The sequence below is a fragment of the Alistipes intestinihominis genome, from assembly GCF_040095975.1.
Classification (GTDB): domain Bacteria; phylum Bacteroidota; class Bacteroidia; order Bacteroidales; family Rikenellaceae; genus Alistipes; species Alistipes senegalensis.
Genome location: NZ_JBBMFL010000002.1, coordinates 346,028 through 395,672, shown reverse-complemented (window position 1 = coordinate 395,672; position 49,645 = coordinate 346,028). Strand labels below are relative to the sequence as shown.

General features: G+C 61.5%; 49 protein-coding genes (1 of these 49 only partly in view). 27 read left to right on the top strand and 22 right to left on the bottom strand.

Annotated elements, in window-relative coordinates; genetic code table 11:
• Positions 1 to 193: 193 nt before the first annotated feature.
• From WMO46_RS03190 to WMO46_RS03125, 14 genes are all read right to left on the bottom strand, one after another.
• Positions 194 to 739, bottom strand: a complete 546-nt coding sequence (locus tag WMO46_RS03190; RefSeq protein ID WP_019151839.1) for a KdsC family phosphatase — start codon at positions 737 to 739, stop codon at positions 194 to 196.
• The gene (locus WMO46_RS03185; protein WP_196018043.1) at positions 715 to 1,494 is read right to left on the bottom strand and encodes a Rossmann-like and DUF2520 domain-containing protein; all 780 of its coding nucleotides are present in this window, start codon (positions 1,492 to 1,494) and stop codon (positions 715 to 717) included. The genes WMO46_RS03190 and WMO46_RS03185 overlap by 25 nt, the downstream gene beginning before the upstream one ends.
• 113 nt (positions 1,495 to 1,607) lie before the next feature.
• Positions 1,608 to 2,912: a YihY/virulence factor BrkB family protein gene (locus WMO46_RS03180; RefSeq protein WP_196018044.1), complete on the bottom strand. Its 1,305-nt coding sequence runs from the start codon at positions 2,910 to 2,912 to the stop codon at positions 1,608 to 1,610.
• 30 nt (positions 2,913 to 2,942) lie between these two features.
• The gene (locus WMO46_RS03175) at positions 2,943 to 4,088 is read right to left on the bottom strand and encodes a THUMP-like domain-containing protein (RefSeq protein ID WP_349093767.1); all 1,146 of its coding nucleotides are present in this window, start codon (positions 4,086 to 4,088) and stop codon (positions 2,943 to 2,945) included.
• On the bottom strand, positions 4,085 to 5,563 hold the full coding sequence (locus WMO46_RS03170) for a ComEC/Rec2 family competence protein (protein WP_349093766.1): 1,479 nt from the start codon (positions 5,561 to 5,563) through the stop codon (positions 4,085 to 4,087). Before WMO46_RS03170 ends, WMO46_RS03175 begins: the two co-directional genes overlap by 4 nt.
• 36 nt (positions 5,564 to 5,599) lie before the next feature.
• Positions 5,600 to 6,001 carry a structural protein P5 gene (locus tag WMO46_RS03165; protein ID WP_129651160.1) on the bottom strand — a complete coding sequence of 134 codons (402 nt, stop codon included), beginning with the start codon at positions 5,999 to 6,001 and terminating at the stop codon, positions 5,600 to 5,602.
• Complete coding sequence (locus WMO46_RS03160; RefSeq protein WP_019151819.1) at positions 5,994 to 6,419, bottom strand: phage holin family protein; 426 nt, start codon at positions 6,417 to 6,419, stop codon at positions 5,994 to 5,996. The genes WMO46_RS03165 and WMO46_RS03160 overlap by 8 nt, the downstream gene beginning before the upstream one ends.
• Positions 6,394 to 6,867: a DUF6712 family protein gene (locus WMO46_RS03155; protein WP_019151818.1), complete on the bottom strand. Its 474-nt coding sequence runs from the start codon at positions 6,865 to 6,867 to the stop codon at positions 6,394 to 6,396. The genes WMO46_RS03160 and WMO46_RS03155 overlap by 26 nt, the downstream gene beginning before the upstream one ends.
• On the bottom strand, positions 6,864 to 8,090 hold the full coding sequence (locus tag WMO46_RS03150) for a phage portal protein (RefSeq protein ID WP_129651162.1): 1,227 nt from the start codon (positions 8,088 to 8,090) through the stop codon (positions 6,864 to 6,866). Before WMO46_RS03150 ends, WMO46_RS03155 begins: the two co-directional genes overlap by 4 nt.
• A gap of 72 nt (positions 8,091 to 8,162) precedes the next feature.
• On the bottom strand, positions 8,163 to 9,140 hold the full coding sequence (locus tag WMO46_RS03145) for a hypothetical protein (protein ID WP_019151816.1): 978 nt from the start codon (positions 9,138 to 9,140) through the stop codon (positions 8,163 to 8,165).
• 96 nt (positions 9,141 to 9,236) lie between these two features.
• Positions 9,237 to 10,106, bottom strand: coding sequence for a Clp protease ClpP (locus tag WMO46_RS03140; RefSeq protein WP_129651164.1), 870 nt, complete (start codon positions 10,104 to 10,106; stop codon positions 9,237 to 9,239).
• Positions 10,103 to 10,369: a hypothetical protein gene (locus tag WMO46_RS03135; RefSeq protein ID WP_129651166.1), complete on the bottom strand. Its 267-nt coding sequence runs from the start codon at positions 10,367 to 10,369 to the stop codon at positions 10,103 to 10,105. The genes WMO46_RS03140 and WMO46_RS03135 overlap by 4 nt, the downstream gene beginning before the upstream one ends.
• Before the next feature lie 2 nt (positions 10,370 to 10,371).
• Positions 10,372 to 12,723 carry a hypothetical protein gene (locus tag WMO46_RS03130; protein ID WP_129651168.1) on the bottom strand — a complete coding sequence of 784 codons (2,352 nt, stop codon included), beginning with the start codon at positions 12,721 to 12,723 and terminating at the stop codon, positions 10,372 to 10,374.
• A complete protein-coding gene (locus WMO46_RS03125; RefSeq protein ID WP_302588672.1) occupies positions 12,714 to 13,763 on the bottom strand; it encodes a hypothetical protein in 1,050 nt (349 codons plus the stop codon). Before WMO46_RS03125 ends, WMO46_RS03130 begins: the two co-directional genes overlap by 10 nt.
• Before the next feature lie 361 nt (positions 13,764 to 14,124).
• On the opposite strand from WMO46_RS03125, the gene WMO46_RS03120 reads away from it, so the two are divergent.
• The 12 genes from WMO46_RS03120 to WMO46_RS03065 all read left to right on the top strand — a co-directional run bounded on the left by WMO46_RS03120 (position 14,125) and on the right by WMO46_RS03065 (position 25,593).
• Positions 14,125 to 14,679, top strand: coding sequence for an ABC transporter substrate-binding protein (locus WMO46_RS03120; RefSeq protein WP_349093764.1), 555 nt, complete (start codon positions 14,125 to 14,127; stop codon positions 14,677 to 14,679).
• Between the two features lie 68 nt (positions 14,680 to 14,747).
• Positions 14,748 to 15,731: a magnesium transporter CorA family protein gene (locus WMO46_RS03115; protein WP_019151810.1), complete on the top strand. Its 984-nt coding sequence runs from the start codon at positions 14,748 to 14,750 to the stop codon at positions 15,729 to 15,731.
• A gap of 215 nt (positions 15,732 to 15,946) precedes the next feature.
• Positions 15,947 to 17,419: a lipopolysaccharide biosynthesis protein gene (locus tag WMO46_RS03110; RefSeq protein WP_019151809.1), complete on the top strand. Its 1,473-nt coding sequence runs from the start codon at positions 15,947 to 15,949 to the stop codon at positions 17,417 to 17,419.
• A gap of 1 nt (position 17,420) precedes the next feature.
• Positions 17,421 to 18,566 (top strand): DNA polymerase III subunit, encoded by a 1,146-nt coding sequence (locus WMO46_RS03105; protein ID WP_019151808.1) that lies wholly within the window; start codon positions 17,421 to 17,423, stop codon positions 18,564 to 18,566.
• A 3-nt stretch (positions 18,567 to 18,569) separates the two neighbouring features.
• On the top strand, positions 18,570 to 19,061 hold the full coding sequence (gene folK / locus WMO46_RS03100) for a 2-amino-4-hydroxy-6-hydroxymethyldihydropteridine diphosphokinase (RefSeq protein ID WP_019151807.1): 492 nt from the start codon (positions 18,570 to 18,572) through the stop codon (positions 19,059 to 19,061).
• A 7-nt stretch (positions 19,062 to 19,068) separates the two neighbouring features.
• Entirely contained in the window at positions 19,069 to 20,043 is a 975-nt protein-coding gene (locus WMO46_RS03095; RefSeq protein WP_349093763.1) for a hypothetical protein, read from the top strand.
• Positions 20,040 to 22,073 (top strand): Ig-like domain-containing domain, encoded by a 2,034-nt coding sequence (locus WMO46_RS03090; RefSeq protein WP_302987483.1) that lies wholly within the window; start codon positions 20,040 to 20,042, stop codon positions 22,071 to 22,073. The genes WMO46_RS03095 and WMO46_RS03090 overlap by 4 nt, the downstream gene beginning before the upstream one ends.
• Position 22,074: 1 nt before the next feature.
• A complete protein-coding gene (locus WMO46_RS03085; RefSeq protein ID WP_019151804.1) occupies positions 22,075 to 22,884 on the top strand; it encodes an outer membrane beta-barrel protein in 810 nt (269 codons plus the stop codon).
• 12 nt (positions 22,885 to 22,896) lie between these two features.
• Positions 22,897 to 23,238, top strand: coding sequence for a 30S ribosome-binding factor RbfA (gene rbfA / locus WMO46_RS03080; protein ID WP_195499042.1), 342 nt, complete (start codon positions 22,897 to 22,899; stop codon positions 23,236 to 23,238).
• Positions 23,239 to 23,245: 7 nt separating this feature from the next.
• Positions 23,246 to 24,451: an FtsX-like permease family protein gene (locus tag WMO46_RS03075; RefSeq protein ID WP_349093762.1), complete on the top strand. Its 1,206-nt coding sequence runs from the start codon at positions 23,246 to 23,248 to the stop codon at positions 24,449 to 24,451.
• Between the two features lies 1 nt (position 24,452).
• Positions 24,453 to 25,280 carry a DUF4296 domain-containing protein gene (locus tag WMO46_RS03070; RefSeq protein WP_349093761.1) on the top strand — a complete coding sequence of 276 codons (828 nt, stop codon included), beginning with the start codon at positions 24,453 to 24,455 and terminating at the stop codon, positions 25,278 to 25,280.
• Positions 25,240 to 25,593, top strand: coding sequence for a cytosine deaminase (locus WMO46_RS03065; RefSeq protein WP_349093760.1), 354 nt, complete (start codon positions 25,240 to 25,242; stop codon positions 25,591 to 25,593). Before WMO46_RS03070 ends, WMO46_RS03065 begins: the two co-directional genes overlap by 41 nt.
• 8 nt (positions 25,594 to 25,601) lie before the next feature.
• Here the strand turns inward: WMO46_RS03065 and xerD are convergent, their stop codons facing one another.
• Positions 25,602 to 26,498: a site-specific tyrosine recombinase XerD gene (gene xerD, locus WMO46_RS03060; RefSeq protein ID WP_349093759.1), complete on the bottom strand. Its 897-nt coding sequence runs from the start codon at positions 26,496 to 26,498 to the stop codon at positions 25,602 to 25,604.
• Positions 26,499 to 26,568: 70 nt separating this feature from the next.
• Between xerD and prmA the strand changes: the two genes are divergently transcribed.
• From prmA to WMO46_RS03035, 5 genes are all read left to right on the top strand, one after another.
• The gene (gene prmA / locus WMO46_RS03055; RefSeq protein WP_278817323.1) at positions 26,569 to 27,399 is read left to right on the top strand and encodes a 50S ribosomal protein L11 methyltransferase; all 831 of its coding nucleotides are present in this window, start codon (positions 26,569 to 26,571) and stop codon (positions 27,397 to 27,399) included.
• Complete coding sequence (recO, locus tag WMO46_RS03050; RefSeq protein ID WP_349093758.1) at positions 27,396 to 28,121, top strand: DNA repair protein RecO; 726 nt, start codon at positions 27,396 to 27,398, stop codon at positions 28,119 to 28,121. The genes prmA and recO overlap by 4 nt, the downstream gene beginning before the upstream one ends.
• A gap of 35 nt (positions 28,122 to 28,156) precedes the next feature.
• Positions 28,157 to 28,531 carry a hypothetical protein gene (locus WMO46_RS03045; protein WP_019151796.1) on the top strand — a complete coding sequence of 125 codons (375 nt, stop codon included), beginning with the start codon at positions 28,157 to 28,159 and terminating at the stop codon, positions 28,529 to 28,531.
• A 120-nt stretch (positions 28,532 to 28,651) separates the two neighbouring features.
• The gene (locus WMO46_RS03040) at positions 28,652 to 29,707 is read left to right on the top strand and encodes a porin (protein WP_276714886.1); all 1,056 of its coding nucleotides are present in this window, start codon (positions 28,652 to 28,654) and stop codon (positions 29,705 to 29,707) included.
• A gap of 11 nt (positions 29,708 to 29,718) precedes the next feature.
• On the top strand, positions 29,719 to 30,996 hold the full coding sequence (locus tag WMO46_RS03035) for a YeiH family protein (protein WP_349093757.1): 1,278 nt from the start codon (positions 29,719 to 29,721) through the stop codon (positions 30,994 to 30,996).
• Positions 30,997 to 31,166: 170 nt separating this feature from the next.
• Here WMO46_RS03035 and WMO46_RS03030 read toward each other — a convergent pair whose 3' ends face one another.
• Genes WMO46_RS03030 through tgt form a run of 5 tightly spaced genes read right to left on the bottom strand, consistent with a single transcriptional unit; the run spans position 31,167 to position 37,246 of the window.
• The gene (locus WMO46_RS03030) at positions 31,167 to 32,945 is read right to left on the bottom strand and encodes a YgiQ family radical SAM protein (protein ID WP_349093756.1); all 1,779 of its coding nucleotides are present in this window, start codon (positions 32,943 to 32,945) and stop codon (positions 31,167 to 31,169) included.
• 14 nt (positions 32,946 to 32,959) lie between these two features.
• Positions 32,960 to 34,042 (bottom strand): RluA family pseudouridine synthase, encoded by a 1,083-nt coding sequence (locus WMO46_RS03025; protein ID WP_349093755.1) that lies wholly within the window; start codon positions 34,040 to 34,042, stop codon positions 32,960 to 32,962.
• On the bottom strand, positions 34,042 to 34,998 hold the full coding sequence (locus WMO46_RS03020; protein ID WP_129651195.1) for a PASTA domain-containing protein: 957 nt from the start codon (positions 34,996 to 34,998) through the stop codon (positions 34,042 to 34,044). Before WMO46_RS03020 ends, WMO46_RS03025 begins: the two co-directional genes overlap by 1 nt.
• 10 nt (positions 34,999 to 35,008) lie before the next feature.
• Positions 35,009 to 36,112 (bottom strand): LptF/LptG family permease, encoded by a 1,104-nt coding sequence (locus WMO46_RS03015; protein ID WP_019151790.1) that lies wholly within the window; start codon positions 36,110 to 36,112, stop codon positions 35,009 to 35,011.
• A gap of 3 nt (positions 36,113 to 36,115) precedes the next feature.
• Positions 36,116 to 37,246 (bottom strand): tRNA guanosine(34) transglycosylase Tgt, encoded by a 1,131-nt coding sequence (gene tgt / locus WMO46_RS03010; RefSeq protein WP_019151789.1) that lies wholly within the window; start codon positions 37,244 to 37,246, stop codon positions 36,116 to 36,118.
• 59 nt (positions 37,247 to 37,305) lie between these two features.
• Between tgt and WMO46_RS03005 the strand changes: the two genes are divergently transcribed.
• The 3 genes from WMO46_RS03005 to rsmG are packed head-to-tail and all read left to right on the top strand — an operon-like array spanning position 37,306 to position 39,642.
• On the top strand, positions 37,306 to 38,460 hold the full coding sequence (locus tag WMO46_RS03005) for a glycosyltransferase family 2 protein (protein WP_019151788.1): 1,155 nt from the start codon (positions 37,306 to 37,308) through the stop codon (positions 38,458 to 38,460).
• Positions 38,451 to 39,014: an RNA polymerase sigma factor gene (locus tag WMO46_RS03000; RefSeq protein WP_019151787.1), complete on the top strand. Its 564-nt coding sequence runs from the start codon at positions 38,451 to 38,453 to the stop codon at positions 39,012 to 39,014. The genes WMO46_RS03005 and WMO46_RS03000 overlap by 10 nt, the downstream gene beginning before the upstream one ends.
• A gap of 4 nt (positions 39,015 to 39,018) precedes the next feature.
• Complete coding sequence (rsmG, locus tag WMO46_RS02995; protein WP_019151786.1) at positions 39,019 to 39,642, top strand: 16S rRNA (guanine(527)-N(7))-methyltransferase RsmG; 624 nt, start codon at positions 39,019 to 39,021, stop codon at positions 39,640 to 39,642.
• A 15-nt stretch (positions 39,643 to 39,657) separates the two neighbouring features.
• Here rsmG and WMO46_RS02990 read toward each other — a convergent pair whose 3' ends face one another.
• Both WMO46_RS02990 and rlmN read right to left on the bottom strand, forming a co-directional pair.
• Positions 39,658 to 40,077 (bottom strand): thioredoxin family protein, encoded by a 420-nt coding sequence (locus WMO46_RS02990; RefSeq protein ID WP_349093754.1) that lies wholly within the window; start codon positions 40,075 to 40,077, stop codon positions 39,658 to 39,660.
• Between the two features lie 306 nt (positions 40,078 to 40,383).
• Positions 40,384 to 41,412: a 23S rRNA (adenine(2503)-C(2))-methyltransferase RlmN gene (gene rlmN / locus WMO46_RS02985; protein WP_349093753.1), complete on the bottom strand. Its 1,029-nt coding sequence runs from the start codon at positions 41,410 to 41,412 to the stop codon at positions 40,384 to 40,386.
• Between the two features lie 159 nt (positions 41,413 to 41,571).
• Between rlmN and WMO46_RS02980 the strand changes: the two genes are divergently transcribed.
• From WMO46_RS02980 to WMO46_RS02950, 7 genes are all read left to right on the top strand, one after another.
• On the top strand, positions 41,572 to 42,255 hold the full coding sequence (locus WMO46_RS02980) for an energy transducer TonB (RefSeq protein ID WP_019151783.1): 684 nt from the start codon (positions 41,572 to 41,574) through the stop codon (positions 42,253 to 42,255).
• A 138-nt stretch (positions 42,256 to 42,393) separates the two neighbouring features.
• Positions 42,394 to 43,614 (top strand): GTPase HflX, encoded by a 1,221-nt coding sequence (hflX, locus tag WMO46_RS02975; protein ID WP_196017042.1) that lies wholly within the window; start codon positions 42,394 to 42,396, stop codon positions 43,612 to 43,614.
• Between the two features lie 22 nt (positions 43,615 to 43,636).
• Entirely contained in the window at positions 43,637 to 44,293 is a 657-nt protein-coding gene (upp, locus tag WMO46_RS02970; protein WP_019151781.1) for a uracil phosphoribosyltransferase, read from the top strand.
• Positions 44,294 to 44,379: 86 nt separating this feature from the next.
• Positions 44,380 to 46,215 carry an LTA synthase family protein gene (locus WMO46_RS02965; RefSeq protein WP_276714903.1) on the top strand — a complete coding sequence of 612 codons (1,836 nt, stop codon included), beginning with the start codon at positions 44,380 to 44,382 and terminating at the stop codon, positions 46,213 to 46,215.
• A 75-nt stretch (positions 46,216 to 46,290) separates the two neighbouring features.
• Complete coding sequence (locus WMO46_RS02960; RefSeq protein WP_026076728.1) at positions 46,291 to 47,223, top strand: helix-turn-helix transcriptional regulator; 933 nt, start codon at positions 46,291 to 46,293, stop codon at positions 47,221 to 47,223.
• Positions 47,220 to 48,113, top strand: a complete 894-nt coding sequence (locus tag WMO46_RS02955) for a cation diffusion facilitator family transporter (protein ID WP_196017039.1) — start codon at positions 47,220 to 47,222, stop codon at positions 48,111 to 48,113. The genes WMO46_RS02960 and WMO46_RS02955 overlap by 4 nt, the downstream gene beginning before the upstream one ends.
• Before the next feature lie 354 nt (positions 48,114 to 48,467).
• Positions 48,468 to 49,645, top strand: the 5' portion of a protein-coding gene (locus WMO46_RS02950) for a site-specific integrase (protein WP_118065239.1). It continues 46 nt past the right edge of the window; only the first 1,178 of its 1,224 coding nucleotides appear in the window; the start codon lies at positions 48,468 to 48,470; its stop codon lies off the right edge, out of view.

Genomic DNA, 49,645 nt, shown 5'->3' with positions numbered 1-49,645 from the left:
CTTCCGGGCGGCTTCTGCGGATTCGTAGGCGAAATACGAAGCCCGCATCGGCAGGCGGTTGATTTCGTTCACCGCGGGATCGAGCCATTCGTTGCTCCGGGCCCGGAGTCCGGCGGCCGTGCATACGCACAACAGGGTCAGGATCAGTTTTTTCATCGTTCAGGTCGGTTTTGAAATTGTTTCAGGGATTATGTTACCGCGATGCGGCGAGCGACGAGGGGGTGACGCCCTGCGAATCGCGGGCCCAGTCGCCGCGGGCGCGGAGAACCTGCTCGACGATGTCGCGCACGGCGCCTTCGCCGCCCCGGAACTCCGAAACGTAACGCGAAGCCTCGATCACCTCAGCCGCGGCGTCCGCCGGGCACACCGGAATTCCGACCGCGCGCATGCACTCCAGGTCAGGGATGTCGTCGCCCATGTAGATCACGTCCTGCGGGTCCAGACCTTCGTTGGACAGGTATTCGCGGAGTGCCGTGATCTTATCCATGCAGTCGATGTAAAAGTGCCGGATGCCGAGCATCCGGAGGCGGTTTTCGAGCGTCCGCCCGCGGCCTCCCGTGATGATGCAGACCTTGTAACCCATTTTGATCGCATAGGCCAGCGCGTAGCCGTCCTTGGCATTGTAGCGGCGGATGAAATCGCCGTCGGCCGTGGGGATGATGCCCCCGTCGGTCATCACGCCGTCAACGTCGAACACGAACGCCCCGCAGCGTGCTATATCTTCTTTGAAGTTTCCCATATGCTTTGACTTATAGTTGAATAGATGTTTTTCAGTCGGAGGTCGAACGACAGCAGGTCGCCGTGGCGGGCCTTCGTGGCGAAGTCGTTGCGCACGGCGGGTCCCGTCTGCACGTCGAGTGGCGAGCGGGCGTCGCAGGCTTTGGCGGCGGTCTCGGCGATCAGCGGTTTCAGCACGTCGAAATCAATCCCCGCATCGCGCACGATGCGTTCGCCGACGGCATACATGTGGTTGGCGAAGTTGCAGGCGAAAACCGCCGCGAGGTGCACCCGGGCCCGCTGCTCGGAGGTGGCCCAGATCACCGTGCCGGAGAGCTGCCGGGCGAACGCCTCCAACTCCGGGTGCAATTCTGCCGAAGGGGTTTCGAGGAAGACCGGGATGACCGAGAAATCGACTTCGCGGCCCTTGGTGAAGGTCTGCATCGGGTAGAAGACCGCCCGGCGGGCGAATTTCTCCGGGATGGCGGCCAGCGGCACGCTTCCGGCCGTGTGGGCGACGGCGGCGCCCTCGGGGATGGGAAGCGTCGCGGCGACGTGCTCCACGGCCTTGTCGCTCACGGCGATCAGGTAGATGTCGGCGTCTTGGGCGAGCATCCCGGGATGCGTCGCCCAGTCGGTAGCCGTGAGCTCCGCGATGATGCGGGCCCGTTCGGCGTTCCGGGCGAAGATCTGCACGAGTTCGAGGCCGCTTTTCGCAACCGCGCGGGCCAGCGCTTCCGCCAGGTTCCCGCTGCCGATGATGACGACACGTTTCATGGAATTAAGAATTAAGAATGAAAAATTAAAAATCGAACTTTTCCCGATTTTCGTTTCCGGGATGTTTCCTGGTCAGGGTCTCATTTTTAATTCTTCATTTTTCATTTTTAATTTTATAGCAGTTCTGTCAGCCGCACGTTCTCCTGCGACTGGCGGGCCGAGTCTTTCAGCATCTCCAGTTCGCGGTCCACGCGGGCGAGTTCGGGCGTCTGTCCGAGGTCGAAGGTGGTCTGTCCCGACCGTTCGACCGCTTCCAACACCCCGTAGACGGTCATCGACGCGATGTCGTGGGCCGGAGTGAAGGCCGTTTCGCGTTCGCCGTCACCGCTGCGCACGGCGATCAGCTGCCCGGCCTGCACCAGCTGGAACAACACGTCGTTGACGATGCGCGTGGGCAGGCCGAGCCGTGCGCGGATCTCGTCCGCGGGCATGGCCCCGCCCTTGTCGCGGAAGTTCCGGACCACGGTGAGCATCACGGCCAGCAGCACCTTGCGGCGCTGGTCGTAGCTGATCAGCAGCGATTCGCGCTCCTCGCCGAAACGCGCTATGTTCTGGTAAGCGAACGACAGCTCGCCGCCGAAGAGGAGTATCTCCCACGAGGTCTGCATCCAGATCAGGAACAGCGGCAGGGCCGCGAAACTGCCGTAGATGGCGTTGTAGGAGGTCATCCACCGCTGGACGTAGACATAGCCCCATTGGAACAGCAGGAAGATGGTTCCGGCGACGATGCCGGCCATCAGGGCGCTGCCGAAGCGGACCTTGGCGTTGGGGATGATGATGTAGAGGAAGGTGAACATCACCCAGATCACGATCATCGAGGCCAGCCGCGACAGCAGTTCGAAATACCAGCTGTCGTCGAATCCCACGAGTTCCTGGGCATATTTGCCCACGGCGTTGGCCACGATCCAAAGGATCGGCACGATCATCACCACGGCGATGTAGTCGGTCCACTGGCGGGTGATGCTGCGTTCGACCTTGACCTCCCAGATGTTGTTGAAGGCGCTTTCGATCGACCCGAAGACCCGGATCACGGCCCAGAAGAGCGTCACGAGCGCCACGGCGGCCACCACGCCGCCCTGCGTGCGGGCCAGGGCGTTTTCGGCGAAACCGACGAGGTAGTCGATGATCTCGGGATTCTGCGGGAAGAGGGCGTAGAGGTTTTCGGTGAGGCCCTCCGCGAGTCCGAATCCCTTGACGATGGCGAAGACCACGGCGACGATCGGCACCAGCGACATCAGCGTGTAGAACGTGAGCGCCGCCGAGCGGACGATGGTCCCGTGTTCGAGCAGGCCCCGCGCCGTGTAGAACAGCAGGCGGTACTGCTGCACGAGCCACCGCACGACGGGGTTGCGCCATTCGTTCACGTCGCGCCGGAAGATCGTGTCGGTGAAGTATGTCAGGAATTCGCTGAGTTTCATAAGAGGTCGTTGGAAATCAGGCAAATATAGTTATTTTAAGCGGATAACCCAAAAATCGTTCCCGATTTTCGTGAAAGCCAGCCGCAGTTCCGCTCCGGGATGCAGCCCGAGACGGCGCATCAGCTCCTCCGCCGCCAGCGGGAAGTCGCGTTTGAGCACCTCGGCCCCGCGGCCTTTCAGTTCGCGTTTCAACCGTTTGGGATCGTAGGGTTCGATCCGCTCGACGGCATGGACCCGTCCGAGCACTACCTGCGGCTCTTCGGCGGCGAATCCGTAGCCGTTTTCGCTCCAGACGGCGGCCTTTCCCGCGAGGTGGAGCCGGACCAGCCGGGCTTTTTGCAGGGCCACGTCGGGGACCACGAGCCAGCGGCAGCACGCCGGGTCGAACGTTTCCGGTTCGGGCGCCGTGTCGCCGGGCCGGGCTGAGAAGGAGCCGTGCCCGAGGGCCGTGGCGGTGACGAGCGGCCCCATGCCGTCGGCGTAGACGAGCACCTCCTTGCATTCGCCGTCGAGCGAGACGACCTCCACGCGGCTGTCGGGGAAGAGCCGCAGGGCCTCGCCGATGTCGAAGAGCGGGGAATTCTTGATGCACAGACGCCCCGAAACCCGGTCGAGAAGCGGTTTCAGGGCGATGATGTCGGGCGAACAATCCTCCAGCCGCACCAGCTTGCGGCCCTCGGCCGAGCGGCGGTCGGGATCGGTGTAGATCCAGTCGAAATGCAGGCCGTCGCGCCGGAGATACTCCTCGGCGGAGGTGTTCACGACCTCGATATTCGTCGCGCCCAGCCGCGAAAAATTCTCGGCGGCCACCCGGGCCAGCACGTCGTTGCGTTCGAGTGTCACCACGCGGCCGAAACGGCGGCTGAGGAAAAACGCATCGACGCCCAGTCCGCAGGTGAGGTCCAGCACCGTGTCGCCCCCGATCCGTTTGTGGGCGGCGCAAGCCTCGCTCGACGCCTGCTCGAAAGCCAGCGGAGGCAGGATGCACTGCGCCGCGGCATACGACGGGAGCTTCTGGGCGGCCCGCGCGAGGTATTTGACCTGCGTGGCGACCAGCCGTGCATGGGGGACCCGGCGGTCCTTCGCCACTTCGATCGGGTCGCGGTCCCGGGCGGCGGCGATGGCGCGCTGCACCTCGCCGGTCAGCAGGAGGGTGTATTCTTCGGACGTTATCACGTCCGCAAAGGTACGCTTTTTTTCGGTTCGGCACTCCATGCCGCGGCGGTCGCAAGGACGAAGACGAAGTACAGGGCCGCTGTCTGCCATCCTCCGAGGGTGTAATTCGCCGCTCCGCCCGGCAGCGAGGCGGTCAGCCGGGCCAGCGCGTCGATCCCTCCGGCCGCCGTGCCCGTCACGAATCCGAACGCCGGAGCGAGGACCCCGACCGGAGCGAGCATCCACAGCGCCCCGCCGAAGACCACGACCCCGGCCAGCGCGATAGCCGGCGGATTGACGGCCAGTCCTGCCAGCGGCACGACGCCGAAGGTGTGGGAGACGAGCGGCGCCGTGGCGAGGGTCGCGGCGAGACCGATCAGGTAGGCGTCGATCACGACGTTCAGCCCTTTCCACCGGGTCCGGCAGCGGCGGCAGAGCGGCACGCCCCACGCGAGGATACCCGCCACGGCGAGGAACGAGAGCTGGAAACTGATGTCCCCTAACCAGTTGGGATTCCACAGCAGCATTCCGAACGCCGCCGTTGCGAGGGCGTTCATCCCGACGTATTCCGAGGCCGAGGCCAATGCCGCCTGCAAGACGGTGCACATCACGGCGGCCCGCACGGCGCTCGGCGGAAATCCCGCCGCCGCGACGAAGAGCCACACGGCCCCGGCCGCCAGCAGGTTTTTCAGCAGGTGTCCCCGGCGCAGCAGCGGCAGCCACCACAGCACGGCGTTGATGAGTACGAAGACGATCCCCGTGTGAAGTCCCGACACGGCCAGCAGGTGCGAAAGTCCGCTGCGGGAGAAGCGGGCGCGGAGTTCCGGGGTGATGCCCCGCCGTTCTCCGGCTGCCATCGCTTCGACGATGGCCGCGGCCTCCGGCTTCATCGGCAGCCGGGCGAGGCGTTCGACGGCGGTGCGGTGCAATCCGGCGTATTGCTGCGGCAGGCGTTCGAGGATCGTCCGCTCCGAGACCCGCAGCGTTCCGGCATAGCCCCTTCGCCGCATCAGGCGGCGGTAGCTCTCCGCTCCGCCCCGGAAAGGCCGCACCGTACCCCGGCAGCGGAGGCGTTCGCCAGGTTGCAGGTCGGTGAGCGAATCGACGTAGAGCCGGACCCGGGCGTCGGAGGGGTGCCAATGCCCGTCCGCGGGGTCGCGCCATGCCGCCACCGAAGCGTCGGCCGTGGCATACCGGCCACGGTCGGCGGGAAATCCCTCCACGGTGATTTCGTAGACGGTTCCGATGTCCCGCGGCACGGTGGGCGAAGGCGTCCGGAGCTGTGCCGCGGCGAATCCCGCCGTGAGGAGCATCCCCACGGCCGACGCCTGCGAGCGGAGCAGCAGGGCCATGACTCCCGTGCATACGAAAGCCCCTGCGAGAAACCACAGGGGCAGTTCGTATCGGCCTGCCAGCGCGATTCCGGCCGCGAACGGTACGAGGAGTTTCAGGACGGGCATGCGGTCGAGCCGCGCGAGCAGGCAGGAGAGTTTCATCGGGAGTGGTCTATTCGGGTGTAAATATAGTGAAAATCAACCGACGAACAGCTCCCAGCCGCGCCTTATTTCGTCGGGGTCGGCGGCCGTGCCGTTCTCCACGCGGGAGATGGCCGCCGCGACGGGAACCATCGTCGCCGGGTCGAGCGTCTCCAACGCCTCGTCGGGACCGATGCCCGTGTCGGCCGACACGGCGCGGATGTAGGCTTCGGTGCGGTTCTCCGAGGGCGGGGCCCAGCGCGAGATCATCTCGCGGATGCTTCGCAGTCCGTGCCGCACCCGGTAGGTGTGCAGCAGGACGAAAATCGCCCGGTATCCCCACGCCAGCGATTCGAACTGTTTGAAGGCCGGGTCGCGCGAGGGGCGCACCTCGCCTTTGTAGCGGACTTTCGATTGACGGATATTGCCCGGATTGCAGTTCGCCAACCCTCTACTCATCGCCTGCCTCCTTTCGGATGCGGCGGTGGACGTAGCGGCGCAGCCAGCGGAACAGCGGGGCGTCGGAGAGTTGCGCGGCGTTTTCGAGGAACGACCACAGCTCCACTCCGCAGGTGAACCCCGTGAGGAGTTTCGCCACGTTCAGCTGCATGAAATCCAGTACGCAGCTGTCGATCAGCCACGCCATTGCGATCGCCGTGACCGCCAGCGTGAGTTTGACCACCGTGCGCCACGCCTTGCAGCTTTCGAAATACCAGGCGCGGCCTTCGCGGCGGGCCGTGGCGCGGTCGGCAGCCACGCCCGAAAGGAAGTCTACGCCGATGAAAACCACGGTCGTGGCTATCAGCGGCCCGATCGGGGCGAACAGGGCGGCGATCCCCGCCGCCGCGCCGCTAATGAATCTGAACAAAGCCTCCATCGGTCGTGCAGCGTCTGAGCGTGTCGTTTTCGGGGTCGTATTCCGGGAATTCGTCCCGGTGTGCGAACAGATGTTCTCCGGCGCGGCGCAGCAGCGTCCGGGCCTGAGTCCGCAGGCTGCGTCGCAGGGCTCGGAGCGCCGCTTCGCCGGCCGGCTGGCCGCAGGCGGTCTTGGGGGCCGTCGTGCCGCATTGCCCGGTGCTGATGTCGAGCCGCGATTGGAGGGCGAGACGGGTGAAGAGGGCCGTCGGGGCCGCGAGGTATTCGTCGCGGAATCCGGCGTAGGAACCTTCGAGGAGCTTTTCGTAGAGCGCCCGCCCTACGACCGGGACGATGTGGCGCTGTTCGGCTCCGGCGATGTCGGCTTCGGTGACGCTATCCGGAGGCAGGTAATCCCCGCCGCCGAAGGCGAGGCGCAGGACCTGCAAAGGTGTGATGAGGGTTTTCATTCGATGCTCTTGATATTGTATTTGGTGATTTCCGAGAGGAAAACCTGTTGTTTCGGATCTTCCGGGTCGTAGTCGAGTCCGTCGGCCTTGCGGGCCTCCCAGACCTTCATGTAGATGGGTTTCGAGCGCGTCGGCGGGCGGTTGACGATTTGCAGCGACGCCGTGTCGAGCCCCAGCACCGAGGCGATGACGGTGCGGATCGGCTCGGTGAGTTCGGCTTGCTCGGCCAGGATCACCGTGTTCAAAGCCACTTCGTATTCGTGGAGGATGCGCTCGGCGCTGAATCCCGAGGCGTAGTCCAGTCCGCTCAGGGTCCGGAACCACGAATGGGCCACGACGATGTCCCCGACGGCCTGTTCGTGCAGCGCCTGCCAGTCGCCTTCGTTCTGCGCGGCGATGGGAATGAAGCGCGAATTGTCGTCTTCGCCCCCGTCGCGGATGACGAACATCACCTGCCCGGGATTCCCGGCGAATTTCTGCTCTGCGAGGCGTACGATGCGTTCGGCTTCGGCCTCGTTGTCCACCGACGAGTCGAGCATCATCACGCCCGACAGCTGGAACGAGTTGTCCAGCCGCGAGATGTTCCAGCGGTCGGTCTTCCAGGCGATGGCCGAGACGCTGAAACCCGCGATGTAGGGCGGCACGCCGTAGTGTTCGAACATCGGTTCGTAGTCCTTGTAGTGGACGATCGAGCGCATGGAGCCGTCCTCCTGCCGTTCGAATTGCGGATAGAGGGGCAGCGACCGCGCTTCGGCGGGTTTGAACGCCGCCCAGTCGTGATGGAGCAGGATGTGTTCCGAGTCGCGGGCCACGCGGCAGCGCGAGGCGTCCTGATGGTAGAGCGAGAGGAAGGAGCGCTCCTCGTCGGTGACGATTTCGAGAAAGGCGTTGCCGAACAGCGACTTGTCGAAGGCCAGTTTGTTGAGCACCTGCCTCAGGCTTTCGCCGCTGCCGTTCACGCGGCGGACGAACGCCGCCAGCCGCGGTTCCCGGGCTTCGTCGCAGGTGAATCCCTTGCCCGAGATGTAGTCGGCTTTGTCGTTGATGATGCGTCGGTGGGTCGTCGAGCGCCGGGCCATCAGGGCCAGCGCCGCCGGGAAGAGGTTGTCGTCGCCCCAGCGCCAGAATCGGTCGCTCTCGACCCGTGTCGTCCCCAGCGCGAAGTAGGGGTCGGTGCGGTTGGCGACCCCTACGGCGGTTTTGATTTTTTTCGCTTTGTTCATGGCGTTGTTTCGGATTCGGGGCCGCAGCGGCCCGCAGGGAACCTCCCTGCGGGCGCCCGGTCCCGGGTCGGGTTACTGTTTGTAGGCGTAGGTGATGAGGTCCGTGTCGAGGATCTGGCTTCCGGCCATGAAGACCGCGCGCTGGCGGTTCTCCATCTCGTCGGGATTGTACCACATGCGCACTTCGTTGCCGGGCATGTCGGCCGTGTTGACCGCCAGCACGAGGTTGCGGCGGTCGGTGAGCATGCCGAACGACTGGTGGTAGGAGCTTCCCGCGAGGTAGCCGCCCAGACGCAGATCGATGACCGGGATTCCGTGGTAGGCGAGGTTCCGGCGGCCGTTCACCGTGTCGGTGTAGGCGGCGTCGGCGCCCTTCGAATCGAGGTATTTCTCGTAGAGGTGGCAGAGGTCCGAGGTGACGAAGAACGCCAGCTGCCCGTCGGCCTTGAGGTCCTGGACGCGCAGGTCGGATTTGTTCCACAGCTTGTCGAACAGCTCCACGACGTAGGCCGGGTCGGCGAGCGACGCCTCCTGGTAGGTGAAGTTGTAGATGACCTCGTCGTCAACCTGGGCCTTGATCTGTTTCAGGAATCCGTCGAAGGTGTTGTAGCCCGACGTGGCGGTCGTGTCGCCGATCCACATCGTGGCGCGGATGTTTTCCGCGAGGGCCTGCCTGAAGAGCGTCGTTTCGGCCTGTTCGAGGTCTGTGCCCGAGAGGTCGTCCATGTTGACGTTCGCCATCGCCGTGATCTTTTCGTAGACCATCGAGAAGTAGTCTGCGGCGGAGAATCCCAGTTCGGCTTTCACGCGGCTGAGGTTGACGGTCTTTTCCTTTTTGGTTGCCGGGGCGCCTCCCGTCCAGCCTGCGGAGGTGAATTTCTGGAGGATGTTGCGCTGTCCGTCCCAGAGCTGGATGTGCGTGGGTTGGGGCATGTTGTAGAGTACGCGCACGCCGAGCTCCTGGGCCGACGGTCCGGTCAGCATCGGGCGGAAGAAGATGTTTTCGAGATCGGTTCCGGTGTACTGTTTCGAATTTTCGAGATAGGTCATGGTGATTGTTGTTTTTGAATGTTTGTTTGATTTGGGTTGTTTGGTTTTGCCTGACCTCACTTTTGGTAAGGGCAATTTTTAATTGCGGTTCCGCTGTTATCCGCGGAATCGCCTTGCGTCTTCGGCATAGGCGCGCTCGTTTGCCGAGCGGACCGTGTCGCCGTACGAGGGGTCTTCGCGGGGTTGCGTGACGGTGGCTCCGAAGCGTTGGCGGGTTTCGTCCGACACGACGGCCGAGCGCCGTTGCAGGGCCCGCACCTCTTCGCCGGAGTGCAGCACGCTGCGGTCGGCGGGTTCTTCCTCTCCGGGCCGCAGGCCGATGCCGGCGAGCAGACGCTCCCAGCCCCGGGCGATGTTCCGGGCCAGCGACGACGACCGTCCGGCGGTTTCGACCACTTTGTCGGCGAGCCCCGCCGCAACGGCCTCTTCGGGCGACAGCCAGCGGCCGTTGCCGTTGTTCTCGGCCATCAGGGCCTCGAACTCCTCGGCCGGGCGTCCCGAACGGGCGGCGTAGACCGCGGCGATGCGGGCGTCGGTCTGGTGCAGCAGATCGAGTTTTCCGGCGATCTCCGCGGCGTTTCCCTCGGTTGCACAGACCGCCGTGTGAATCAGATAGAGGGCGTTCGCTGAGATTTCGCGGCACCCTTCCGAGGCCGCTTGCGCGATGATCGTCGCGGCCGAGGCCGTGTAGCCGTAACAGCGGGTGGTGATGCGTGCCGGCAGTTGCCGCAGGGCGTCGTGAATCAGCAGGGCGTCGTTCACGTCGCCGCCCGTCGAGCGGATGTTGACCACCACTTCCGGGGCTTCGATCCCGGCGATGCGTTGCAGGGCTTTGCTGAAACGCTCGTAGGTCGCCACCCGGGCTTCGGGATCGTCGAACTGCCACTCCTCGGGGATGCCGATGGTCCCTTCGATGTCGATCCGGCAGACTTCGGCTGAATTGTTGATTTGAATTTCCGATTTCATGATTTGTTTTTGTAATTGGTGTAAAATGCGTTGCGCGCCTTTTCATAGGAGCAGCAGTATTTTCCGGCCGCCGCTTCCAGCGCTTCGCAGCGGGGCACTCCCTCCCGTTCGAGCCGCCGCACCTCGTCGCGGATGGCCTGCCGTTCGCACTCCCGGCGGCTGATGAGCCCCATTTCGAACAGCCGCCGTACGGCCTCCGCGGTCCCCAGTCCCCTGACCTCGCGGAGAGCCGTTTCGGCCAGCATTTCGTCGTGCCGCGTCATCGTCAGTCCTCCGTCAGCCGGTCGAACGTGCAGCGCACCGAGGCTTTTTCGGGGTCGTAGTCGCCCACGGCGCAGAGTGCGGCCCTCACCACGCCCGCTCCGGTGTCGATGCGGAAGACCGAGCGGATTTCCGGGGCTCCCGTGCCGGGCGTGAAGAGCGCTTCGAACTCGTGGGGCGCGAGCCGCAGCGAGAGGGTGATACGTTCGCGGGCGGCCTCCCGGCGCACCTGACGGTCGTAGTAGCGGTGCAGTCCCGCCTGCCCGTCGCGGTCCTCGAAACAGAGCGTGAACCCCTCGTCTCCCGCGAGGTGGAACGCCGCCAGCGGATATTCGGCCTGCCCCGAAGGATACCCCCAGCGTTCGCCCGCGGGCAGCGGACGCATCCCGGCGTAGCGGACGATCCGGGGCGTGAAGTTGGTGCCGTCCTCCTCCGCATCGTCGCGGTCTCCGACCCGGAGGATCAGCGCCGACGGGGCGTTGAGGTAGTGCCCCGCCGAGTTGAGCGAGGGGGCGAACAGCGGGTTGCGCACCGTCTTTTCGCCCTGCAATGCGGCGTACGGTCCGGTTTCGAAGCTCCACGACCCCAGCGGCGACTCCTCTCCGGCGTCGAAACGGGTCACGGCTCCGTCACCGTCCTGATAGCGCCATGTCCGCACCTCGTGGATTTCCGGGGCGATCTCCCGCCGTTCGACCGACTGCGAAAAATCCGTCCTGCGGCTCCAGTCCGCCTCGGGACCCGCTCCGAAGAACTCCCCTTCGGGTTCGATCCACACCGTCCGGGTCGCCTCCTCGGTGTAGAACCGCAGATTGAAGAGATGCGCCAGCGCTTCGAGCAGCTCCGCCTGCCGGATGCGGTGCTGCGCCACGTCGGCGAAGGCGATCCGCGACCCGAATCCGGGACCCGACAGGAACCGGGGGCGCAGCGCGCATTCCTTGTGCAGCGTCAGCTTCATCCCCTCCTCGGCTCCCGCGAAATAGATCTGGTTGAAGTACTTGGGCGACTGCGGCGAGACGCTTTCGGCGACCGTGCGGAGCCGCACCTCGACGGTCGTTTCGCCCGTCTCGCCGACATACCCGTTGTAGAGCGCCCAGTCCCCGGTGTAGGGCACCCATTGCGAGCCGCTGCGGACCATCAGCGTCGGTTGGGCTACGGTTCCCGATGCCGGGGTCGTGACCTGCGCCGAGCGGGCCGCGAAATCGGTCCACACCGTGTCCGCCGTGCCGTTGCGGACATAGACGAGGCGGTATTGCGCCCCTGCGGCGTGATCGAAGACCAGCGCACGGTAGGTGAAGTTCGGGGCGATCGCGTCGCGCAGGTCCTTGTAACGGTTGGCCAGTTCGAAGCGGAATTCCGATCCCGGCCCGAGATATACCGTGTCGAATCCTTTGAGCCGCGTGCGGGAGACGATGCGGTGCGCGGTGGTGTATTTCAGGCGGTATTCGAATCCGACGCTGATCTCCGCGGGCGGCGTGAAAACGATCTTCCCGTTCTCCGTCGAGAAGCAGTTGCCGTTGTTGTAGAGTCCGCTGACTGCCTCGCCGTCCGCATCGACGCTTTGCGGCGTGGCCGTTTCGACGATGTTCCCCACCGTGTTGGCTATCGCCTTGGGATTGGCCGCGACCCGTCCCAGTTCGTTGGCCGTCGCCGTCGCCGGGGCCAGCCTCCGGGCCGCGAATCCCATGCGGTTGGCGGCCGCCGTGGTGTCGCGCGAGGAGTAGGTTCCGCTCATGTAGAGCGAGCGGAAGAACTCCGATTCCAGAAAGCGGCTCTTCACGCCGTAGCCCGCTTCGGTGAAGATTTGGCCGACAAGCGTGGCGATGTGCAGAAAGGGGTGGTAGTCCTCCACCGAAAGAAGCCGTTCGGCCGGAAGCAGGTCCTGCGAGCCGTTCTGTTGTTCGTATTCGTCGCGGTGGACGGGAAAGAACTTCACGGGCGACGCATCCGTCCAGCTTTCGAAGATCGTCGTCGGCGTTAGCTCTCCCTGCCACGCCACGCCCAGCCGGGAGAACATCCTGCGGGCGGCGTTTTCGGCCCATCCGGCACCGCCGTCGCGGATTTCGAGCGTGTAGCCCGCCTCCGACGAGGCCAGCAGGCGCACCGTTCCGCCGATCAGCACCGCCCCTTCTGCCGTCAGTTCCGCCGTGTGGAGCGCATCATTGAACCGCCCGGCGGCATGGGGGTCCCCGGCGAAGGCCGTCACGGCATCGTTTCGGGGCGTCGCCGGGATCGTGATTTTCAGCGACCTCCCCTCGCGGCAGGTCTCCGGCCCGGCCAGCTTCGACGCATCGTAACCGGGTACGGCGATGCTCTTCGTGCCCAGATCGCAGGGCTGTCCGTCGATTCTCAGTTCCATGACGTGCGGGTTTTGCGTTTGGGACGAACGGCGATTTCCAGACAGTTCAGCGTGCCGTGACGCTGTACGACGGCTTCATCGGAGGCAATATCCACCGGGGTGTACGTGTCGTCCCGGGCGATCCAGACTTCCGGGGCCGATGTCAGTTCCGCAAGGGCCTCCAGCACCTGCCGTCCTTCGTAGGCCGACACGAGCACCGTCTCGCGGTCCGTCTCCGCCGTCGCCGCCGTGCGTCCGTCGGGACCGTACGCCTGCTGCCGGACACTCCGGACGACCTCCGTTTGCAGGACGGGGAAGGAGTAGTGTTCGACCGACCCCGCACGGCTGCGCCAGGCGAGCCGCACGGCCTCCTGCCGGGCCGGGATCACGGTGTAAACCACCGTGCCGCAGGCCCCGGCATCGACCGTCAGCGTCTCCGCATCCGGGAAGTCGCGCAGGTCGAGGCGGAAGATGTGCAGCCCGGCTTCCGCCGCACGGTAACTCTCTGCGGCGGCGGTGTCCCCGGCCATCGCGGTCACCGTCACGGTGCAGGGGCCGTCGGTCAGCAGCGTCAGTTCGTCGCACGCTCCCTCGGGGATCAGACGCCGGAGGGGCATCGAGGTCAGCAGGCAGGGTGCTTCGGCGGCTTCGGCGCCGGGCCGGAACGTGCGCGCCGGGGAGACGGCTTCGACGGCTCCGCCCGTCGCCGCTGCTTCGACGTGGACCGTGACCGTCCGGCCCGCCGCGGGGTGAAATCCCGTGCCGCCCGTCGCAGGGACGAACTGCACGCGGCGGCGCAGATAGGGTGCGATGTCGAATCCGGCCTCCGTCACCGCCGCGAACCGTTTCGCGCCCAGCAGGGCGCTCCCGTCGCCGGTCTGTCCGGCTGTGCCGGCTCCGTTTGCGCCGTCGGGCGAGACGGCTGCGCCGATTCCCTCTGCGGGCCCGGCCGCCGCATCGACGATGCGGATGTCGATGTTTCCGGCCGCCTCCTGACTGACGGCATAGCGGAGTTCCCCGCCTAAGGGGGCGTACTGTTGCGGAATTCGTGTAAATAGCATAATGGATGTTTAAGAAAGATGACTGTATTCGGTTCGCCGCAGAACGCGGCGCAATGCGGCATGCGGATGCTTTCGACGCTTCCGGTGGCACAGACACAGAGGCGGCCGGGTTGTTGATAAAACGGTTGAAAACTTGTCGATAAACGGGGGTAACAATTCACAAAATGCGGAAACAGAAGCGTTTCCCGATGTCGATAACTTTGCCGTCCTTGCCGGCCGGTTGTGAATCGTTCGGCAAATATACGACAGCCGATACCCCCTTGTCAAGACCCCGATGCACTTTTTCTAAATTTTATGGAAAAACTTCGGGATTTTGTCGTACCTTTGTTTCGCGAACCAACAGTTTTACATCGTATGGATGATGGTCATAGTTCCACGTATAGCCGTCGTGTCGTGCCTCAGCACGACCCCATTCATCTATGGTATCCAGCGCGAAGGTAACTTCCGCGCCGAATTGCTGTTGTCCGATCCCGAAGAGTCGATCCGCATTTTTTCCGACCGTAAAGCCGACATCGCCCTGGTGCCTGCCGCCGCCGTGCCCTCGTTGGAGGATGTGCGCATCGTCACCGAATACTGCGTCGGCGGGGTCCCTGCCGCGAAGGAGGCGTTGCTTGCCGACGACGATCCTTTCGTGGCGGCGTGGAAGCCTTTCGGGAAACTCCCCTGCGCCTTCGCCCTCTGGGTGGCGCACGGCGACGTGGAGCCCGAGACGGTCGAGGCTTTGCAACATGCGCTGACCTTCGGTCTCGAACACGGTTACGAGGCGGTTCTCGATTCGGCTTTTTCGGCCGATCCGGGGCTTGCTTACGCGGGTCTCGCCCATTTCGACTACATTTTCGACAATCAGAAAGACAAGGCGCTCAAAAAGTGCTGGGATTCGGGGCTCAAGGTGGCTCCGCGAGCCAATCCCGGCTGAAGAGCTTAGCGGACGGACTTCCGCCTCTCTGCACGTAAACGGATTCACGAACATTAAGAGAGCGTCTTATGATTACAATTTACCTCAAACAATACAACAAGATCATCCGGAACGCCGATACCAAGCTCTTCGACGAGTTGGGTTACGACGACATCCTGTGGATCGACATGCTGCTGCCCACGATCAAGGAGCAGAAAGCCGTCGAGAACTTCATGGAGATCAGCCTTCAGACCAAACAGCAGGTCGAGGAGATCGAATCGACATCGAAATACTCCGAGAACGAGAACGCCATCATCTCCAATTCGAACTTCTTCGTTCCCACGGGCGATTCGTTCATCGTCGAGCCGGTGTCGTTCATCATTTCGAACGAGGGCGTGCTCGTTTCGGTGCGCAACGCCGAGTTCCGGACCTTCCGCGAGACGGAAAAGCGGCTCCAGATGAACTACCGCAGTTATTCGACGGGTTACCACCTCTTCATTTCGTTGTTGGAGGTGCGCATCGACTTCGATGCCGACCTCGTGGAGTTGATCGCCAAGCAGGTCGCGGCGTTGTCGAAGGACATCAACTCCGAGGATTCGATCGACAAGGAGGTGCTGCACCGCATCAGCGCCTTGCAGGAGTCTACGATGTCGTTGCGCGAGAACATCTTCGACCGCCAGCGCGTATTGTCGGGCATCCTGCGTTCGGAGCGCTTCCCGAACGACATCTACCCGCGCTTGCAGCTGATGATCAAGGATGTCAATTCGCTGATCAACCACGCCGATTTCAGCTTCCAGCGACTCGATTATATCCAGGACGCTGCGTTGGGTCTCATCAACATCGAGCAGAACGAGATCGTGAAGATCTTCTCCGTGGCGGCCGTGATCTTCATGCCCGCGACGCTCATCGCCTCGATCTACGGCATGAACTTCAAGTTCATGCCCGAGCTGGATTGGATGCTGAAGCTCGGCAACGGTTGGAATATCCCTCTGGGTTACATCTTCGCCATCGGCATGATGATCTTCTGTTCGGCCCTGACGATCTGGTACTTCAAGTACAAAAAATGGCTCTGATCTCCCCGCCTGAGAGGCGGTTTTCAGCGTAGGTTCGGGAGCGCAGAACCGGCTGGTCAGCGAGCCAGCCGGCTTTCGCCCGTAAACCGGGCTTTTTAAGCCCGTGCTTTTGGTACTTTTGGCATCAAAAGTACAGTCCTCTTTTTCCCTTCTTTCAAAGAAAGAAGAGCTTTTCCCGGTAAATTTCGTATATTTGCAAGCTATAAACATTCGTCATGCTCGAAAAACTGGCCAAACAAACCGCCGTCTACGGTATCAGTACCATCGTGGTAAGGTTCCTGAGCTACCTGCTCACGCCTTACTACACCCGTATTTTCGGGCAGGAGACCTACGGCATCGTGACGGATGTCTATGCCCTCATCCCGCTGGCGCTCACCCTTTTGACGATGGGCATGGAGTCCAGTTACTTCCGTTTTTCGGCCAAGGCCGAGGAGGCGGGCGGGGAGGTGAAGGCCGCCAAGCGGCGGCTTTTCGCCACCACATGGGGCATCACGTCGCTCGCCGCTGCGGTCTTTTTCCTCGCAATGGCCTTTTTCCGCAACGGCATCGCTCGCGTCATGGGCGAGGCGTATGTGTCGCATCCGGAGTATGTCGTCTGCGTCGGGCTGATCATCCTTTTCGACGTTTGGGCCTGCATCCCCTTCTCGCGGTTGCGCGAACAGGGCCGGGCCATGACTTTCGTGGGGTTGAAAGCGCTCAACGTGGCCTTGAACGTGGCTTTGGCTTTCGGATTCGGCGCCGCGGGGCTTTTCGCCTCGGAGTTCGGCGTGGGATGGGTCTTCGTCGCCAACCTCGCCGCCAGCGTCGTGACGTGGCTGGCGATTCTGACCACCGTCGATCGCACGGTCCCGAAGATCGACTGGGTACTTTTGGCCGCTGTTTTCGCTTATTCGCTGCCGTTGCTGGTGGGCGGATTGGCCGGTACGGCCAACGAGTTCATCGACCGCCAGTTGATCAAATACCTCGTTCCCGAGGGGGCTATGGCGCAGTTGGGCGTCTACGGCGCCATCACGAAGATCGCCGTGGTGATGATGCTCTTCTACCAGATGTACCGCCTCGCCGCCGAGCCGTTCTTCCTCTCGAACTTCAAAAAGTCGGATTTCGTGCAGATGAACGCCGCGGCGTTGAAATATTACGTCATGGCTTCGATGTTGATCTTCCTCGGCATCGCGCTCTTCCGCGACCTCTTCGCGCTGATCGTCGGGCGGGATTTCCGCGAGGGCATCTTCATCCTGCCGGTGGTGCTGGGGGCGAATGTCCTCACGGGCGTCTGGCTCAACCTCTCGTTCTGGTACAAACGGGAGGAGCGCACCTCGCTGGCCATCGTGGTCACGGGTTCGGGACTCGTCGCCATGCTCGCTTTCGGATTGTGGCTCATCCCGTTGTGGGGTTATTACGGGGCTGCTTGGGCACGTCTGGCGAGCGAATCGGCGATGGTCGCCGTCAGTTGGTGGCTCAACCGCCGTTATTATCCGACGCCCTACGACTGGCGCCGCATCGGCGAGTATGTCGCCGCGGCGCTCGCCGTTTTCGCCGCTTGCGAGGCCGTAACCTCCTGCACGGGCAATATGTTCGTAAGCTATGCGTTTAATATAGTGCTCTTTGCGTTGTACGCCGCCTACCTCGTCCGCCGCGAGCGGATCGACTTGGGGGCCATGCTTCGCTCGGTGCTGAAAAAGAAGAAATAAGATGCGATTTGCGGACATCATAGGACAGGACGATCTGAAACGACATCTCGCACAGTCGGTCGATGCCGGCCGTGTGAGCCATGCCCAGCTCTTCACGGGGTTGTCCGGTTCCGGGGCGCTGGCGTTGGCCGTGGCTTATGTGCAGTACCTCTGCTGCCGTCACCGCCGCGACGGCGACTCGTGCGGCGAGTGTCCCGACTGCAAACAGATCGCATCGCTGGCGCATCCCGACCTGCATCTGGTCTTTCCCGTGAACAAACAGGGCAAGAAGTCCGGCGAGGTGATGCGGAGCGACGAGTTCCTGCCCCTGTTCCGCACGTTGTTCGACGAACGGGGCGGTTATGTTTCGCCGCAGGACTGGTACGACCGGCTCGACCTGGGCAAGACGCTCAAAGGCATGATCGCGGCCCGCGAGGCCGACGAGATCATCCGCAAACTCTCGTTCAAGAGCTTCGAGGCCGACTACAAGACGATGCTCATCTGGCTACCGGAGGCGATGAACGAGGAGGCTGCCAACAAGATCCTCAAAATCCTCGAAGAGCCTTGGGAGCGGACGCTTTTCATTCTGGTCTCCGAGCAGCCCGACCGGTTGTTGCCGACGATCATTTCGCGGACGCAGGAGGTTGCCGTGCCGCGCATCGCTCCCGACGTGTTGGCGCGGGTCGCTGCGGAGAGGGGTGTTTCCGACCCGTTGCAGGCCCGCAACATGGCGCGTCTGGCCGGCGGCGACCTCTTGGAGTTGAACCACCTGGTCGCGGGCGAGAGCGATGCGCTGCGGAAAGAGAATTTCGACCTTTTCTGCGGCCTGATGCGCCTGAGCTACAACGATAAACACCTCGAACTGGTCTCCTGGGCCGAGGATGCGGCACAGCTTTCGCGCGAGCAGCAGCGGGCTTTCCTGCGCGATGCGGCACGGCTTCTGCGCGAGAGTTACATGCTCCATGCGGGCATCCGCGAAATCAGTTACCTATGGGGCGAGGAGCTGGCCTTCTGTTCGAAATTCGCCCCTTTCGTCGGTTCGCAGAACATCGAGCCGTTGATCGCTGAGATCGAGAGCGCCTCCGCGCAGATCGCACAGAACGGCAACCCGACGATCGTTTTCACCCATTTTGCCCTCTCGGTGAGCAAGATGATAAAACATTTGTGAGTTATGGCACGTGTGGCACTTCTTTTAGGCGGAAACCAGGGCGACGTGAAGCGCACCCTGCAAACGGCACAGCAGTTGATAAACTCCCGCGTGGGGGCTGTCCTGCGTTGTTCGCACCGTTACGAGAGCGAGCCGTGGGGATTCCCGGCCGCACAGCGTTTTTCGAATCAGGCGCTGGAGGTCTCGACCGACCTTTCGCCGCTCGAAGTGCTCGACGCCTGCCAGGGGATCGAGCGCGAATTGGGCCGCAACCGCGCCGCCGAGGCGATCGAGAAGGCTTCGTCGGGCGCCGCCTATTCGTCGCGTCCGATCGACATCGACATCATCTTCTACGGCGACGAGGTGATCGACGACGAGCGCCTGACGGTTCCCCACCCGCTGCTCGCCGAACGGGAGTTCGCATTGCAGCCGCTCGCGGAGATCATGCGCCGGCACCGCCATCCCGTCACGGGAGTCACCGTCGGGGAGATGCTCGATGCGCTGCGTAACCGATAAACAGAAGATGAACGTGAGACGAACGATACTCTTTCTCGCCGCCGCGGCGCTCTTGACGGGGTGCTTCAAGGACGTGTCAACCACGACGAATTACGTGATCAAGCCCCTCGTGCAGGACTTGTCGGGCGATCCGTACCTGGCGCTCGACGGGGTGAAAGCCTACGCTTTCGACGCCGACACGACTCTTTATACCGTCGCGTCCTACGCGGATGCGTTGGAGGGCGTCGCCAGCCTGAAAGGCAACCCTTCGGAACGCCTTTCGCCCTTCGTCACGGCTGGGCCCTACGAGCGCGAAGGAACTTCCGGATGGGTCCAGATGTCGATGTCGAACGCTACGCAAATGGTCTTGGCCGTCGATACGGAGCATCGGATCTACGCCTACACCCAGCAGGAACTGACCGAAAACCTCCCGACCCTGTACGTGACGCTGCCTTTCAAGCCGTGGAAGGAGGGCTTTTCCTACAAGGACGGCAGTTGGAGCTATTACAACGAATTCTATACGCCTCCCACCTACCTCGACTGCTTCATCGATCCCGCTGTCCAGAGCGAGGAGGGCGGTGCCGCGGAGGAGATTTCGAATTTGAAAGCCTATGCCTTCGCCGCCGACACCGTGGCGTGGTACATCGCCTCCTACGACGATGCCGTTGCGGGCAAGATCACTTCGAAGGACGACGATTCGTTCACGCGCTCCAACCCCAACTTCACGGCTTACAAGGAGGAGGGTTCGTCGCTCTATAAGATGCAGGTTTCGACCGGGACGCTGATGGTGGTCGTGGTCGATCGCGTCGATCGGCTCTATGCCTACACGAAGAAGGAGGTCGATCTCGAAGGGGCTCCGCCGACCTTCTCCGTCCTCTTCCGGCCGTGGGTGCAGCAGTGGATCGACACGGAGGAGCCCGACGGTTGGGTCGTCGTCAATCCGGCGCTCGACCCCGACCCCGACAAGGATTCGCAAACGCAAACACAACCACGCCGCCGATGAATACGCCGCGACATACCCTTTACCTGCTGCGCCTTGCGGTGGCGCTGCTCTTCGTGTCGGCCTTTCTGAGCCGTTGCGCGAGCATGATGACCCCTACCGGCGGTCCCCGCGACTCGCTTCCGCCCGTCATCGTGAACATGACGCCCGACAACAATTCGGTCAACCGGCCTCTCGTCGGCCACGAGAAGATCTACATCGAGTTCGACGAGTTCGTGCAGCTCAAGGACCAGCAGAAGGAGTTCTTCACCTCTCCGGCCATGAAGAAGAAACCCACGGTCACCCTGCGCGGCCGGGGCATCGTGATCCAGTTGCGCGACACGCTGGCTCCGAACACGACCTATTCGCTCAACTTCGGCAGCGCCATCCGCGACAACAACGAGGGCAACCCGCTCTATTCGATGCGCTACGTCTTTTCGACGGGTCCCGAGATCGACTCGATGCTCCTTACGGGTTATACGGCCGACAGTTACAAAGCCGATTCCGTGTCGAAGACCTTCATCTGGTTCTTCCCGGCCGATTCGGTCGGGAACGTCGCCGAATACGACTCCACGGTGTTCAAGTACAAGCCTGCGTCGATCGCCCGCGCCGAGAACAACGGCATCTTCATCGCCCAGAATCTCAAGCCGATCCCCTACCGGGTCTACGCCGTCCAGGACAAGAACGACAACCAGATGTACGATCCGGGCAGCGACCAGGTGGGCTTCCTCGAAAAGACCTACAACCCGGCCGAGATGCCCGATTTCGCCATGTGGTACGATTCGATCCGCCAGTACGTGACTGCCGAGCCGCAGCTCTATTTCCGGATGTTCACCGACAAGGCGTTCCGCCGGCAGATGCTTTCGGAGTCCGAGCGGCCCCAGCAGCATAAGGCGATGCTCTATTTCGCGTCGGCGCACCCGAAGATCACCGCCCTGCGTTTCGACAGCATCCCCGCCGACCGGGTCATCTTCGATCCTCAGACCGTGGGCCGCGATACGATCGCCCTGTGGTTCAACGTCCCCTCGGCCGACCTTCCCGATACGATCAAGGGTGAGATCACCTATTTCAAGCACGATACGGTCAACCGCTTGCAGGAGGTCACCGAGCCGTTGAAACTCGCCTGGCGGCTGATCGAGACCAAGGAGCAGGAGCGCGAGCGCGAGAAGCTCGAACGCGACCGCCGCAAGGCCGAGGCCGCCGGCGAGGAGTGGGTCGAGCCCAAAAAGCCGAATCCCTTCGCCGTCAAACTCCCCACTTCCGGCGACATCAACCCCGAGAACCACCTCACCGCGGAGTTCGATTACCCGTTGGTGTCGGTCGATTCGTCGCGCCTGTTGTTGACGCGCCTGCTCGAAGACAATTCGGTCGAGGACGTTCCCGTGCACATGGTGCGCGATACGGGACAGTTGCGCAAATGGTACATCCGCGCTCCGTGGAAGACGGCCGGACAATATACGCTGACCATCCCCGCGGGGGCCATCACCGACGTTGCGGGCCTTTCCAACGACTCGATCGTCGGCAAATACACGGTCCTCGACCCCGAGAAGTTCGCCACGGTGAAGATCCACGTCAACGGTCGTGACGACGGCACGAAATACATCGTCCAGCTGCTCGACGGCAACAACGCCCTCAAGCAGGAGCGGCGCGACGTGACGACGGGCGACATCCAGTTCAATTACGTTCCGGCCGGCGAGATCAAGTTCCGCATCATCGAGGACCGGAACGGCAACGGCAAGTGGGACACGGGCAATCTGGTCGAGCGGCGCCAGCCCGAGCGGGCCGAGATCTATGCCAACGACGAGGGCGAGGACACCTTCGCCACCAAGACCAACTGGGAGATCGAGTTCACGATGGACATGAACCGCATCTTCGCACCGGTCACGATGCAGTCTCTTTCGCGCCTGCTGGACGAGCGCGAGGCCCAGCGCCTGCGCCGCGAGGAGGAGAAACGGCTCAAAGAGGGCCCGAAAAAGAACCGTCAGGAGCAGGAGCGCCAGCAGCAGAACAGCAATTTCAACGCTGCGGGCGGCATGTTCAATAATTTCAGGTAGGATGACGATGAAACGACATATCATTGCCGGGCTCCTCGCCTTCGCCGCTCTCGCCGCGTGGCAGGGCGCCTCGGCGCAGCATACGCTCGGCTTCACGGTGGGCTACGGCATGGGCAACGGCCGCTTCCAGCCCCAGCAGGAGATGCGGGCGATGTGGGGCATGTACAGCGGCGGCCTTTCGTGGCGTTACTACGGCACGCAGCGCTTCGTGGGCGGCTTCGGCGTCGATCTCGAATTTCTCCAGCAGGGCTTTTCGTTCGCGCCCAACGCCTCGCTGGTCGAGGAGAAGAAGGATTATCTCTACTATTCGCGGCATGTCAATTCGATTGTGCTGCCGGTCGTCTGGCAGCCCCATGTCTACATGTTCCGCAACCGCATGCGCGTCTACCTCGAGGCCGCCGCGACCTTCTCCTATAACTTCTCTTCGACTTACGAGAACGAGCAGGCGCGGGCCAACGGGGCTTCCGACTGGAAGGGAACCTACGATTTCAAGCTCCCGCGCGACAACCGCTGGGGTTACGGGCTGGCCGGGGGCGGCGGCATCGCCTTCCTGATCCGCCGTTTCGAACTGAATTTCCGCGTGCGTTACTACTTCGGTTATTCGGACATCGTCCGCAACCGCAACAAATATTCGGACAATGTCGGCGACGGGTCGGAAAACCCCTTCTGGGCCACGCCGCTGCGTTCTCCGCTCGACAACCTCACGATCTCCGTGGGGCTCAACTACCGCTTCAACAAACAGGGCTTCGAGACCTGGAAACCGAGACCCAAGAGGGAGAAGAACCGCGAGGTCTTCAAATATGGGTTGTAAAAACAGCAGATTATGGAAACCACCCGTCAGCAGAAAATCGCCAAACAGATCCAGAAGGACGCCGCCGACATCTTCCAGAAGGAGGGGGCGCAGATCGTCCGCGGTGCGCTCGTCACGGTCACGGCCGTGCGTGTTTCGCCCGATTTCAGCTACGCCAAGATTTACGTCAGCATCTTCCCCTTCGAGCAGAGCGACGAAGTGATGCAGCGTCTCGAACATCAGAACTGGTTCATCCGCCGGGCCCTGGGCCAACGGCTGCGCAACCAGTTGAAAAACGTCCCCGAAATCCAGTTCTTCCTCGACGATTCCCTGGAATACATCGAGAATATCGACAAAGCGTTGAAGAACGAATAACCGGACCATGCTGCCGCAGCTCTTCGCCCGCCGCTACCTCTTTTCGTCCCAATCCCGGTCGGTCGTCAACCTGATCGCGGGACTGAGCGTCGCGGCCGTTGCGATGCCCGTCGCTGCGATGATCATCCTGCTGTCGGTCTTCAACGGCTTCGAGTCGTTGGTGAAGTCGATGTATTCGGCTTTCGACGCCGACCTGACCGTCACTCCGCGGCAGGGGCAGACTTTCGCACAGGGGGAGATCGACTCCGCGGCGCTTCGGCGCATCCCGGGCGTCGGGGCGTTGTCGTTCACGCTCGAACAGAGCGCCCTGCTCGAACACGGGGGGCGTCAGGCCACCGCCACGGTGCGGGGCGTCGATGACGCCTATGCCGAGGTGTTCGCCTTGGGCGACGCCGTGTCGGCCGGGGAGTGGCGGGTGCGTCTGGGCGATCTGGAACGACTGGTCATCGGACAGTCTATGGCGTGGATGTTGGGTATCCGGTCGCTGGCCGACGCCGATGTCACGCTCTACGCCGTGCGCCGGGGTTCGTTCTCGTCGCTGTTGCCGTTGGAGAACTACACGCGCCGCACGGAGCCCGTGGGCGGGGTCTATACGCTCGACCTCGACACCGAGCGCACCTATATGCTCTCGTCACTGCGGCTGGCGCAGGAGCTTTTCGGTTACCCGGGCCGCGCTTCGTCGCTGGTCGTGCGCCTCGATCCGGGGGCCGATGCCGCCGGGGTCCGCCGGGCCGTCGCCGAGGCCGTGGGCGACGACTTCCGGGTCCGCACGCGCGACGAACTCCGCGCTTCGTTCTACCGCATCATGGCCTACGAGAAGTGGGGCATCTTCTTCATCGCCCTGCTGGTGCTCGTCATCGCCTCGTTCTCGGTAGTGGGGGCGTTGGCCATGCTGATCGTCGAGAAGCGGGGCGACATTGCGACGCTCCGGGCGCTGGGGGCCGACACGGGACTGATACGGGCCGTGTTCCGCTCCGAAGGATTTCTGATATGCGGTCTGGGAGCCGCCGTCGGTGTCGTGCTGGGTGTCGGCGCGAGCCTCGTGCAGCAGCATTTCGGGTTGATCGAGATTCCCGCCGAGACGTTCCTCACGAAGAGTTACCCCGTCGAGTTCCGTTTTGCCGACCTGTTGGCCGTTCTCGCCGCCTTCGCCGCCGTGGCCGTCCTGCTGTCGGGCGTCACGGTGCGCAGTATGTTGAAAAACAACGAATGATATGAAACGATACCTCCGTATAACGGCTTTCGCCCTCTTCGCGGTGCTTTTCGCCGCCTGCGCCCGCCACAAGATCATCCCCGACGACAAGCTGGCGCAGATTTTCCACGATGCGTTCCTCACCAACGCCTATATCGGCAACGGGAATGTCAAGACCGATTCGCTGCGCATCTACGAGCCGATCTTCGCCCGTTACGGTTATACGACCGACGACGTTCACTACACCATCGGCAACTTTTCGAAGCGCAAGAGCGCCCGCCTGGGCGACATCGTCGAGCGCGCCATCGAGATGCTCGAACGTGAGGGCAAGTTTTACAACCGCGAGGTCGCCGTGCTCGACACGATCGACAACGTGGCCCGCCGGACCTTCACCCGGGCGGTCCTCGCCGACTCGCTGATCCGCGTGCGGTCGCTGGCCGACACGGCGCGGTTGAGCTTCTCGCTCGACGTTGAGCCGGGCGACTACCAGCTTTCGCTCAGGTACCTCGTCGATTCGCTCGACCGCAACGACAAGGGGCTCAAGGGCTCCGTCTGGCTCGAACGCCGCGACAGCACCCGCACGGGGGTCTATACCACGACCCTGCGGCGCAACCGCGAGGAGACTTTCTCGCGCCGTTTCACCGTCGATTCGTCGCACCGCCGCCTGCGCATCGACTTCCTGAACTTCACGGGCAAGCCCCAGCGCCCCTCGGTGACGATCACCGACCTGAAGGTCGAATTCACGCCTCCGACGCGCACGGCGGTCGAAAAGCTCTACGAACAGCAACTCGGTATCCGTATTTTCGCCGATGAATTCTTCCGCGCAGCCCTCCCGGCGGATAGCCTCTAACCTCCTCTGGACCTCCGGGGGCATCGTCCGCAATCCGTTGCTGACGCTCGCTCCCGACGGCCGGGTTGTTGCTGTCGAAAGCTGTTCCGAACCCGACCGCCTCGCCGCCACGGAGTTCTATGCGGGATTGTTGGTCCCCGGCTTTCCGGACGACTTCCGTGCGGCTTTCGAGCGTCTGTGCCGGATCTCTGCGGCGCCGTTGCCCGAGTTGCTCGCGCAGACCGTGACGCCCGGCGGCGTGTTGGTCGTGATCTCGGGCCTCGACTACGAATCGCTGCGGCTGACACCCCGGTCGCAAATCCGCAGGTTATAGTTCCCTTGTCAGATCGGCAGATGCTCTTCGACCGTGTGACGCAGATGTTCGCGGTCGAGATGGGTGTATATTTCGGTCGTCAGAATATTTTCGTGTCCCAGCATCTCCTGCACCTGGCGGATCGAGGCGCCGCCTTCGAGCAGGTGGGTGGCGAACGAGTGGCGGAAGGTGTGGGGACTGATGCGCTTGGTGATCCCGGCCCGGCGGGCTGCCTCCTTGAGGATGGTGAAGATCATCACCCGGGTGAGTTGTTTGCCGCGGTTGTTCAGGAATACGACCTCCTCGCCCGTCCGGGTGCTCCGGCGCTTTTCGAGATAGAGTTGGATGCGGTCGCGCGCCGCGGCGCTGATCGGCACCAGCCGCTGCTTGTCGCCCTTGCCGATCACTCGGATGTACCCTTCGCCGAAAAAGAGGTCCTGCATCCGCAGCGACGTGAGTTCCGAGACGCGCAGCCCGCACGAGTAGAGCACTTCGAGCATGGCGCTGTCGCGCAGCCCCTTGGGCGTCGAGGTGTCCACGGCGGCGATGATGCGGTCGATCTCCGGGGTGGTGAGCACGTCGGGAAGCTGGCGTCCGAATTTGGGCGTCAGGACGAATTCCGCCGGCGACGATTCGATCTTGTCGGAGATCATCAGGAAATTGAAGAAACTCTTCACGCCGCTCAGCGCTCTCGCCTGCGAGGTCTTTTCGCGTCCTTTGTCGTAGAGCCACGCCATGTAACGTTCGATCATCGCCTCCTCGACCTTGTGGGGCGCTACGTCCCATTGGCGCAGGATGAAATGGGCGAATTGCCGCAGGTCGCGCATGTACGATTCGACGGTGTTTTTCGAGAGCCGCTTTTCCAGTTTTATATAGGTGCGGTAGCGGCGTCCGGCCTCCTCCCATTTTTTCGTATTTTCTGCCATGTCCGATCCGCTCGATGTCGATAATTTGAGTAACTTTGCTCCGACGAAGGTACGAAAATTTTACATGATTATGGATTACGTTGCACTCAATATTCCGTGTTCCGACGACGAGCAGGCCGGAATCCTGACCGCCGAACTGGCCGACTTTCCGTTCGAGAGTTTCGAGACCGGCGACGGCGTGCTGAAAGCCTATATCCCGCAGGAGCGGTTGGCCGATTGCAAGGAGCAGGTCGATGGTCTGCTGGCGCGCTACGGCGTCGCCGGACGTTATATCTCCATCGAGACGCAGAATTGGAACGCCTTGTGGGAAAGCAATTTTCCGGCCGTCGATGTCGAAGGGCGCCTGCGCATCCGCGCGCCGTTCCACGAGGCGGCTCCCGCCGGCGAGACGGAGGTGATCGTGATGCCCAAGATGTCGTTCGGCACGGGCCACCACGCTACGACGTGGCTGATGTCGCGCGCGGTGCTCGACCTCGGGGTCGCGGGCCGCACGGGGCTCGACATGGGCAGCGGCACGGGCGTGCTGGCGATCGTCGCCGCGAAGTGCGGCGCCGCGCATGTCGATGCCGTGGACATCGACGACTGGGCCGATGAGAACTGCCGCGAGAACGTCGCCGCCAACGGGGTTTCGGAGCGCATTACCCCGATGTTGGGCGATGTCCGCCGCATTGCGGGTCGGAGTTACGATTTCATTCTGGCCAACATCAACCGCAATATCCTCGTGGCCGACATGGCGGCCTATGCCGCGGCCCTGACCCCGGGCGGAGATCTGGTGATGAGCGGATTTCTGGAACAGGACGTTCCGGCGATCACGGAGGCCGCCGCGAAACTAGGAATGACGGTTGCCGCCACCGCCGACCGCGACGGTTGGATGCTGGTACATGTGAAAAAGGAGTCGTGAAAAGCTACAAAGGTCGCGGCATCGTGCTGCACACGCTCAAGTACGGCGATTCTTCGATGGTCGCCTACCTGCTGACCGATGTCGGAGGCCGCCGCAGCTACATGGTGCAGGGGGTCCGCAGCCGCAGCGGGCGGGGTTCGAAGCTGGCGTTGTTCCAGCCGATGTTCCCCGTCGAGTTCGAGGGGTTGGAATCCCCGCGGCAGCAGATGGACCGTTTCAAGGAGGTGCGTGCGGGGTTCGTGCTGCAAAGCCTGCCGTTCGACGTTCGCAAATCCACGATGGCGCTCTTTATGGCCGAAGTTTTGTATCGTCTGGTCCGGGAGAGCGAGCCCAACGAACCGCTTTTCGACTTCGTGTGGGGTTCGGCCGAGGCGTTGGATGCGATGGACGACGGGGTTTCGAATTTCCACCTTTGGTTCCTGGCCAACCTGAGCCGCCTGCTGGGCTACCGTCCGGGCAACGACTATACGCCGGGGGCGTGGTTCGACATCCGCGAAGGATTGTACATCCCCGTGCGGCCCGCACACCCGGGGGTGATGACGCAGGAGTGCGCCGCGTTGCTCGATACGATGCTGCGCTGCGACGTGAGGCGTCTGGGCGAAGTGGCGTTGAACCGCGAACGGCGGTCGGACTTTTTGAGTGCGATGTTGTCCTATTTCGGCTATCATCTCGACGCCATCAGCGCCGTGCAGTCGGTGCGCATACTACGGGAGGTGTTTTAACGTTATTGATAGAGAGAAGATAAAAGGGGAAAACTATGAGAAAGATGTTGCTTGCGGCCGTTGCGCTCGCCGTTGCGGTGGCCGCCTCCGCCCAGGAGCCGAAATTCGATTTCAAACGCGATACGACCCGCACGTCGGGCTTCGCGCTTCCCGATTCGCTGGCGCACATGTCGCCGTGGAAACCCGATTATAAGACGATGGCGCCGGTGAAGACCAAACCCACGGTGTCGATGACTTCGGTGGTGGTGATCCAGAAGGAGAACCTGCCTTCGCGCATCACCGTCATCGACAACAACACCCTGCGTCTGGGGCCGCATTTCACCCTTTCTAACGGACAGGCGTGGAACTGGAGTCCCTATCCCGACGCCTATCTCGACGCGCGTACGCTTTCGTTCCCCATGCCGCGGTAGTGCCGCATCGGGAGCCGTTTAAGGGAGGGGCCGGAGCGATCCGGCCCTTTTTAGGTATTTTCGCGTATTGACCGGCAGCGATGAAATTCCGAATTTTGTCCCGAATTCGAATCGTTGCTTATGAGAAAGATTTTTACGGGATTGTTTTTCCTGCTTTTCCTCGGGGCCCGGGCTCAGGAGCCTGCCGCCGAGCCCTCCGTTGCGGAACTTTCGGCCGAGGTCGAGGCTCTGAAGGCCAAAACCTCGACATGGGACAGGATATTGGCCCGCCTGCCCGAGATTTCGGGATACGTGCAGACGGGTTACGAGTGGTCGGAGAGCTCTTCGACCTTTTTCATCAAGCGCGTCCGCCTGAACCTGACGGGCGCCATCGCTCCGAAACTCGACTACCGGGTGCAGATCGAGTTCGCGTCGCCGAAGATCGTCGATGCCTACGTGCGTTACCGGCCTTTCGACCAGTTGAATTTTCAGCTCGGCGAGTTCAAGCTCCCCTTTTCGGTCGAGAACACCGAGTATCCGCCTCTCAAATACGAGTTTATCGAGTACCCGCTTTCCCTGCGGCGGCTGATGGGCTTCGACGACATCTGCGGACTTTCGGCCACGGGGCGCGACATGGGCGCCATGCTCTGCGGGAGCTTCTTCAAACGCAAGGATTTCAGCATCCTGAGCTATAATTTCGGCGTCTTCAACGGCGAAGGGCTCAACATCAAGGACAAGAACAAATCGAAGGACATCGTGGCGCGGCTGACGCTGCGTCCCGTCGCGGGGTTGCAGATCGCCGGCTCCTATTATTGGGGCGAATACGGCGCCGACTACCTCAAGCGGGTCCGTTACGGTGCGGGCGCCTGCTACGACCGCGGCCCTCTGGTGGTGCGTGCCGAGTACATTTGCGGCACGACGGGGCTCCCCGGGGGCTCCGGCGAGCTGGACAGCGACGGTTGGTACGCTGCGGGCGGCTGGCGCGCGACACGGACGCTGATGCCCGTTGTGCGTTACGATACTTTCCGTGAAAATACTTCCGCAAGCGACTCCCGCCAGACCAACTATACGGCGGGTCTCCTGTGGCAGCCCGTGAAATTCCTCCGCTGCCAGCTCAACTACACTTACGAGGACTATGCGTCGCGCGCCGCGTCGAACCGCAACGTCGTGTCGCTGATGTTCACCGGGATATTTTAATTGAAATCGCTATGAAAAAACTCATCGAACAACTTCGCGTCGAGGACTGGGTGGTGGTCTGGGTCTCGATTCCGTTGCTGCTGCTTGCGGCGCTCGTCCCCGCCGATCTGCCGAGTGTCCCCTCGACCCTCGTGGGCGAGGTGGCTTGGTACAATATCCTTTACCTGTTCGCCATCGTGCTGGCGGTGCTCTATGTCGGCTGCCTGCTGTTGCGGCGCCCTCTCAAGGGGCTGTTGCCGTCGCTGGTCGTCGTCTTCGCCGTTTCGTTGCTGGCGCAGGTCGTGGCCAAGATTCCGGCCGTGTCCTACTACGGCTTCGAATCGGTCTTTTTCTCGGTGCTGTTCGGCCTCCTGATCCGCAACGTGTGGCGCGTTCCCGCGTGGATGAAGCCCGCCATCCAGGGCGAGTTCTTCATCAAGATCGGCGTGGTGTGCCTCGGCGCTACGATTCTTTTCAGCGACGTGATGAAGTCGGGCGTCTTCGGACTCGTGCAGGCATGCCTCGTGGTGGCCGTCGTGTGGTTCTTCGCCTTTTGGCTCTCGCGCCGCATGAAGGTTGACGAACGTTCGGCGATGATCCTTTCGAGCGGCGTCTCGATCTGCGGCGTTTCGGCCTGCATCACGGCGGCGCGCGTGGCGGGCGGCGACGACAAAAAACTATCCTACATCGTTTCGCTGGTGTTGATCGTCGTCGTTCCGATGATCTACCTCATGCCGTGGCTGGCGAACCTGATCCTGCCGCACCTGTTCGCACCCGAGGTGGCCGAGGAGGTCGCCGGGGCGTGGATCGGCGGTACGATCGACACCACGTCGGGCGTCGCCGCATCGAGCATGATCGTCGGCGAGGTCGCCAACCAGCATGCCGTAATTATCAAGGCGGCTCAGAACGTGCTGATCGGCGTCGTGGCGTTCTTCATCGCGCTCTACCTCTCGACCCGCGGCGAGAAGGGCGGTCAGGCCCCGTCGCTGGGCATCGTCTGGGAGAAGTTCCCCAAATTCATCATCGGCTTCGTCGCTTCGTCGCTCGTATTCAGCCTCTGCCAGTCGAACGGTCTCTTCGTTCCCGGCGCCAAGGGCAAGCTCCTCGAACCGGGCGTTGCGAAGATGTTCTCTTCGGTCTTCTTCTCGCTGGCGTTCGTCTGCATCGGCCTCGATACGCGTCTCAAAGACATCATTTCGAAGGAGAACCGCAACGTCCTCCGGGCGTTCCTCGCGGCGCAGACCTTCAACATCGTCGTGACGTTCGTGATCGCCTGCCTGCTCTTCGGACTGCTCAAACCGGCGCTTTAGCGCTTTAAGAAAGCGCGTTTAGAGGCGGTGGCGGGTGTTCTCGTTTCCGAAGCGGGTCTGCGCTGCCGGCCCTTTAAGAAAGGGCTTTTAGGGGCGATGGCGGACCGGGCCTTTTCCGATGCGGTTCTGCGCTATTTCCGTTATGATCATAAAAAAGGCTGACGTTTTCGTCAGCCTTTTTTCGTGTATTTCCGCTCCGGGCGGGCTCCCGGGCCTCCTTTCCGGAACGGTCGCTGTCCCGGGCGTCCCTTTCCGCCGAAGAAATAGGATTTCTGACGCCGCTTCTCCTCCTGCGAACGGGCTACGTAGACCTTTTCGTGCGTATAGGGATTCTCCCCCGTGTAGAACATCACCGACGAGAGGGTCATCGGCGTGGGCGTCAGGTCCTGCACCTGTTCGAGGTTGAAATGCAGTTTCCCCAACACCTTCTCCGACAGCGCCTTCATCTCCCGCTCGGTGCATCCCGGGTGCGAGGAGATGAAGTAGGGGATCAGCTGATAGGGCAGCTTCTCCCGGCTGCAAATGCGGTGGAAATCCGCGTTGAGCTGTTCGAACAGCGCGAACGGCGGTTTGCGCATCAGCTTCAATACGTTCTCCTCGGTGTGTTCGGGCGCCACCTTGAGCCGGCCCGAGGTGTGGTGTTTGAGCACCGTCTCCAGATAGGGCGACCGGTCGAACAGGTCGTAACGGATGCCGCTGCCGATAAAGGCTTTCTTGATGCCTTTGACGGCGCGGATTTTTTCATACAGAGCCAGCAGCGGCCGGTGGTCGTTGTCGAGGTTGGGGCACGGCTTCGGGTGGAGGCACGACGCACGGCGGCACTTGCCGCACAGTTCGCGGTCGCGGCCGCCCATGCGGTACATGTTGGCCGAGGGGGCCCCGACATCGGAGAGATACCCCTTGAACCCCGGCATTTTCGTGATTTTCTCCACCTCGGCCAGTATCGAACGTTCGCTGCGCGAGTTGATGAACTTGCCCTGATGGGCCGAGATGGTGCAGAACGAGCAGCCTCCGAAACAGCCGCGGTGGATGTTCACCGAGTGTTTGATCATCTCCCACGCCGGGATGTCGCCCTTGCCCGCGTAGCGCGGATGCGGAGCCCGTTCGTAGGGGAGGTCGAACGAGTGGTCCAGTTCCTCGGTCGAGAGCGTCGCGTTGGCGGGGGTGACGACGACGCAGCGGCCGCCGACGGCCTCCACAAGCGTCGCCTCGGGATTCATCAGGTTGCTCTGGGTCTCGATGACGGTGAAATTCTCTCCGAAGGCGGCCTTGTCGCGCACGCACTCCTCGTAGCTGTTGAGACGGATCGTCGTTGCGGGGTCCAGCCGCGAGACGTAGCTTTCGTCGGAGAGGAAGGCCACCTGCCGGATTTTGCGCAGCAGTTTGGCGTTGTAGCCGTTGCGCATCGCCCGGGCCACCTCCTGCACGACCCGTTCGCCCATACCGTAGATCAGCAGGTCGGCGCCCGAATCGGCCAGGACGGAGGGTTTCAGCGCATCGCTCCAGTAGTCGTAGTGGGTCAGGCGGCGCAGCGAGGCTTCGATGCCTCCGACGACCACCGGGACGTGCGGATAGAGGCGTTTGAGTATCTGCGAGTAGACCGTCACGGCATGGTCGGGGCGGAATCCCGCTTTGCCGCCGGGGGTGTAGGCATCGTCGTGGCGCAGCCGCAGGTTGGCCGTATAGTGGTTGACCATCGAGTCCATCGCCCCGCCCGAAACTCCGAAGAAGAGCCGCGGAACGCCCAGTTTGGTGAAGTCGCGCAGGTCGTCGCGCCAGTTGGGTTGGGGAACGATCGCCACGCGATACCCTTCGGCTTCGAGCAGACGCCCCACGACGGCCGCGCCGAACGCCGGGTGGTCGATATAGGCATCGCCCGAGAAGAGGATCACATCGAGCTGGTCCCATCCGCGTTCGCGGACCTCCTTGATGGTCGTCGGCAGAAACATGGTTTCGCAATTAATTATTGTTCAGTGGTTTCCGCCGCCGAACAATAGGCGTCCCATTTCGCCAGCAGCGACTGGAAATCGGCCGGAAGCGGGCTTTCGAACAGCACGTTTTCGTGCGTCGCGGGGTGTTCGAAGCCCAGCAGACGGGCGTGCAGCGCATGGCGCGGCATCACGGCGAAACAGTTGTCGATGAACTGGCGGTATTTGGCGAATGTCGTGCCCTTGAGTATGCGGTCGCCGCCGTAGCGTTCGTCGTTGAAGAGCGGATGGCCGATCCACGCCATGTGGACACGGATCTGGTGCGTGCGCCCCGTCTCCAGACGGCATTCCACGAGGGTCACGTATCCGTAGCGTTTCAGCACCTTCCAGTGCGTCACGGCGTGTTTCCCGTCCGAGCCGTCGGCGAAGACGTACATCTTCTGCCGCTCCCTGGGGCTGCGGCCGATATTGCCCGTGATGGTCCCCTCGTCCTCCTCGAAATTGCCCCACACGAGGGCCACATAGCGGCGTTGGATCGTGTGGTCGAAGAACTGCTTGGCCAGCCGCGCATGGGTCTGTTCGTCCTTGGCGATCACCAGCAGCCCCGAGGTGTTCTTGTCGATGCGGTGCACCAGCCCCGCGCGGTTCTGCTCCTCGGCCGGGATTCCCTGTTCGTTGAGGTGGTACATCAGCGCGTTGACCAGCGTGCCGTCGTAGTTGCCCACGCCCGGATGGACGACCATCCCGGCGGGTTTGTCCACCAGTAGCAGCCATTCGTCCTCATAGGGAATGTCGAGCGGAATGTTCTCGGCCCGGAGCTCCACCTCGCGCCGCGGATAGGGCATCACGATCTGAATGCGGTCCAGCGGCTTGACTTTATAGCTCGACTTCGCCGCCTTGCCGTTGACGAGGATGTTGCCGCTGTCGGCCGCCGCCTGAATGCGGTTGCGCGAGCAGTGTTCCATCCTCACGGTCAGAAACTTGTCCAGCCGCATGGGCGTCTGCCCCTTGTCGGCCGTCACCGCAAAGTGCTCGTAGAGGCCCGCCTCCTCTTCGTCCTCTCCGTTCGCCGGAATCACCTCCGGGTCCAGCTCTTCGATCGGTCGTTCGTCGGTCATCAGTCGAAAAATCCCTCGTTATCGTTGCCTGCGGGTTGTTCCTCGGCCGGTTCCGCAGCCTCTTCCAGCGCCGATTGCGCGAGCGAGTCGGCGAGTTGTTGTTCGGCCATCCGGCGCTCTTCGGCCGCGGCCTGCGCCTGCTTTTCGGCCTCGGCCCGGTGTTTGTCCACTTTGGCTCCGTCGAGCGTCAGCCGCAGGTCTACTTTCGAACCCAGCCCGGCGCTGCGTTCGGCGCCCGGAATCTGGACGTAAACCCGCGTGTCCTTCTGGTTGAGGAGGTTGACCCCCTCGTCGAAATCCACGCGCCCGACATTGAGCCCCAGTTCCCAGAGACGGCCTTTGGCCTGCATCAGGGGCAGCCCCACCAGCCGCGGCACGACCGTCGTTCCGTGGCCTCCCTCGACACCCACGTATAGCGTTACGCCGGAACCCATTTCGGCCTCCATGCGGGTCGTCGGGGTGACCTGCTTCTTGTCGCAGTACTCTTCCAGCACGTAGTTGGTGGCGATGTCGGGGCGGTAGACCAGTTCGGCGATCTCCAGTCCGGCTATCTCCAGCATGTTCTTGGCCTGCCGCAGCGAGCGTCCGGCCACATAGGGTACGGGGACCATCTTCTGACGGAAGGAGTTGATCGTGATGTAGACCGTGCGCCCGGGCTTCACCTCCACGCCTCCTTCGGGGAGTTGGTCGAGGATGATGCCGCCCTCGTAGGCGGGGACGAACAGCGAGTCGTTGATGTGCAGCCGCAGATCGTGCTTGCGGGCGATCCGTTGGGCGTCGTGCAGCGCGACGCCCGAGAAATCGGGCACGGTTCGCCGCGATCCGTGGCGGGTGCCGGCCTTCATCAGCAGGTGGGCTGCGACGGCCATTGCGAGGATCAGGGCGGCGATCAGCGTGAGGTTCCAGAGCAGCGGGTTCTGCCGGAGCCGGGAGAGGTAATCGGGACGTTTCTCCATGAGTCGGGGGTTATTTCGGCGCCTTCCGGTAGAGGTAGACGGCAATGAACAGATAGATGATGTTGGGCAGCCAGACGGCCAGTCCGGGCGGGAGGGTTCCGCTCTTGGCGAACTCTTCGAAGAAGCGGTTGAAGAGGATGTACGAGAAGCAGAGACCCGTTCCGATGCCGATGTGCAGTCCGGTTCCGCCGCGCACCTTGCGCGAGGAGAGCGAGACGCCGATCAGCGTCAGGATGAAGGTCGAGAGCGGATAGGCGTAGCGGGCGTGTCGTTCGACCTCGATGATGTTGATCGCGTCGGAGCCCTTGGCGCGCTGCTGGTCGAGGAAATCGTTGAGTTCCGTGATGTTCATGGTCTGGATCAGGTCGTTGATCTCGCCCAGTTCCGCGACATCGAGATTGATGAGCGTGTCGAGGTTGCGGAACTGTTCGAAGGTCTCCATGCCCAGCGAGTCGAATTCGCGTTTGGTGTAGCGCGGTGCGGTCCAGCGTTTGGTCTCGGGGTTGAATTTCACGTCGGAGGCTTCGAGCGAATGGGTCATCGTGCCGCTGTAATAGCGTTCCAGGGCGAAGAACGACGCCTGGCGGGCTCCGTCGTTGTAGCCGCGGATGTAGGCGAATATTCCGGGTTCGATCTGGCGGTAGATGTGGCGGTTGAACTTGGTGTTCTGCTTGCGCTTGATGTACTGTTGTTCGAAACTGACGATGTGGCGCTGCGAGATGGGAATCAGCCAGAGATTGAGCGTCAGCGACAGCGAGGCGATGATGAACGCCCCGAGGAAATAGGGCCACATCAGTCTTCGGAACGACATGCCGCCCGAGAGCATGGCCACGATCTCGGTCTGATAGGCCATCTTCGAGGTGAAGAAGATGCAGGCGATGAAGGTGAACAGGCCGCTGAACTGGTTGATGAAGTAGGGAATGAAGTTGAGGTAGTACTCCAGGATGACCGATTTCAGGGGCGCGTGCAGCTCCGTGAAGTCGTCGATCTTCTCCACATAGTCGAAGACCACCACGATGACGATGATCATGGCGATCGAGAAGAAGTAGGTCGTGAGGAACTTCCCCAGTATGTAACGGTCCAAGATCTTGAACCCCGGAAAACGCATTTTCATCGGTCAGAGCCTTTTTTGCAGTTTGGCGACCATCCCCTCCTTCCACGCCGCGAAATCCCCGGCGAGGATGTGTTCGCGGGCCGCCCCGACCAGCCGCAGGTAGAAGGCGATGTTGTGCAGCGAGGCGATCTGCGCCGCGAGCATCTCGCCGCAGACCGTCAGGTGGTGGAGATAGGCTTTCGAGTAGAGCGTGTCTACGAACGCCGTTCCCGCGGGGTCTATCGGCGAGAAGTCGTCCTCCCACTTCTTGTTGCGGATGTTGATGACCCCTTCGGCCGTGAACAGCTGTCCGTTGCGGCCGTTGCGCGTCGGCATCACGCAGTCGAACATATCGACGCCGCGGGCGATTCCTTCGAGGATGTTCACCGGCGTGCCGACTCCCATCAGATAGCGGGGGCGGTCCTCCGGCAGGATGGCATCGACCACTTCGATCATCTCGTACATCACCTCGGTCGGTTCTCCGACGGCCAGCCCGCCGATGGCGTAGCCATCCGCATCGTATCGCTTCACGTTCTCGGCGGCCCGGGCCCGCAGGTCGGGATAGGTGCATCCCTGCACGATGGGGAACAGCGCCTGATAGTGTCCGTATTTCGGCGCGGTGCGGTGGTATTGGTTGAAGCACCTGTCGAGCCACCGCTCCGTGAGGTCCAGCGACTTGGCGGCGTATTCGCGCGGGGCGTCGCCCGGGGGGCATTCGTCGAAGGCCATCATGATGTCGGCGCCGATCGTCCGCTCGGTGTCGATCACACTCTCGGGCGTGAAGAGGTGCTTCGAGCCGTCGATATGCGAACGGAAATGGCATCCCTCCTCTTTCAGCTTGCGGCACGCCGCGAGCGAGAAGACCTGAAATCCGCCGCTGTCGGTGAGCATCGGGCCCTCCCAGGTCGAGAAGCGGTGTACGCCGCCGGCCTTCTCGATGATCTCCATGCCGGGACGCAGGTAGAGGTGGTAGGTGTTGGCCAAGATGATCTGGGCCCGCGCCTCGTCGCGCACGTCGCGGTGGAAGATGCCTTTGACCGTGGCCGCCGTGCCTACGGGCATGAAGATCGGGGTGCGGATCGTGCCGTGGTCGGTCTCGAGTTCGCCCGCACGGGCGCGGGACGACGGGTCTTTATGTTGCAGGGTAAATTTCATACTCAACTATTCGGCAAAAATACACAAAATATTTCTATCTTTGCGCATATTTCACCAATATGCAGTTCTTCGATGATTTTCTGGCATGCTACGGCTGGGAAGGGGCGGCCCTCGCGGGGTCGATGCTCCTTCTGTTGTGCGTGCAGTTCCATTACTATATTTTCGCCTACGGCCGCATTCCCGGTTACAAGAACAGCCGGCGGGCTGCGGAGCTGGATTCCGAGCCGCCCGTGTCGGTGGTCGTGCCGCTCTTTTCCGAGGACTATTCGTTCGTCGAAGAGCGCTTGCCGCTGATCCTGGCCCAGAATTACCCCGATTTCGAGGTGGTGATCGTCTACGTGGGCCACGACGCGGATTTTTACGAGGACCTCGCGCGGCTCAAACAGTCGTTTCCGCAGATCGCCACGACGAAGATCCAGCTCGACCCGCGTTTCCCGATTTCGCGCAAGATGGCGCTCAACGTGGGCATCAAGTCGGCGCATTACGAGTGCATGGTCTTCACCTCGACCGACGCCGTGCCGCAGACCGACCGCTGGCTGTCGTTGATGGCCAAGGGTTTCATGCGCGGGGAGATCGTCGTGGGGTATTGCGGCGTGGAGCGCAGGAAGGGATTTGCGAACTACATGATGCGCACCTGGCGGATGATGCACTCCGCCAACTGGATCGCCCGGGCCGTGCGGCGCCGCGCCTACCGGGGTACGCTGCACAACTACGGCTTCACCAAACGCATCTACTTCGGCGCCAACGGATTCAGCCATCTCAACATGAACATCGGCGAAGACGACCTGTTCATGCAGCAGGTTATGACCCGCGACAACGTGAGCGTCATCCTCTCGCCGCGCGCCACGCTGCGCGAAAAGACATGGGGCGGCATGGGTTGGTGGATGAGCCAGCTGCGTTATTACGGTTCGGCCTTCCGCTTTTACCCGCAGGCGGTGCGCACCTACGTCGGCTGGGAGCTCTGGTCGCGGGTGCTCTTCTTCGCCACGGCGGCCTGCGCCTTGGCGGTGATGCCCTTGGAATATAAGATCGCGGCGTTGGCGCTGGTGATCGTCCGTTACGTCGTCGTGGCTCTCGAAGTGCGGCGCGTCGCCCGGCGGCTGGGCGAGTCCGGAATCATGGGCCGCTATTTCATCTACGACCTGTTGAGCCCGCTGTGGGCCGCGGCGCTGTGGGTCATGCTGCTCCGCCGTGACGACCGCGTATGGAGATAGCCGACTATATCGTAGCCGAGGACCGGGAGTTGGTCGATCGGGTGCTCGAAGGGGACAATACCGCTTTCGAGTACCTTTTCAACCGTTACCGCGACGCGATCCACCGTCTGTTCGTGCAGCGGTTGGGCGGTGCGAACGACGCCGACGATCTGTTGCAGGAGACCTTTATCAAGGTCTATATCAACATCCACCGTTACAGCGCCGATTACACCTTCGGACAGTGGGTCTACACCATCGCCCGCAACACCTTCATCGACTTCGTGCGGCGGCGTCAGGACGACCTGTCGATCGACGACCGCTTCTATGCCCCTGCGTCGAGCGCCCCGACCCCCGAGGAGAGCGTCATCAACCTCCAGCAGCGGTCGCAGATCGAGCAGTACCTCGACCGGCTGGCGCCCCGTTACAGGCAGCTGATCCTGATGCGCTTCTTCGAGGAGTACTCCTACGAGGAGATCGCCGCGAAGCTGGCCCTGCCGCTGGGGACGGTCAAAACCCAGATACACCGCGCCCGGGAGCAGATGTGCCGGCTGATCGCCGCGGGCGAAAACAAATGATCCGATGGAGACGATTCTCAAATATTTTCCGGACCTTACCGATGTGCAGCGCGAGCGGTTCGCGGCTCTGTACGGCCTTTACGCCGACTGGAACGCGAAGATCAACGTCGTTTCGCGCAAGGATTTCGACCAGCTCTACCTGCGCCACGTGCTGCACTCGCTGGCCATCGCCAAGGTCTGTACGTTCGGCGACGGCGCACGCATCCTCGACGTGGGGTGCGGCGGGGGATTCCCCTCGGTGCCGCTGGCGATTCTCTTTCCCGGGGTGCGTTTCACCGCTGCGGACTCCATCCGCAAGAAGATAACCGTGGTCGAGGGCGTCGCGTCGAGCCTCGGGTTGGAGAACCTCACGCCCCGCTGCGTGCGGGTCGAGACCCTGAAGGAGCGCTTCGACTACGTCGTTTCGCGGGCCGTGACGGCCATGCCGGAGTTCGTGAAATGGGTCTGGCCCCTGATCGAACGCGGGGAGCGGGGATCGCTGCCGAACGGCATCCTCTACCTCAAAGGCGGGGACCTGGCCGAAGAGCTGGCCCTCACCGGCAAACGGTGGTATATCTACGACATTCCGCGCTTCTTCGAAGAGGATTTCTTCGAGACCAAAAAGGTGGTCTATACTCCCAAGAAATAGGACGCCCTGCGGCTTCTATTTTTTTTGTGCCTGCCGGGCGACGATTGTGCGGAGATTGTCCATGAAGGTCTCGGCATCTGCGGCGCCCGTAATGCGGCCCAGCAGTTCGCCTTCGGTGTCGAACACGAGGTAGAGCGGGATCGAGCCGCTGCCGTATTTCTTCATCAGTTCGCGGCCCGTGGGCTTGTCTGTGTTGTATTTGGCGGCCACGAACCGCTGGTCCATGAATTCGCCCACGTCCTTGCGCGAGAACACCTCCCGTTCCATCATCCGGCACGGGGGACACCAGTCGGCATAGAGGTCTATGAAAACCAGTTTGCCCTGTCGGACGGCCATTTCGCGCACGGCGTCGGTCGATTTGGTTTCGAATTTCACCTGGGCCTGCACGGCGCCCGCACAGAGCGAGAGCATCAACAGAAAAATCAGTTTTTTCATAACATTCGTATTTTTTTGTGACGGAAACAAAAACCGCACCGGGTCATTTAAGGGTGATGGCGCAGGTTTGAGTCGATAGCGTAATAAGATCCCTTCGCTTCTAAGACCCGCCTTTTAGGAGGGCTTCGTCCCTAAGGCCGGCTTTTGCCGGGAGCTCCTAAAACCCGCTTCTTAAGCGGGCCCGGCTTTTAGCCGGGCAGTGGAGAATCGGCTCGACAGCGGAGTGGGGCTCCTTCGCCCCTAAAACCCGGCTCTTAGCCGGGCAGCGGAGAATCGGCTCGACAGCGGAGTAGGGCTCCTCCGCCCCTAAAACCCGGCTTTTAGCCGGGTGCTCAATAACCCGCAGGCCGCCTGAATGTCCTCGCCCCGCGAGGCCCGGATCGTGGTCTGAATGCCCCGGGCCGTCAGCGCATCGCGGAAACGGATCATCGCCGCATCGTCCGGCGAGAAGTAGGGCGAATCGGGAATCTTGTGGAACCGGATCAGGTTGATGCGGCATTTGATGCCGTTCAGCAGCCGCGTCAGCTCCCGGATGTGGCGCGGCGAGTCGTTCAGCCCGCTCATCACGATGTATTCGAACGACACCCGCCGCTGGTGGGTGAAGTCGTAGTCGCGCAGGATGGCGGCGACTTCGGCGACGGGCCACGCCCGTTCGACGGGCATGATCTCCGCACGCTCCTCGTGGAAGGGGTTGTGGAGGCTCACCGCGAGATGAACCTTCGTGGCGTCGAGGAACCGCCGCAACTCGGGCACGACGCCCGCCGTGGAGAGGGTGATGCGCGTCGGCGACCAGCCGAAACCCCATTCTGCGGTAAGGATTTCGAGGGCCCGCAGCACTTCGCCGGTGTTGTCGAGCGGCTCTCCCATGCCCATGAAAACGATGTTGGTGAGTTTGTCGCGTTCGGGCAGCGAGACGATCTGGTTGAGGATCTCTGCCGCCGTGAGCGACCGTTGGAGCCCCTGCCGCCCCGTGGCGCAGAATTTACACCCCATGCGGCACCCGGCCTGCGACGAGACGCAGAGCGTGGCCCGTTCTCCGTCGGGGATGTAGGCTGATTCGACGGCGTGGCCGCCCGGGATGCGGAACAGGTATTTTTTCGTTCCGTCGGCCGACTCCGTGACCCGCTCCGGGGCGTTGAACGCCGGGACGAACCGTTCGGCGAGCCGTTGGCGGTGCGCCGCGGCGATGTCGGTCATCAGCAGCGGGTCTTCCGTGTGGCGGACGTAGAGCCAGCGGGCGATCTGCCGCGCGGCGAAACGCGGCATGCCCATCCCGCCGCACAGGGCGGCGAGTTCTTCGGGCGTTTTGCCGTACAATGTTTCGCGGTCAGCCATTTTTTTGTCGTTTTCGAGGCGCTTTTACCCCACAAAAGTAGGCAAAAAACGAAGATTTTTGCACCCGGCCGTGCATTTTTGAATTTTTATCCATATATTTGTGGTGCATAGCGTGTCCATGCGCGCTTATACCCGAACAATTAAAAATTTTTATAATAGATGGAAATCAAGAAATCACCCAAAGCGGACCTTCAAAACAAGCGGGGTCTTCTGCTCGAAATCGGTCTTATCGTCGCGCTCTGCCTTGTGATCGCGGCGTTCGCCTATACGCCGAAGGAGCACCGAATTGAAAAAGTTGATTTGCAGACGGCTATCGTCGAGGAGGAGATCACCGAGATCACCCGCCAGGACCAGAAGCCGCCCGAGGCTCCCCGGAAGGTGGAGTTGAAGGTGATCACCGACCTGTTGCAGGTCGTGACCAACGACACGAAGATCACCACCGAGGTCGATTTCGCCGAGTTCGACGAGAATACCGAGGTGATCCAGCAGGTCGAGGTGGCCGAGGAGGTCGTCGAGGACGACCAGCCGTTCCTGATCGCCGAGACCATGCCTTCGTTCCAGGGCGGCGACCTCAATACGTTCCGCAACTGGGTGCAGCAGAACGTGAAGTTCCCGCAGATCGCCCTCGAAAACGGCATCCAGGGTCGCGTGGTTCTGTCGTTCGTGATCGAGAAGGACGGCCGTCTGACCAACATCCAGGTGTTGCAGACTCCCGACCGTTCGCTCTCCGAGGAGGCTATCCGCGTGCTGAGCAAGTCTCCGAAGTGGAGCCCCGGCAAGCAGCGCAACCAGGTGGTGCGTGTCAAGTACACCCTCCCGGTAGACTTCCGCGTACAGAACTGATCCCATTCTGCCGGTCGATTTCCGCATGGCAGCATTGAGACGTATGGCTCAACTTTTTGAGGGTATCCTGCTTTCGGGCGGATACCCTTATTCGTAGCATCGTGTTTGCAACATGAACGTTTGATGGCAAAGACAATTTTGGAAGAGAACAAGAACAATTCCGCGGCTGACGCTTCGCTTTCGACCGACGGCCGCGAGCGCGCCGTGCTGGTCTCCGTCATCCGGGACAATCAGGACCCGCGGCAGGCCGAGGAGTTCCTCGACGAACTGGAATTTCTGGCCGAGACGGCCGACATCCGCTCGGTGAAGCGCTTCACCCAGCGCCTGCCGCAGCCCTCGTCGCGCATCTATGTCGGGCCGGGCAAATTGGAGGAGATCGCCGGATATTGCAAGGAGAACGGGATCGACGTGGTGATCTTCGACGACGAGTTGTCCCCTTCGCAGACGCGCAACATCGAGAAGGAGATGCCCTGCCGCCTGCTGGACCGCACGCGCCTGATCCTCGACATCTTCATGTCCCGGGCCCAGACGGCCTATGCCAAGACGCAGGTGCAGCTGGCCAATTACGAATACCTGCTGCCCCGGTTGTCGGGCATGTGGACCCACCTCGAACGTCAACGGGGCGGCACGGGAACCCGCGGCGGCGCCGGCGAGCGCGAGATCGAGACCGACCGGCGCATCATCCGCAACCGCATCGCCAAGCTGAAAGAGGACCTGAAAAAGATCGACCGCCAGATGGCCGTGCAGCGTTCGAACCGCGGTGCGATGGTCCGCGTGGCGCTGGTGGGTTATACCAACGTGGGGAAATCGACGCTGATGAACCTCATCTCCAAGAGCGAGGTCTTCGCCGAGAACAAGCTCTTCGCCACGCTGGACACCACGGTCCGCAAGGTGGTGTTCGACAATTTACCTTTCCTGCTCTCTGATACCGTAGGGTTTATTAGAAAACTTCCCACCGAGTTGATCGAGTCGTTCAAATCGACGTTGGACGAGGTCCGCGAAGCCGATCTGCTGGTGCACGTGGTGGACATCTCGCACCCGCAGTTCGAGGAGCAGATCGACGTGGTGAAACAAACCTTGCAGGAGATCGGCGCGGGCGACAAGCCCGTCTACCTGGTCTTCAACAAGGTCGATGCCTATACGTATGTCGAAAAGGACGAGGACGACCTGACGCCTCCGACGCGCGAGAACCGTTCGCTGGACGAGTTGAAGCAGAGTTGGATCGCACGGGCCAACACGCCCTGCATCTTCCTTTCGGCGCGGACGAAGGCCAACCTCGAAAAATTCCGTTCGGACCTCTACGGCATGGTGCGCGAGATCCATGCCGGGCGTTATCCGTTCAACAATTTCCTCTATTGACAACCAAACCTACACCCGATTTATGACGTTGCATATCCTTTCCGAGCAGAACACGGTTCTCAACAAATTCATCGCTCAGATCCGTGACAAGCGGATTCAGAAGGACTCGATGCGTTTCCGCCGCAACATGGAGCGCATCGGCGAGATCACGGCCTACGAGATTTCGAAGGCGCTCAACTACAAACCGTGTGTCGTCGAGACGCCGTTGGGCGAAGCCACCGTCGAGATGATCGACGACCAGTTGGTCGTGGCGACGATCCTCCGCGCGGGGCTTCCCTACCATCAGGGGTTCCTGAATTACTTCGACGACGCTCAGAACGCCTTCGTGTCGGCCTACCGCAAGAGCACCAAGGACGGCAAGTTCACCGTGAAGGTCGAGTACATCTCGTGCGGCAGTCTGGAGGGCAAGACGCTGTTGCTGGTCGATCCGATGCTGGCCACGGGATCGTCGCTCGTGCTGACCTACAACGCCTTGTGCGAGAAGGGCGGCACTCCCGCCTATACCCACGTCGCGGCGGTCGTCGCCAGCGAGCAGGGTCTCGACTATGCGATGAAGAACATGCCGCGCAAAACCACGACCATCTGGACGGCGGTCGTTGACGAGGAGCTGACTTCTCGGTCCTATATCGTCCCCGGCATCGGTGACGCCGGAGACCTGGCCTACGGCGAAAAAATATAGTTTTTCGATTTCAGCGGCGCATTTTCGCACTTCCCTCGCGGACCGAAATCTGCACCTCTGAAATCAAAAAAAGTGTGAACGAACCGATGCGCCGAAAACTCGCTTTTCCGATTGCCGTATTCGCTGCGACCGTTGTGATGATGGCCGTGCAGAAGCCCGTGTTCATGGCCTATTACGCCGTGGAGGCGGCCGGGGCGGGCTTCCGCGGATGGATCGACGTGCTATGGCACGGCCTGACGCTCGACATGACCGTCGCGGGCTATGTCACCGCGCTGCCGATCCTTGTGACATTGCTTTCGCTGTGGCTCCGCCTGCCCGAAAAGGTGTGGCGGGGTGTGCTGACGACCTGGTTCGTGCTGGTCGCCGTGACGACGGCCGTGATCTTCGCCGTCGATGTCGCGTTGTACGAGCATTGGGGGTTTCGCATTGATTCGACGGTCCTGATCTACCTCGCCGACCCCGAGGAGGCGATGGCGAGCGTCGATTTCTGGCTCGGGGTGCGGCAGACGTTGCTGGCGGCGGCTTATGCCGCGGGGATGATCTGGGTTTACCGCCGCATCCTCGGCGTTTTCGACGGCCGGACGGTCGGCTGGCGGGTCGCTTCGCTGGGCAGCCTTGCCGTCGTGATGCTCGCCGGATTCGATTTTCTGGCCATCCGCGGCGGCACGGGGGCTTCGGTGGCCAATGTCTCGAAGGTCTATTTCAGTCCGACGCAGTTTCTGAACCACGCCGCCACGAACCCCGTCTTTTCGTTCCTCGCCAGTCTGGGCGACCGGGTCGATTACGCCGACGAATACCCTTTCTTCGACGAGGCGGTGCGTGCCGCGAAGTTCGACGCTCTGCGGGGCAACGGTCCGGCGGCAGGACCCACGGAACCGGTGCTGAACACCGCGCGCCCTAACGTCGTGATCGTCATTTTGGAGAGTTTCGCCCGCACGGTCATGGACGCCGAGGTCGGCGGGGAGCCCGTGATGCCCTATATGCAGCGGCTGAAGGGCGAGGGCATCTGGTTCGAGAATTTCTTCGCCAACTCGTTCCGCACCGACCGCGGCGAGGTGGCGATCCTGAGCGGATTCCCGGCTCAGACACGCATGTCGATCATGAAACTCCCGGCCAAGAGCCGCAACCTGCCTTCGATAGCCCGTTCGCTGGCGGGCGAAGGCTATGCCACGAGCTTCGCCTACGGCGGCGACCTCAATTTCACGAATCAGTCCTCCTACATGTACGCTACCGGATGGCAGGAGTTGATCTGGCAGAAGGACCTGCGCTTCGACGCCCCTGCGGCCGACTGGGGTTATGACGACGCGCTGATGTGCGACTGGTTCGCCGACCGGGTGATCGCGCTGAGCGATGCCGGGAAACCCTTTCTCGCGGGGTTGCTGACGCTGAGCAGTCATACGCCTTTCGACGTTCCCTACTCGAAATTCGACGACAAGGTGCTGAATGCTATGGCCTTTTCCGACGAGTGCGTCGGAAAGATGATCGACCGCCTGAAAGCCTCTCCCGCGTGGAAAGACCTGCTCGTGGTGCTGGTCGCCGATCACGGCTACCCCTATCCGCGGACGCTGACCTACAACGAGCCGCTGCGCCACCGGATTCCGATGATCTGGACGGGCGGCGCTGTCGCCCGCCCGCGCGTCGTGGAGGATTACGCCGCGCAGATCGACATCGCGGCGACGCTGCTGGCCCAGCTGGGCGTCGCGCACGACGATTTCGATTACAGTAAGGACATCTTCGCACCGACCCCCCCCCGCAAGTTCGCCTACTACACCTTCAACGACGGTTTCGGCGTCGTGGACGCTTCGGGCGAGGCGGTGTGGGACGCTACGGCCGGCCGGGCGGTGACGGCTACGAATCCCGAACTGCTCGATGTCGGCCGCACGATGTTGCAGACGACCTATACGGATATCGGCCGCCGCTGAAAATACCGCATTTTAGGTATTGCGGTACGGACCTTGCCCGAATATCTTTGTGCACAGAAAATAATACCTATATTTATGTATAAAAATGGTGGATATACGGGCGATGACAGGATGTGCGATCTGGTGTGCGACCGTTACGCCGTGTTGCAGGTGATGAGCCGTTTCGGCATCGCACTGGGATTCGGCGACAAGACCATCGCCGAGGTGTGTGCCGAGAACAAGGTCGATACGGCGACGTTCCTCGCCGTGGTCAATATGCTGATGAATTTCGGCAACGGCGCCGAACTGGCCGGCGAGGTCTCGGTGCGTTCGCTGACCGACTACCTGCACAATTCGCACAGCTATTTCCTCGATTTCCGCCTTCCGGCCATCCGCCGCAAGCTGATCGAAGCGGTCGATTGCGCCCAGAGCGACGTATCGTTCGCCATCATGCGCTTTTTCGACGAATATGCCGCCGAGGTCCAGCGCCACATGTCCTACGAGGAGCAGACCGTCTTTCCCTATGTCGAGTCGCTGCTCGCGGGCGAGAAGAGCACGGCCTATTCGATGGATATTTTCCGCCGCCAGCACGACCAGGTTGACATCAAACTGCGCGAGTTGAAGAACATCATCATCAAATACTACCCTTCGGGCAGTACGAACGAGCTGAACGGCGTGTTGTTCGACATCTTCAACTGCGAGCACGAACTGGCTTCGCACAACGCCGTCGAGGACGAGATTTTCATTCCGGCCGTTGAACGGCTGGCGGCGACGGGGCCCCGCGTCGTGAAGCCCGAGCCGCTGAGCGCCCGCGAGAAGGAGATCATCGTCTGCGTGGTGAAGGGCATGACCAACAAGCAGATCGCCGACGCCCTCTGCATTTCGGCCCACACCGTCATCACCCACCGCCGGAACATCGCCGCCAAGTTGCAGATACACTCCGCGGCGGGGCTTACGATCTATGCCATCGTCAATAAACTGGTCGAACTCTCCGAGATCAAGGACACCATAACCGACTCGCTGTCATGACACACGAACACCATCACCACGATCATACGGTCACCTCGCTCAACAAGGCTTTCATCTGGGGCATCGCCCTCAATGTGGGCTTCGTCGTCGTCGAATTCGCCGTCGGCCTCTGCTACGGTTCGATGGGACTGTTGTCCGACGCCGGACACAACCTTTCCGACGTGGCCAGCCTGCTGCTGGCCATGCTGGCGTTCCGGCTGGCCCAGGCCCGGGCCACGCCCAAATACACCTACGGTTACAAGAAGAGCACGGTGCTGATCTCGCTGCTCAATTCCGTGATTCTGCTGATCGCCGTCGGCGTCATCGTCGCCGAGAGTATCGGCCGCATGCTGCATCCCGAGCCGGTCGTGGGCGGCGCCATCGCCTGGACCGCAGGCGTCGGCGTGGCGATCAACGGCTTCACGGCGTGGCTCTTTATGAAAGACAAGGACCGCGACCTGAACGTCAAGGGCGCCTACCTTCACATGGCCGCCGACGCGCTGGTGTCGGTCGGGGTGCTGGTTTCGGGCCTCGTGATTTCGTGGACCGGCTGGACCGTCGTCGATCCGATCGTGGGTCTCGCCGTCGCCGGGGTGATCGTGGCTTCGGTCTGGTCGCTGACCCGCGACAGCCTGCGTCTTTCGCTCGACGGAGTTCCCGGCGGTATCGACATCGCCGAGATCGAACGGAAGATGGAGGCCGTTCCGGGTGTCAGGGCGGTTCACCACATCCACGTCTGGGCCATCAGTACGACTGAGAACGCTCTTACGGCCCATGTCGTGCTCGACAGCCTTTCCCGGATGGAGGAGGTGAAGCACGCCTTGAAGGAGCTGTTGGGCCGTTCGGAAATCCCTCATGCGACGCTCGAATTCGAGTCCGTCACGGAACGATGTTGCGATTTGCACGACTGAATTGTATAGTTGGACGAAATCGTTTGATCGAAAGACTGAATTCCGGCCTTAAACATTGGGGTCGGAGTTGGTTTTTTCAGAAAAGACTGATAAAAAAAGCAAAAAATAGCAGATTTGAGCTTTTGTTTTGAGTTTCAAGTGGTTGTGGTAGTCGTTGGCTTTAAGTGGCATTCGTGAGGAAATGCGAAAATGGCGGATTTGAGAAGTGGAAACGCTTTCAAGTCATTACCTCAAAGAAATGCCCAAATAAGCATATTTAACGGCTTCGGTTCTTACTTCTCCATTCTGCACAGGTTTAGAATTTGCCATGCAACTCTCATGATTTAATTTTGCACCGAACAAAAGCAAGGAATTATGAGAAGTACATTTAAGACAGTCTTCTATGTAAATGGAAGCAAGGAGAGAAACGGAATTGTCCCTATCATGGGACGAGTGACAATCAACGGAACTATCGCACAGTTCAGCTGCAAGCAGAGCGTAAGCAAGGCGATATGGGATGCCAAGGGCAACAGAGCAAAGGGAAGAAGCAAGGAAGCCAAGGAGGTGAACTTTGCGCTTGACAACATCAAGGCTCAAATCACCAAGCATTACCAACGACTTTCCGACCGTGAGGCGTTCGTTACCGCTGAAATGGTGAGAAACGCTTATCAAGGCATAGGCATGGAGTACGAGACATTGCTCAGAGCCTTTGACAAGGAGAACGCAACCTTTGCCAAACGTGTGGGCAAAGACCGAGCTGTTAGGACTTATCGCAAGTATCTTGTGGTAAGAAAGTACGTTGCCGAGTTCATCAAGTTTCAGTACAAGCGCAGCGACATGGCAATGAATGAGCTTACCGAGGAGTTCATCCGTGACTTTTGCCTGTACTTGAAGAACGTTGTAGGGCTTACGCAGTCCACCATTTGGATATACTCCATTCCGTTGAAGCATATCGTCACGGCAGCACACTACAACGGCAAGATACCGAGAAACCCTTTTGCCATGTACCACGTTGACCCAGACCACAAGGAGCGTGAGTTCTTGACCTTGGACGAGCTTACCGCCATGACCGAGATAAAGTTGGAAGACCCAAACATGGCATTTGCAAGAGACCTTTTCGTTTTTGGCTGTTGGACAGGTATCTCTTTCATTGACACAAAGAACCTGACGGAGGACAACATCTGTATGATAAACGGTGCTCCTTGGATAGTTTCCAAGCGTCAAAAGACAGGCGTGCCGTTTCAAGTCAAGCTGATGGATATTCCGATGCAGATTGTTGAGAGATACAAGCCATTGAGAAAGGACAGCCACTTGTTCAATATCGGCAGACTTGACACTATCAACAAGCGCATCAAGAAAGTGGCTGCAATGTGTGGCATCAAGAAACGAATCTCGTACCACGTTAGTAGGCACTCGTTTGCAGTATTGTCCCTGGAATACGGTATGCCGATTGAGACAGTAAGCAAGATACTCGGTCACACGAACATCACCACGACGCAGATATATGCCAAGGTGACAAGCACCAAGTTGGAGCATGACATATCAGTCTTTGA

Coding starts and splice junctions, on each gene's coding strand:
- WMO46_RS03190 (WP_019151839.1), bottom strand. CDS start 739: ATGGGAAACTTCAAAGAAGATATAGCACGCTGCGGGGCGTTCGTGTTC.
- WMO46_RS03185 (WP_196018043.1), bottom strand. CDS start 1,494: ATGAAACGTGTCGTCATCATCGGCAGCGGGAACCTGGCGGAAGCGCTG.
- WMO46_RS03180 (WP_196018044.1), bottom strand. CDS start 2,912: ATGAAACTCAGCGAATTCCTGACATACTTCACCGACACGATCTTCCGG.
- WMO46_RS03170 (WP_349093766.1), bottom strand. CDS start 5,563: ATGAAACTCTCCTGCCTGCTCGCGCGGCTCGACCGCATGCCCGTCCTG.
- WMO46_RS03165 (WP_129651160.1), bottom strand. CDS start 6,001: ATGAGTAGAGGGTTGGCGAACTGCAATCCGGGCAATATCCGTCAATCG.
- WMO46_RS03160 (WP_019151819.1), bottom strand. CDS start 6,419: ATGGAGGCTTTGTTCAGATTCATTAGCGGCGCGGCGGCGGGGATCGCC.
- WMO46_RS03155 (WP_019151818.1), bottom strand. CDS start 6,867: ATGAAAACCCTCATCACACCTTTGCAGGTCCTGCGCCTCGCCTTCGGC.
- WMO46_RS03150 (WP_129651162.1), bottom strand. CDS start 8,090: ATGAACAAAGCGAAAAAAATCAAAACCGCCGTAGGGGTCGCCAACCGC.
- WMO46_RS03145 (WP_019151816.1), bottom strand. CDS start 9,140: ATGACCTATCTCGAAAATTCGAAACAGTACACCGGAACCGATCTCGAA.
- WMO46_RS03140 (WP_129651164.1), bottom strand. CDS start 10,106: ATGAAATCGGAAATTCAAATCAACAATTCAGCCGAAGTCTGCCGGATC.
- WMO46_RS03135 (WP_129651166.1), bottom strand. CDS start 10,369: ATGACGCGGCACGACGAAATGCTGGCCGAAACGGCTCTCCGCGAGGTC.
- WMO46_RS03130 (WP_129651168.1), bottom strand. CDS start 12,723: ATGGAACTGAGAATCGACGGACAGCCCTGCGATCTGGGCACGAAGAGC.
- WMO46_RS03125 (WP_302588672.1), bottom strand. CDS start 13,763: ATGCTATTTACACGAATTCCGCAACAGTACGCCCCCTTAGGCGGGGAA.
- WMO46_RS03120 (WP_349093764.1), top strand. CDS start 14,125: ATGGTCATAGTTCCACGTATAGCCGTCGTGTCGTGCCTCAGCACGACC.
- WMO46_RS03115 (WP_019151810.1), top strand. CDS start 14,748: ATGATTACAATTTACCTCAAACAATACAACAAGATCATCCGGAACGCC.
- WMO46_RS03110 (WP_019151809.1), top strand. CDS start 15,947: ATGCTCGAAAAACTGGCCAAACAAACCGCCGTCTACGGTATCAGTACC.
- WMO46_RS03105 (WP_019151808.1), top strand. CDS start 17,421: ATGCGATTTGCGGACATCATAGGACAGGACGATCTGAAACGACATCTC.
- folK (WP_019151807.1), top strand. CDS start 18,570: ATGGCACGTGTGGCACTTCTTTTAGGCGGAAACCAGGGCGACGTGAAG.
- WMO46_RS03095 (WP_349093763.1), top strand. CDS start 19,069: ATGAACGTGAGACGAACGATACTCTTTCTCGCCGCCGCGGCGCTCTTG.
- WMO46_RS03090 (WP_302987483.1), top strand. CDS start 20,040: ATGAATACGCCGCGACATACCCTTTACCTGCTGCGCCTTGCGGTGGCG.
- WMO46_RS03085 (WP_019151804.1), top strand. CDS start 22,075: ATGACGATGAAACGACATATCATTGCCGGGCTCCTCGCCTTCGCCGCT.
- rbfA (WP_195499042.1), top strand. CDS start 22,897: ATGGAAACCACCCGTCAGCAGAAAATCGCCAAACAGATCCAGAAGGAC.
- WMO46_RS03075 (WP_349093762.1), top strand. CDS start 23,246: ATGCTGCCGCAGCTCTTCGCCCGCCGCTACCTCTTTTCGTCCCAATCC.
- WMO46_RS03070 (WP_349093761.1), top strand. CDS start 24,453: ATGAAACGATACCTCCGTATAACGGCTTTCGCCCTCTTCGCGGTGCTT.
- WMO46_RS03065 (WP_349093760.1), top strand. CDS start 25,240: ATGAATTCTTCCGCGCAGCCCTCCCGGCGGATAGCCTCTAACCTCCTC.
- xerD (WP_349093759.1), bottom strand. CDS start 26,498: ATGGCAGAAAATACGAAAAAATGGGAGGAGGCCGGACGCCGCTACCGC.
- prmA (WP_278817323.1), top strand. CDS start 26,569: ATGGATTACGTTGCACTCAATATTCCGTGTTCCGACGACGAGCAGGCC.
- WMO46_RS03045 (WP_019151796.1), top strand. CDS start 28,157: ATGAGAAAGATGTTGCTTGCGGCCGTTGCGCTCGCCGTTGCGGTGGCC.
- WMO46_RS03040 (WP_276714886.1), top strand. CDS start 28,652: ATGAGAAAGATTTTTACGGGATTGTTTTTCCTGCTTTTCCTCGGGGCC.
- WMO46_RS03035 (WP_349093757.1), top strand. CDS start 29,719: ATGAAAAAACTCATCGAACAACTTCGCGTCGAGGACTGGGTGGTGGTC.
- WMO46_RS03030 (WP_349093756.1), bottom strand. CDS start 32,945: ATGTTTCTGCCGACGACCATCAAGGAGGTCCGCGAACGCGGATGGGAC.
- WMO46_RS03025 (WP_349093755.1), bottom strand. CDS start 34,042: ATGACCGACGAACGACCGATCGAAGAGCTGGACCCGGAGGTGATTCCG.
- WMO46_RS03020 (WP_129651195.1), bottom strand. CDS start 34,998: ATGGAGAAACGTCCCGATTACCTCTCCCGGCTCCGGCAGAACCCGCTG.
- WMO46_RS03015 (WP_019151790.1), bottom strand. CDS start 36,112: ATGAAAATGCGTTTTCCGGGGTTCAAGATCTTGGACCGTTACATACTG.
- tgt (WP_019151789.1), bottom strand. CDS start 37,246: ATGAAATTTACCCTGCAACATAAAGACCCGTCGTCCCGCGCCCGTGCG.
- WMO46_RS03005 (WP_019151788.1), top strand. CDS start 37,306: ATGCAGTTCTTCGATGATTTTCTGGCATGCTACGGCTGGGAAGGGGCG.
- WMO46_RS03000 (WP_019151787.1), top strand. CDS start 38,451: ATGGAGATAGCCGACTATATCGTAGCCGAGGACCGGGAGTTGGTCGAT.
- rsmG (WP_019151786.1), top strand. CDS start 39,019: ATGGAGACGATTCTCAAATATTTTCCGGACCTTACCGATGTGCAGCGC.
- WMO46_RS02990 (WP_349093754.1), bottom strand. CDS start 40,077: ATGAAAAAACTGATTTTTCTGTTGATGCTCTCGCTCTGTGCGGGCGCC.
- rlmN (WP_349093753.1), bottom strand. CDS start 41,412: ATGGCTGACCGCGAAACATTGTACGGCAAAACGCCCGAAGAACTCGCC.
- WMO46_RS02980 (WP_019151783.1), top strand. CDS start 41,572: ATGGAAATCAAGAAATCACCCAAAGCGGACCTTCAAAACAAGCGGGGT.
- upp (WP_019151781.1), top strand. CDS start 43,637: ATGACGTTGCATATCCTTTCCGAGCAGAACACGGTTCTCAACAAATTC.
- WMO46_RS02965 (WP_276714903.1), top strand. CDS start 44,380: ATGCGCCGAAAACTCGCTTTTCCGATTGCCGTATTCGCTGCGACCGTT.
- WMO46_RS02960 (WP_026076728.1), top strand. CDS start 46,291: ATGTATAAAAATGGTGGATATACGGGCGATGACAGGATGTGCGATCTG.
- WMO46_RS02955 (WP_196017039.1), top strand. CDS start 47,220: ATGACACACGAACACCATCACCACGATCATACGGTCACCTCGCTCAAC.